Here is a 56,881-nt window from a genome sequence, read left to right as displayed (position 1 = left end):
CGTGGCTAAGGCGTTGGCGTCATTTTGCATAAAGATTAAAAGCGGTATAGAGTCTTGACCGTTTAGCATCGAGTCAGATGCGTAGCTAGCCGCTCCTAGCTCCACGGTCGCTACGTCTTTTAGCTTTAGCACCGCTCCGTCGGCGCTTTTGATTACTATATCGCCAAACTGCGCGGCATTTTTTAGACGGCCGTCCGAGCGAACGGAATAAACGTAAGGATTATCCCCGTCTGAGGGCTGCTCGCCTATTTTACCGGCGGCGTATTGGCTGTTTTGGATTTTTACTTGAGCGATGACGTCGCTAGGAGTTAGCTTGTAGTAGGCTAGTTTGTCTGGTTTTAGCCAAATTCTCATCGAGTACTCTTTGCTACCGATTAGCGCCGTGTCGCCTACGCCGTTAACCCTTTTAACCTCGTCCGCGATGTTTAAATTTACGTAGTTATACAGCTCGACTAAGTCCATGTTTGAGCTCGTAAAGCCGACTACCTCTAGGATCGAGCCGCTGCGTTCGCGCACGGTCACGCCCATATTTTGCACCTCTTGAGGTAGCCTTGAGAGCGCTGCCTGGACGCGGTTGTTTACGTCGATCGTGGCTTGTTTGGCTGAGGTACCGATTTTAAAATAAACGTTGATATTTAGCGAACCGCTCGAGCTTGAGGTGCTTTGCATATAGAGCATGTTTTCTACGCCGTTTATCTGGTCCTCGATCGCGCTGGCTACGGAGTCGGAGATGGTCTGAGCGTCGGCGCCCGTGTAGACGGCACTAACGGAAATTTGAGGCGGGGTTAGCTTGGGATACTCCTCGATGGGAAGCCCCTTTATCGCCATTGCACCCGCGATAACTATGATGATAGATACGACGGTGGCGAATATCGGGCGATTTATAAAAAATTTAGAAAACATCACTTAGCCTTTTCTTGCTCGTTTTTAGGCTCTAAATTTGTACCTTTGCCAAAGCTTGCGGTTAGGTCCTTGTCTATCTCGACGGGTGCACCTACGCCGATTTTTAGGAAGTTGTTTAAGATGATTTTATCATTTTCGTTTAACCCCTCGCTAACGACTGCGGCGTCTTTGGTTTGATAGGTGATTTTTACGTCTTTGGAGGCTACTTTGCCGTCCTCTACGACTAGTACGTAGGTCTTGACGTCGGTTTGTTGGAGTGCTACTTGAGGGATTTTAAATCCGTCTTTTTGGTAAAATCCGCCCATCGTCACGTGGCCGAACATGCCAGGTAGCAGCTTGCCCTCGTCGTTGTTAAATTCAGCCTTGGCTAAAACGGTGCCCATATTTGTATTTACGACGTTATCGATGAAATTTACCTTGCCGTTAAACTCTCCCGGGCCGACTTTTAGCACGGCTTCCGAATTTGTCTGCGCCCAGAGGCCGCTTTCTTGCATTTTGACGCGGTTTAGATTATCGACGTCGGAGATGTGGAAGTGCGCCTCGATCGGGTTGATTTTGGTTAGACGCACGAGCTGAGTCGTGTTTGCTACGACTAGCGAGCCCACGTCTACTAGGTTATCGCCCAAAACGCCGTCAAAAGGCGCGGCGATACTCGTGTAGCCTAGGTCTATTTTGGCGTTTTTAGCGTTTGCTCTAGCGCTTAGTAAATTTGCGTTTGCGATCTCGAGCGCCGAAACTGCCGCGTCGTACTCTTTTTGCGAAACGGCGTTTTTCTTATATAAATTTGAAATTCTGTTAAATTCGGTCTGAGCATTTTTTAAATTTGCGTTTGCTACGCCGATAGCAGCCTCAAGCGCGTCGTAGCTGGCTTGGTATTTTTCGGGATCTATCAAAAACAGCTTGTCGCCTGCTTTTACGTTGTCGCCTGGTTTAAAAAACTGCTTGGTTACCGTGCCGCTTACTTTTGGATATATGATTACGTCTTGCTGGCTCGTTAGGGTCGCGGTGTAATCAAAGCTGATCGGCACGTCTGATTTTTTAGCTACGAATACATCGACTTTTGACGGCGGCATTTGTCGTTGTTGTCCGGCTGCGGCCGCGCTTTTTTTATCGTTACCATCAAAGCATGCCGTAAAAAGCAACGACGCCAATAACAAAACCGAAAGGGTTTTAAAATTTCTCATAAATTTGCCTTTAATTTTTTTGGGATATTATACAAAAATTTGGTATGTAAATTTATTACAAATAAAGTTGGCTATTCTACTCTTATTTAAATGAAAAGTCAAATTTTTGAGGGGCGAATTTAGCGTTTTTTTACGCCGTGCAAAAACATATCTATGCGCGTTTTTACGTGCTCTTCGCGCTCTTCTGCGCTTAGCGTTATGTCCTCGTTTAGCAAAATGGCATTATAATGATAAGGCTCTCTAACGACTGCGGCAAACGCCTTGGCTGCGACGTAAGGAGAGATACATGGATTTAGTTGGACTCTTATATCTTCGCGCTCGAAAAAATCGATTAAAATTTTATCGATTTTGCTTAAAATTTGATCCAAAAACTCTTTACCTAAAAGGCCGTCGTTTTTTGCGCCTTCGCTCATCATCACTCTTGAGATTAGCGTGGTTTTCTTTTCACAGATGATGTCGAAAAATATCATCGCAAATTTGGTTAAAAAATCATCCAGCTTATGCGGCAAATTTAGATCGATTTTTTCGTCTATCTGCATTCTAAAGTCGTCAAATCCGCGCTCTACGATAGCGCGAAAGAGCCCTTCTTTATTTTCAAAAAATTTGTAGATGCTAGCCAGCGACCCGCCGCTTTTTTTGATGATATCCGTTAAACTCGTGTTTTCGTAGCCGTTTTCGAGGAAAATTTCAAGCCCGGCTTGGATGAATTTCTCTTTTCTCTCGGCGCTTCGTTTCGTCGGTTTCGTATCCATTTTTATAGCCCCCAAATTTTAAAAAATCTTAAAGTATGATTATACTATAAAAAAATAATTTTTTACTCACTTGGATGGGCAAAAATCGTCCGCCTCTTAACATTTATTTTTTCTTTGTTATCCGCTGCGTAGGCTGAGATTTCTATCTTCGTTGTTTGCTCATTTGTACCGGTAAATGCCGCTTTAGGCGCGCTTAGCACGACTACGACTCTCTTTTTTTCGCCCGCTTTTAACGAAATTTGAGTCTTTGGGCGCTCGATTTTTATCGGCGCTTTAGCTTCCTCTGCGCTAACGTCAAAATAAAACTCATGCGCGTGCGCGTCGGTGTTTTCAAACAAAAATACGTATGCGTTTTCGATCTGGCCGCTTTTATTTACCTTATACAGCTCGCTTGTGCGGTTTATGTTTAGCAGCATGCTCTCTTTTTTGGCGCTCATTAGCGTTAGCGCGGTTGCGGCGATAGCGATGGCGGCGCAGTAACCGATTGTTTTAAAGCGCAAATACCGCACTTTTTGCTTGGTTTTTAGCGAATTTGAGCTAGTCCAGCTAATTAGACTAGGCAAATTTAGCCCCGACATTGTTTTTGTACAGGCATCCACGCACTCTAGGCAGTTTATGCACTCTAGCTGCATGCCTTTTCTGATGTCGATGTGTGTCGGGCAAATTTTCACGCAGGCTTCGCAGCCGGTGCACTCGCTTTGCGGGTCAGGCGGCTTTTTCCAGAGTTTGGTTTGACCATCGTAAATTTTACCGCCGCGAGCCTCGTCGTAGATCACCTGCACGCTGTCGGCATCGATCATCACGGACTGCACTCTAGCGTACGGACAGACGTAAACGCAAAAGTTTTCGCCCAAAAACGCGACGTCAAATATCAAAAACGCAGCGATAACAAGCCAAGCTCCAAGTAAAATTTTATGCTCGGCGGGATTTGAAATTTGAGCGAAAAAGTCCTGCGGCGGGACGAAAAACCAGAGAAAATTCGCTGCCGCGATAAAAGCCAAAACGCTCCAGATCGCGACTGCTAGCGCGTTTTTGACGCCGCTCTCGGCAATTGTTTGTTTGTTTGAGACGCTTTTGCGGATTTTTAAAATTTTAGTTTGTATAAGGTCGCGGTAGATCGCGCGAAATATCGTCTGCGGGCAGCTCCAGCCGCACCAGACGCGGCCGCCTAAATTCGTCATAAAAAATATAAAAATAAAAAAAATGATGAGCACGAAAGGCATCAAAAATAGCTCTTGAACGTTAAATTTAGCAAAAAACAGATGCAGCTCGCTGCGCTCAAAGCTTAATAGGAAAAATTGATTTCCGCCGATAGATATAAAAGGTAAAATCAGCGCGGTACAGGTTATCAGGATGTAGGCGATATAGCGTTTGCTAGCAAATTTGAAATAATTTTTATATTCTTCTTTCGTCATAATTCATCCTGATTACAAAGTAGTGATAATTTTTGATAGATTATAGTTTTAATGCGATTAATTTTTTATAAATTCTCAAATTTACTAAATTTCTGCTATAATCGCCGTCTATTTTAATTGAAAGGTGGTGAGGACGTTGCCTGGTATCAAGGTACATCCTAACGAGTCTTTTGACGAAGCTTACAGAAAGTTCAAAAAGCAAACCGACAGGAATCTTGTCGTGACTGAAGTTCGCGCAAGACGCTTTTTCGAGCCTATGACCGAGATCCGCAAAAAACAAAAAATCGCGGCTCGCAAGAAAATGCTTAAACGTCTATATATGCTTAGACGCTACGAGTCAAAGCTCTAACCAAAAGGGTCGCTTCGGCGGCCTTTTCTTTTTTCAAACTCCCGTTTAACTCGCATCAAAGCCAAAATTTGCCATAATCTACGCCAAATTTAACGATCAAAGGAAAAATATGTCCAAAGTGCCCGTGAGCGAGGCCGCGGAAATCTTAGGCGTAACCAAGGAAGCCGTCTACAACCGCATTCGTCGCGGAACGCTAAAAACCTTTGAAAAAGACGGCGTAAAATACGTGGTTTTGGACGGCTACGAGCCCCAAGCCGCACCCAAATCAGCGCCCAAAACTTCAAAATCCGCTAAAAGCTCGGAGTCAAAAAAAGCTGCGAAAGCTGGCGAATTTGACGTCAATGAATTTCTACTCTCGCAAATTGGCGAACTAAAAGAACAAAATCAAAATTTGCAAGCCGACAAAGAGAGGCTTTTTCGCGAAAAAGAGCAAATTTTACTAAACAATAAAACTGAAATAGCTCAAATTTACCGCGAAAGAGACGAGAAACTAAGGGGATTTCTAAGCATGCTCGAGCGTCCGCTACTAGCGCGTCAAAACGGCGAATACGTAGCCCCAATCGACGTCGAATTCGTCGAGAGCAAGCCTGAAAACGAGGGCAAATGGACGAGCCTGGCTGAGTTTTTAAAATCGCAAAATTTAAGCGGCAAGAGCCTCAAAAAAACGCAAAATAAAATCATAAAAAACATCGGAAAATCAAAATTTATCAAATTTAAAAAAGGCGTGATAATGGTCAAAAGCAAGAAAATTTCAAAGGAGCTAGATAAAAAATGAGAGTTTTTAAGCATATCAAAAAAGTAGCCAGCTACGCTGCCGTGGGCGGCTTTGGCGCGGTGGTAGCGGCCGGGCTGGCCGGTTGCGGTAGCAGCGATAACGGCGGCGAAAGTAGCGCACTAAACGAAGCGGCGCAAAAAACGGGAGCATTCGTCATCATCGAGGAAACCGCTCCGGGCAAATATAAAGTCCTAGAAGAGTACCCAAGTAGCGAAACGCGCGTAGTGCTAAAGGACATCAACGGTACCGAGCGCGTGCTGAGCAAAGAGGAGATGGATAAGCTAATCGCCGAGGAAAACGCTAAAATCGACGCCGGAACGTCAAATTTGACGAGTCCAAACGCTCAAAACGCGCAACTTTCAAGCGGCGGTATGAGCCTTGGCGAGACGCTTCTAGCCTCGGCTGCAGGCGCGATCATCGGCAGCTGGATCGGTAACAAGCTATTTAACAACCCGGGCTATCAGTCGCAGCGCCAAAGCGCGTATAAAAACCCAAGCGCCTACTCAAGGAGCGTCGATAGCTTTAACAAAGCAAAAGCTACGAGCTCGGCGGGCAAATCAAGCGGCGGAAAGAGCGGATTTTTCGGCGGGTCTAGTAGCTCAAGCTCAAAATCAAGCTCAAGCTCGAGCTCAAGTTTTGGAGGCTGAGAATGATAAATTTAAAAAAAATCAACCCGTTAAATAACGAATTTTTAGGCGAGATCGGCTTTACGTGGCACACGGATCCGGACGGCAGCGATTACGTAGCAGATGAGCTAGTAGAGGTTAGCGAGGCGCAGGCTGAGGCGTATTATAACGCCGTAAACGAGCTATACGATATGTTCGTCGCAGCCGCTCAGCACATCATCGACAACAACCTCTATCACGAGGTCGGCATCCCGTTTAATCTAGTTGATCTCGTGCGCGAAAGCTGGGAAAACGACGTGCACTGGCACCTCTACGGTAGATTTGACCTGGCAGGCGGGCTGGATGGCAAACCGATAAAACTGATCGAATTTAACGCCGACACGCCGACTGCCGTGTTTGAGACGGCGATCATCCAGTGGGCGGCGCTTAAGTTTAACCGCATGGACGAGAGTGCGCAGTTTAACGACCTTTATGACGCGCTAAAACAAAACTTCAAGCGCCTAGTGACGCTAGATGAGGAGACTGAGAGTTTTAACGAGCACTATGAGGGCTGGAAAATTTTATTTAGCTCGGTGGCCGGCAGTAGCGAGGACGAGCAGACCGTGAAGCTACTGCAATATATCGCCGAGGAGGCGGGCTTTCACACGGCGTTTGCCTATGTCGATGAGGTCGTATTTAACGACGAGGAGGGCGTATTTTTCGACGGCGAAAACTACGAGTACTGGTTCAAGCTCGTGCCGTGGGAGGACATCGCCATAGAGGAAGGCGAGCTAGCTATCATCCTAAAAAACATCGTCCAAAATCAAAAAGCCATCATCCTAAATCCCGCATACACACTGCTTTTTCAAAGCAAAGGCATCTTGAAAATTTTATGGGATCTATATCCGAATCACCCGCTTTTACTGCAGGCTAGCGACAAGCCGATCGCAGGCAAAAAGTGCGTGAAAAAGCCGGTTTTTGGGCGAGAGGGCGCAAACGTGAGCGTGATCGAGGCTGACGGTAGCATTAGCTCGCAAAACGGCGGCGACTACGGCCAAAACCGCGCGATCTATCAGGAATTTTACGAATTTAATAAAGACGTCGCCGGAAATAGCTATCAAGCGGGCGTCTTTTTCGCATACGAGGCGTGCGCGCTGGGATACCGTAGAGGTGGCGAAATTTTAGATAACTACTCCAAATTCGTGGGGCATTTTATCAAATAAGGATGCAAAATGAAATTAGTCTGCCTCGATGCCGCGACGCTTGGAAGCGACGTAAATTTGGATGTTTTTGGGCAGTTTGGCGAGTTTGTTAGCTTTGAGACGACCGCCGCGGCCGAGCGCATAGAGCGACTAAAGGGCGCGGATGTCGTCATCACGAACAAGGTCGTCATCGACAAAGCCGTGATGGATGCTTCAAATTTAAAGCTAATCTGCATAAGTGCAACTGGCATGAACAACGTCGATCTCGCGTACGCCGCGGCAAAAGGTATCGCGGTAAAAAACGTCGCGGGCTACTCCACCGCTAGCGTCGTGCAGCATACGTTTGCTTGCCTTTTTGCGCTGACTAATCGCATCAAATTTTACGATAATTACACGCAAAGCGGCGAGTGGGCGAAGAGCGAAATTTTTACGAATCTAGACCGCAGTATCGGCGAGATAGCGGGCAAGAGCTTTGGCGTCATCGGGCTTGGCGAGATTGGCAGGGGCGTGGCGCGCATAGCGGCGGCATTTGGCGCGAGAGTGAGCTATTACTCAACTAGTGGTGCAAACGCAAACGCCGAGTTTAAAAGGCTAAATTTGGGCGAGCTTCTAAGCGGCTGCGACATCGTGAGTATCCACGCTCCACTAAATGAAAAAACGCGAAATTTGATCGGTGAGCGGGAGTTAAATTTAATGAAAGAGGGCGCCATACTGATGAACTTCGGACGCGGCGGCATCGTGGATGAGAGCGCCGTAGCCCGCGCGATAGATGGGCGGAATTTGCGATTTGCCTCGGACGTGCTGGAGACCGAGCCCATGCGCGCGGATCATCCGCTACTTCGTATCAAAAATAAGGAAAATTTGATACTCACTCCGCACGTAGCGTGGGCGAGTTTTGAGGCTAGAGAGCGGCTCGTAGCGATGATCGCGGAAAATATAAAAGAATTTTTGAAAGGATAAAAATGGCAACTGAGCATAGTTTTGATATAAGCGCAGCGGTCGATATGATGGAGGTTAAAAACGCTCTTGAGACGGCGAAAAAAGAGATCGCTGCTAGATATGACTTTAAGGGGCTGGCGGCTGAAGTGGAGCTAAATGAAAAAGAGAAATTTATCACGCTTCTTAGCTCAAGCGACAACAAGATCGACGCACTAAAAGATATAGTGATCTCAAAACTTATCAAGCGAAATATCCCACCAGTTGCGATCACCGAGACAAAAAGAGAGCCAGCGAGCGGTGGAAATTTAAAGGCGACGCTAAAGCTAAACGACACGCTTGACGGCGAAAACTCAAAAAAGATCACCAAAGCGATCAAAGACTCAAAGATCAAGGTGAGCGCGCAGATCAGGGGCGAAGAGATCAGAGTGACAAGCAAAAGCATAGATGATCTGCAGGAGTGTATAAAGCTGGTGAGGGGGTTAAATTTAGAACTTCCGATAAGCTTTAAAAACCTAAAATAACAGCTTCTCGTGAGTGTCTTTAAATGAGCTAGAAAAATTCTCACTCCGCAGGCTATGTGCCTAGCGCATGCTTGATTTTTCGTCGCAACATTTAAATCCATCTCACGATATTTTGTGTTTCGCTTTGTCATTAAATTTGCAAAACTGTCGCCTGTTTTTTCATTCAAAATTTGGCCGGTTTCGTTTTAAATTTGGCAGTTTTTTGCAAATTTACACTTAAATTTATTTCACTAAGGATAAAAAATGAGCTTTTTTAAGAAAATTTTTGGCAAGCAAGTCGATCTTGGCGAGCAGATGCCGATCTATTTTGTAAGCAATGACGAAGACTACATGCAGCACGCATTTGAGCAAGCTCGCGAGAGTTTTAGGTATTTTTGGCGTGAGCTTTACTGGGAGCGCCGCAGGATCGTGCCAGCACTTGACTATGCGATGGTAAAAATTTGCTTTCTTGACACCATAAACGGCGAAGAGGTGGGCGAACACATGTGGATAAACGACGTAGAATTTGACGGCGAAACGATATATGGCACGCTCGTAAATGAGCCAGACACAGTGCAAAACGTGAAAGTTGGCGATCAAGTAAGCGCAAAGATAGAAGAGATGAGCGACTGGCTCTTTGCCATTGGCGGGCGCGCATATGGCGGATTTAGCGTGCAGGCGATGCGCTCACGCATGCAAAAAGATGAGCTAGCCGAGCATGACGCGGCTTGGGGGCTTGATTTTGGCGATTTTAACGATATTTTGGTAGTTTACGAGCAAAAAGAGCATCCAGAAAATTTGATAGAGCATCCGATGAGTAAAAATATGACCGAGCAGTTTGAAAACTACGCAAAAGAGCACCCAAGCATAGCTACAGACGCCGATGAGTTTGGATACACACAGCTTCATCACGAGGCGATCGCTGGAAATTTAAACCTTGTAAATCTCTTGCTAAAATATGGCGCTAATAAAAATGCCCGCACGAAAAGTGGCAAAACGGCGGCTGAATTTGCTGAAAATTTGGGTTGGAAGCACATTGCAAAGGTGCTTGCATAGTTGGCAAAGAATTTTTAAACAAAAAAGGTTTGAAATATGAAAAGTTTTGAGAGATTGGTTGAAGATAAAAATAGAGTTATTAAAGATTGCGACAATTTTATTAAAGAACTCAAAGACATTTCATTGCAAACTAGTGGTATTTCAACTTTAATTAAGTTACTTTCAGAGAAGAAAGAAAAATACTTAGAATTAAAGTATGATAATTATAAAGAATCAACACTATCCATAGAGAATCTTGACGAGAAAATTTACAGACAAATTGTTTTATTAGAAAAACAAAATAGTCAAGAAGCAAAGTTTACACTAGAAAAATTTGGATATGAATATAGGGATCAGCAGAAAATCAAATTTATTTTTAAAAAAATAGATTTTGCAAAAAAACACTACAAAAGTCTAATAGCATTACTTGGCTTAATGCCATTTATAATGTATTTTGTTCTTAATAGAAACATAGGTTACATTCCATTGCCTGAAAGTGGTGACATATTCTCGATTCTAGTTTCGCTAGCTTTAGCAGGGCTTAGTTTGCTATTTATATTATATCTTATGCCAATATTACAGTTGGCTGTTGTATTTTATATGCGAGATATTAAAGGTATCTTGCCAGTTTTTCTTCTTTCGATAATTTTATCTGTAGCATTAATTGTTTTGATATTAAACGACATTAGTTGGATTTAAAAAAATTTAGAACTAAGTTTTGTTTCTTTTTATATTATTGATATTTTTCTCATATATATTGGTTTGTTATTTAAAACAAAGAGTCAGAAATTAATGATTTTTAAAAGCGAGCAGTTTTGGCTACTAGCTTTTCATGGCTTTATATCTATCTTTAGCCCATTTGTGATATTTTTATTAGTTTATAGTAGAGTAAGTAATGATTCTATAGAGAACATAGTTATAGTATCTATTTTTATACTATTGGCAATAATATTGCTTTTCTTTCTATTGCTAGAAAAAGATTTATATTATTTTGCATTTTGGTTTTATGCTTTTGCTGTTATTAATTTAATATTAGTTTGTCTAATTAGCGATAAGGTTATCCAAATTTCTGATCTTGGAAATATTAAATATAAATATTTAACTGTTGAAAAAAGCATAAGAGAGGCACTACCAATAGAAATTTGTAACAAAGATTGCAATACTAGTAAGACATACTATAATGAAAAAGAAGCAAAAAATGTTATAAAAATTTATAATATTAAAGTACTTTCAACTCCTGGAAAATTTTATTATTTAGAAGCAGATGGTAATGTAACAGATAAAAAGATTAAATTCAAACTTGATGCCAGCAAAATAACACCAGGTCCTATATTAGAAAGGTAAATTTTGAACTACCAAGATATTTTAGATGAAAAAGATGAGAGCGTTAAAAACGCTAAAAAATTTGTAAATTTCTTAAAGGCAAATTTTTCAAACTGCGAGATAAGAAGCAGCAAACAAGCGCGCTTGATCGCACTTTTAAACGAAGAAAACGACCTTTTTGATAGGCTAAATAGGACAAATTTTGCTGAAGTTTCAAAGAGGCTTGGCGAGATAAAAGAGCAGATCACTCTTGTCATTTTGGATATCAAAGATGAGATCACAAAAGACTTTGGCGAGCAAAACTACGAAATTTACAAAAAGGCGCTCTCAAAAGAGCCAGAGGAGCTTGAAAAGGTCAAAAATGAGCTACTTTTAAACTCGTTTTTCGAGAGCCATTTGGGCGAGCACTCGGCAAAATTAAAGGCAAATTTCATAAAAGAGTGTGTTGCTTTTTTCTTTAAACACTCAAATTTTATCGTGCCTATCATCAGCGTGCTTTGCTACTTTTATTATTTTGGCTTTGAGACCCGATATTTTCCAAATTTACATAGCGCGGAGATGATATTTACAGGCATTTTGCTCTTTTGTGCGACTGCATTTGTCACCGTTTTTGAGATATTGGTTCTAGTTTTTATCTCATTTTTATACCAAAAAGACGATAAAAAGTATAAATTTAAAAAGCCAAAATTTCTGTTTTTTTATAACTCAAATTTCATCTACATTTTAACGCTCATCTCTTTTGCCATTTTGGCCTTTGCGGCTTTCAGGCTAAACTACGGCTGGGGCGCTATTTTATCGCTACTTTTGTTATCTTACACTGGGGTAAATTTAGCAGTTTTCTTTAAAGATAGACCAAATTTGGCTATAGGAGTTTTATCTTGCTTGGTGGTTGCTTTATTTATTGCACTTAATATTGTTTCAAGTGACTTTAGTGAGTTTTTTGCACTTTGGATGTTATTTTGCTCGTTTATGCTCTCATTTATGCTGGGCGTTGCGAGCATCAAAGAGACTAGGGATTTTTCATTTATATTTTATACTGCGATCATTCTTATGATAGTTTCAAACTCGCTTTTATTTGTCAAATACTCAGCCAAAATATTTAACATAGGCGATGTGGATTATAAATTTTTACTTGTAGATAAAAGTGCGCTAAATGCCCTGCCAAAGTCACTTTGTGAGGCAAAAGACAAAGAGCAAATGCCTTGCGAGATAGATGAGAAAGCAGTTAAAATTTATGGCATAAAATCACTTTGCAATATCGGTAAATTTTACTATCTGCAGGCAAAAAACGGAGAGAAATTTGAGCTTGACTCAAGTAAGGTCATTTCAAGGGTTAAAGAGTAAGTAGGCTAAGCTTAAATTTATAGAGCAAAAGCGAGCTAGATATGTAAAAATCGCAGGTTTGTAAAAATAGAAAATTTAAAAAATGATTGCATTTTTTACTCAAAATTTACGTTAATGCAAGGCTAAATTTATTAAAATTTGGCTATCCTAATGGACTAAATTAAAACTAACTTATTTAAGGCGATTAATTATGATTTTTAAAAATATCATTGAGAGTTTTGCTGTAAATTACGCTCATAATTCTATACAAAAATCGCTATACAACGAATTTAACATAGACATTTTAAACACGACTTACACCAAAACTCCAAAAAAAGACAAAAAGTATATGCTATACGCTCACGTGCCATTTTGTCACACATTTTGCCCGTATTGCTCGTTTCATAAGTACCACTACGAGCAGGAGCTTGCGAAAATTTACTTTGAAAATTTACGCGAGGAGATGAGGCAGATAAAAGAGGCTGGCTTTGACTTTGACTCGCTTTATGTGGGCGGTGGCACGACGCTTATAAACGAGCCAGAGCTTGAAAAAACGCTAAAACTCGCAAAAGATCTCTTTAGCATAGAGGATGTCTCAGCAGAGAGCGACCCAAATCACATCTCGCCAGAGAGCCTAAGCCGTTTTGATGGGCTCATCAACCGCTTAAGCGTTGGCGTGCAAAGCTTTGATGATGAGACATTAAAAAGAGTTGGCAGATACGATAAATTTGGCTCAGCCAAAGAGACAAAAAGAAAGCTTGAGCAGGCTATCGGCAAGATACCAGTCATCAGCCTAGATCTCATCTTTAACCTACCAAATCAAACAAAAGAGCAGCTAATAAATGACATAAACACTGCAAAATCGATCTCCCCGCAGCAAATCACCTTCTATCCGCTCATGAAATCAGAGCTAACAAGAGAGAACATCGCTCGCGCACTAGGCATCTCAAACGTCGATAATGAGCGCGAATTTTACGAGATCATCGTGAGTGAATTTGCTAAAGGTGGCTATAAGCAAAGCAACGCCTGGGCATTTTCAAATGAAAAAAGTGCAGAGCTTCGCGACGAATATGTAGGCTCAAATTTAGAGTACGTGGGCGTTGGTAGCGGGGCGTTTAGCTTCTTAAACGGCGAGCTTGTGATAAATGCCTTTAACCTACTTGACTACGGCAGAAAGATCAAAGAAAAACAAAGCCCAGTCATCGCAAAATGCGCATTTAGCAAAAAAGAGAGACTAAAATATACATTTTTAACAAGGCTTTTTGACGGCGCAGTCGATATCAAAACCTACAACGAGCAAAACGAGGCAAACATCAACAAAGACCTATTTGTCGAGCTTAGCTTGCTAAAACTTGTAAATGCGATCTATGAAGAAAACGGCGTTATCAAGCCAACATTTTTTGGCAAATACATCTGCGTCGTGCTCATGCGCGACTTCTACGCTGGCATGGACAAGGTGCGCGCGATATTTAAGGATGACGCGAAGATCAAACGCAGCAAGGTGCTTCACATCATGAGCGAAGACACCGAGCAAAAATTTGATCAAAACATCATTCAGCCACGAGCCGCTATGTAAATTTGAGTAAATTTGACGCGATTTTGCCATCAAATTTGCTTTTTACGCAGACTGCTTTAAATTTATCGCGAAAATAACCCGCCCAAGCTTGTTTAAATTTAATTTATGCTAAATTTCGCCCCGAAAGCGACCTTGCGGGCGCAAATTTTATCAAAGGCGAAGCGGTGGATACGGATAAATTTTTAAGCGAAATTTGGGGCGCTCTTAAGCTATTTTTGGATCCCAAAACGCAAATTCTCGCAGACGAGCGAAGCCTCGCTGTTTTACTTGCGGCAGATGCTGAAAATTTCGATAGATTTATGGCGCTAAAGGAGTTTAGGGATATCCTTCACGCGCTTGGGCTAAAGGCCGACATATACAGCCTGCAGTGCGCCCAGCTAGGCGCGATAAACGCTCTAAAATCCGCTAAAATTTCAAAATCAAAGCTCCTGGCCGCCTTAGAAATCCTGCAAACCGAAAATATAATCTCCGCCGCGCATTTTAGCAGGCTTGCGGAGTTTTTGCGCTCTCTTGGCGCAGATTTGACCGCAGGGAACGAGCAAGAGGGCGCAAATTTTAAAAAATCAGACGTCTTCCATCAAAAAATAGACGCGCTAAACGATATCTGCGAGCGAATTTTATCGCTAAATCCGGGCGCGCACGTCGCAAACGCGGCAGCAAAAGCGAGGCAAAAAGCGCATGAGCTCGAGTTTAACGTCGCGGCCACTGGCGTCATAAACGCAGGCAAATCAACCCTGCTAAACGCACTGCTGGGCAAAAAAATCCTGGGTGCTTCAAACGTGCCAGAAACCGTAAATTTAACGGTGCTAAAATACTCGCCCAAGCCTTTTGCGAAGGTAAATTTTTGGAGCGAAGCGGAGCTAAAAGAGCTTGGCATAGCGCAAGATCAAGATGATGAAATAGCTCAAATTTATGGCGAAACAGGCGTCAAATTTGAGGGCGATCCGAGCGAAACGGTGCAAAATTTAAGCGGCAAATTTGGCGCGGAGGACGAATCAAAAACCACATTTAAAAGCTCTAACTCGGGCCAAATTTGCTCCAACCAGCCCGCTAGCAAAACGGTTAAAACTGACGAGATCAAGCTCTACACTTCGGCGGACTCCAAATACGCTAAATTTGTAAAAAGCGTCGAGCTCTACGAAAATTTGGAGCTTTTAAAGGATAACGTGCGCATCATCGACACGCCCGGCATCGACGACGCGGTGGCTGCGCGCGAGGAGCTGGTGCGAAGATTTATGCGGGAGTGCGACTTGATGGTGCACCTGATGAACGTCTCGCAAAGCGCCACGCAAAAGGATCTGGACTTTATCGTTTCAAGCCTGCAAAACTCGCACGCCGTAAAGCTCGCCGTGTTGCTAACTCACGCCGACGTGCTAAAGGACGGCGAGCTAAACGAGGTCGCCGCCTACGCCAAAAAGAGCGTCGAGGGGCGCACGCGGGAGCTGGGTATTGGGGCGGAGTTTTTCGCCGTGAGCGCCAAAAGCTACTTTGAAGGCGGGCAAAACAGCGGCGTCGAGGAGTTTAAGCAGTATCTTTACGAAACGCTTTTTGGCCCTAATAGCCAAAAATCTCGCCTTGGCATCGAGGCCTATAAAAAGGAGCTCGGCCGCGTCTGCGCGCAGTTTGCGGCGGATACGCAAAGCGAGATTTTAAAGCTAACGGGCTCAAATTTGAGCTTGTCGCAAAAGCTCGCCGAGCTAAACGAGCAAAAAGCTGCGCTAACTAGCCGCCTAGAGGAGGTAAGAGGCTCAGTAAAAGAGGAGCTGGAGCGCCTAGATACGGCTAAGACGGCCGCCAGCTACGAGCTAGGGCTAAGGTCTTTGGCGCAAACGCTAAAGCAGCGCATTGCGGATGACGTAAACTATGCGGTCTCTAAAAAACAAAAGATCGACCCGCAGCGTCTGGCTCGCATCGCGCAAACTACGATCAAAGACGGCGTCATCGTCCTAATGCGTCAAAACCGCAACGAAATCATGCGGCAAATCGACGTGTGCGCGCAAAATATCGCGCTAAAATTTGGCGAATTTGAGGGTAAAACGGCAGCGGCCAAGGTCTTTAGCATAAACGATTATTTGAGCTCAAAAGGGATAAATTTAGAGTGCATAGAGGTCGCAGATGCGGTGTCCGGCGCGGCAAACTCGGGCGCGCAAGGCGTATCCGAGGCCGCCAAACTAGCTGCCGAGGAGTTTTTGGGCGCCCAGCGGATCAAAAATTTCGTTTTCGAGCTTAGCGAATTTGAAAAAAGCGAGTTTAAAAAGCATATCGAAGCCGCGCTAAAAGAGCAAGAAAAGACGCTCGAAATCAGCGAAGAAGCCCTAAAAAACGAGCTAGCCCAGCTAGCGCAAACTAGCGGAGCGAGCTCGCGGGAGCTAGAGCGCCTAAACTCGCAAAGCGAGGCGATAAATGCTATAAATTTGGAGCTGCAAAGTGTTTGAGGAGTTTATAAACGCGTATAAAACGCGGTATTTTAAGATATTTTCGGACGATTTTCGCGGACGATTTAGACGGCTGCAAAACGAGCTAACCGAGCCTAAATTTCACCCAAGCTCAGAGCTAGAGCGTGAGCTAAATAAACTCGATCTATTTTTATCTAGCCCGCTTACAGTCGCTATAGTTGGACAGTTTTCTAGTGGCAAATCTACGTTTTTAAACGCGCTTTTGGGTAGCGAGATCTTGCCCTCGGGTTTAACTCCCGTGACCTCGAAGCCGACTTTTATCAGATACGGCGCCGCGCCCGGGCTTAGCGTGCTTTACGAAAATGGCAGGGAGCTTTATCTGGGCGTCGAGGAGATAGGGCGATTCGTCGATCAGCGTGTGTTTGGCGACGACGTGAGCAGGCTTTGCGTTTATGCGCCCTCTGAGATTTTAAAGCTGGTAAATTTCGTCGATACGCCGGGGCTAAACTCGCTCTCAAAGGCCGACACCGCCGTCACGCACGAGGTGCTAAAAGACGTCGCGGGCGTCATCTGGCTAAGCCTCGCCGATAACGCCGCGCGCGCTAGCGAAGCCGCGCAGATCGAGGAATTTTTAGCTGGCGGAGGCAAAACGGCGATCTGCTTGCTAAATCAAAAAGATAAGCTAAGCAAGGACGAGCTTGAGCGCCTCAAAAACCACGCGCAAACGACCTACGGGCGATTTTTTGGGCGCATCATCGCAGTTTCTGCCAAGCAAGCTGTAACGGCGCAGGCAAATGGCGACGCGGCACTTTTGGCGGAGTCAAATTTTAGCGAAGTGATAGGCGCGGTCCGCGAGCTTTTTGGTGGCGAAGAGATAAAAGAAAAATTTGTGCGCGAAAAGTGCGCTAGACTGGTTGCCGTAAACGCAGATCAGCACGAAAAAATCGCTAAAATTTACGAAAAAGCCGGCGAGATAATCTCCAAATTTGACACCGAACTAGAGTCAAATTTAAAAGCCGTGCAAGAAAATTTTAAACCGAAAATCGAGCTAGCCTTTAACGAGCTAAAACACGTCGCAAAGCTCGTTGCAGACGAGATCCTAGCCAGCTTAAAAAGCGTGAAAAAGTATAAATACGCGCCGCGAAAAACGCTGCTAAAGGGCGAGTATTTTGAAGCTAGCTCGTATGAGGCGGTGGATTTTGACAGCGACGAGGTATTTTCAAAACTCATCTACAACGACGTAAAATTCGCCAAATTTTTTAGGACGTATAAGCGCGGCCTAAGTGCGTTGCAAGAAGAAATCGGCGCGGCGCTGGATGAAATTTACGCTCGGTTGGAGCGTGAATTTATGATTTATAAATCGGAATTTGAAAACGCGCAAAAGGAAGACGAAACGCACTCCGATACCGTGTTTGCCGACGTTAGGACGTATGCGGGGCAGGTTTATAGGACGTTTTTGCGAGACTATGAGATGGCGAAATTTAAAGGACTGCAAAAGACGGCGCTGTTTTTTGAAAAGCTAAACCTCAAAGTTGCCGCAAACTACGAAAACGCCGTTAAAATCGCCGTGTATTTTCTAAAAGAAAAGATCGCAGGCTCGATGCGCGCGCACGAGCAAAACGGCTTTGCACTCTTTATCCCGAGCTTTGACGAGGTGCAAGACCGCGTTTTGACGTCGCTAAATTTATACGAATTTGAAAACGAGATGCTTGGCAACGCGTCGTTTTTAAATAAAATTTTATCGGCATTAAAGAGCGAATTTGCGCAGATAAAGGACGAAAAACTAGCTAAGATCGCAGCTCTATCTGCAGGACACGAGAAGCTAAGGGATGAAATTTTAAAAGCGGGCGAGAGGTTTAGCGGGCAAGATCTCGTTTAAGCGCGTCGATCTAAACTATATTTGAAAGCCAAGTTAAAATTTGCTCCCAAACGGGCTTTTTGTCGTCGTTATGGCGTAAAGGACGAAAGCGCCGACTAAAATTTAGTCGAAATACTGAAGTAGACAACTGCACTCAGCGCAGCGCAAACAGCTGCGATACCTAAAGTAGCTTGGCGCGGTGTGGTGAAATTTGCCTGCGTTTGATTAAATTCCCTGAAATTGAGTTGCAAGAATCGCGAAAATTTGAATCGCTTGCCAAATTTGCGCCTGCCGAGCTACGAATTTAACGCTTAAAATTGCAAGAACGGCTATAAAGCCGAGTAAGTAGCGCAAATTTAGAGCAAGCGCTATAAAACCCACTCAAATTTAACAAAAACGTTAGGCGAAATTTAGCTAAATTTAATCCGCCGCGCTTCAAATTTGGCCGAATTTATCCGTCAAACCCAACCTTCTTATCCTCGCCGAAATTTGAGCTCATCTCGCGTTTGATCTCGCTTTCAAAGTCGCCGATCGTAAATATCCCGTCCTCGCGCACGGCGACTTTTAACGCTGTGTTTTTGAGCGCGAGCATGATTTGCGCGCCGCTTAGCTCAAATTTAGCTAGCTGTTTGACGTCGAAATTTTCCTCAAAGCTCGCATTTTCGGGCAGCACTTTGCGCCAGATCGCAAGACGAGCGGCGAGGTCGGGCTTTTTAAACTCGATCTTATAATCAAACCTGCGAGAAAACGCGATATCCAGGCTTTGCAAGAAGTTCGTCGTGGCGATGAGCACGCCCTCAAACCGCTCGATTTGCTCCAAAAATATATTTTGCATTTGGTTGTGCATCTTGTCTGCGCCGCTGCCGCCCTCGACGCGCGTGCTTAGAAACTGATCGGCTTCGTTTAGCAGCAGCACGGGCTCGCTCTTGCTTTTGGCGCAGATTTCTTTGTACGTGTCGAAAATTTTACGCACGTTTTGCTCGCTTTCGCCGACGTATTTGCTCAAAATTTTAGAACAGTCAAAGCTAAGAACCTGCTTTTTTAGGCTCTTTGCGAGGCTTAGTGCGCTCATGGTTTTGCCCGTACCCGGCGGCCCGTAAAAGATGATTTTGGCATCCACGTTTTTACGCGACTTGATGCCCCAGCTAGATAGGCGTGCCAGCACGCGGCGATCTACTTGCTTTAGGATCGCGTCCAGTAGCTCCTTTACTTTGACATCCAGCACGACGTCGTTTATGTCGGTCGAGGGCTCGATGAGCTCAAATATCTCCTGCTCTTTTACGAGAGTTTCTAGTGCTAGTTTTTTGCTTTTGCTCTCGGTTTTTGGGTGCATTACGCTTTGTAAAATTTCGTCGGTTATGTAAAACGTCCTGCTAAAGCCGCCGTAAGCGTTTAGCGACTCGTCGTAGTCGATGAGGCCGTTTTCGATCAGCTTTGAGCCCTCGTCTAGCAGGGCGCGGTTTTTGATGCGCTCAAATTCATCCGCGCTCAAAATCCCTACAAGTGCGTTTAGGTCGCGGTTTGCATCCGTTTCGCCGACATACTCTTCCTTTAAAAGTGCGAGGAAAATAAGCTGTTCCTTGTCGTTTAGGGAGTTATCTTTGAAAATTTGCTCGACGGAGATCGAAATTTTGCTTAAATTTAGCCGTTTTTCGATGATGGCTTCTAGCTCTTTCACGTCTTTTTCGAGGCGGCTTTTGGCGTCGCTTGATACGTTTTTGCTAAAAAACGAGAGCTTGCCGTAAAGCTCCACGCGCAAAAACTGATCTTTTAGATAATCAAGATGATCGGCGTAGGGCACGACTGCAGGTAGCGTAAGTCCAAACTCGCCCTCTTCTAAAATTTTAAGAAAAAGCGGCGAGAGCGAGATCTCGCTGTGAAGCAGACCGAGTAAATTTGAGCCCGCGCTGTCTGCGTTAGGGTTTTTAAATATAGAAAAGCCCTGCACGATCCAGCCGCTCTCTAACAGGTTTTTTACGTCTGCAAGGCCTGCTAAAAATTTATACTCCTCGCTACCAAAAACCGCGCAAAGCACGTCGTAAGCGCTACTTTGCGGAGTGCCCTCGACGTAGCTTTTGCTCAGGTGGCGTAAAATTTTCGCCTCGTTTTCGCTACATTTTATGAGCGAGGAAATTTTAGAATTTTGCTTGCCGCCGATAAACTCTATCAAAAACCGCACTAAATTTCACCCCTTATCTGATCCTTTAAAACGCGCTTAAGCACCTTGCCCGTCGCATTTTTAGGCAGTTCGTCTTTAAAATAAATCGTCTTTGGAATTTTAAAATTTGCCAAGTGTTTTTTTAGATGCGCGCGGATATCTTTTTCGTCCAGGCTCATATTTTCTTTAAACTGAATAAACGCCGTGACCTCCTCGTCCGCGTGTTCGTCTTTGACGCCGATAACTGCGGCGGCTTCGACTTCTGGCAGCTTAAACAGCACCTCCTCGATCTCGCGCGGATAGATATTGATGCCTTTTGAGATGATGAGGTCTTTTTTGCGGTCGACGATAAAGATATAGCCCTCCTCGTCGATCCTAACAAGGTCGCCCGTGCGCAGCCAGCCGTTTACGATCGCCTCGTCGGTGGCGTCTGGCATATTTAGGTAGCCCTGCATCACGCAGTCGCCTTTTACGATTAGCTCGCCGACCTCGCCTGCTGGTAGCTCCATCATCTCGTCGTTTATGCATTTTACTTCGTAGCCAGGCAGCGGTAAGCCGACGCTTGAGACTTTTTGTTTTTGCATCGTATTTGCCGAGACGATAGGCGAGCATTCGCTAAGGCCGTAGCCTTCTATCAGCACCGCGCGCGGAAATTTAACGCGAAAATCGGTAATAGTCTGCTCGGCCAAAGGCGCGCCGCCGCTGATGAAAATCCTAACGCAGTTAAACCAGCGAAAATACCACGGGATTTTTGCCTTTCCGATAGCCGTGTAGATCGCCGGCACGCCTAAAAATACGGTCGCGCGCTTGAGCAGGACTTGTTTTAGGACGTTTGAAAACGGGAAAATGGACTTCACCAAAATAAGCGAACACGCCGCAAATATCGGCAGTAGCACCATCGCCGTGAGAGTAAAGCTGTGAAACATCGGCAAAAACACGGCAAATCTATCTTTCATACGCACGTGAAAGACCTCGTGCGCGCCCTGGACGTTTGAGATGAGGTTGCGGTAGCTGATCATCGCGCCTTTTGGCTTGCCTGTGGTGCCTGATGTGTAGATGATGTGGGCTAGGTCGTCGATACTCGGTCGGTCGGTCAAATTTAGCTCGATTTTACAGTTTAGCGCGTGCGCGTAGCTGATATTGTTTTCGTCAAATTCGGCTCTATCGCCGATCCAGACGATCTTTTTGATCGCGGTTTTGCTATCTAGCCCTTTTATCTCTTTTGCGAGTTCGACCGAAGCAAAGAGAAATTTCGCCCCGCAGTCGTTTATGATGTATTCGAATTCTTCGTATTTTAAAAAGGTATTTATTGGCACTGCGATCGCGCCAAGTAGCGTGATGGCAAAGTAGCTGGCGATAAACTCGGGCGAGTTGTTTACGATCATCGCGACGCGGTCGCCTTTTTTTATGCCCATACCTTGCAAAAACGCAGCTAGCGTAAAGGCATCTGTGCGTAGCTGCTTGTAGCTAATCTTGCTAGTTTCCGTATAGATCGCGATGCCGCCGCCGTTTTTATCGACTGCGGCGTTTAGCATATCCTCGAAATTTTCGTAAGGGTAGTTCATGGCTGCGCCTTAAAATTTATATTTTACGTTCAAATTTATCGCCTGAGCGTTGCCGCGTTCAAATTTGCCGTTTGGATAGAGTCCTGACGCGTTTGAGTAGTAGCTCACGTTGCGCTCTTTTCTGTCTTGGTAGAAGTAGCTAGCTCCCAGCTCCAAAGCGTCTGTAAATTTGTAGTTAAAGCCCGCTGCATAGATGACGGCTTTGGTGTCTGGCAGGTCAAAGCCCGCAGTATCGGCTCTGGATGCGGCCTCGTCAAACGTAACCGCGCCCATCAGGCGGAGTTTGTCCGTTGCGTCGTGCGCTACGCCGATGCGGTAGGCGTTGCTGTCCTTCCAGTCGCGCTTTTTAGATGCGTCAAATGCCGCAAAAAACGGGTTGCGGTAGTGAGCGGCCGAGGCGCCAGGGTAGTTGAAGTCAAGCTCTTTCCACGCAGACCAATAGGTTCTCTCAAAGTCAAATAACAGCGTGGTATTTGCGATTTTGTACGATAGGGCTAAATTTAAGCTCGCAGGTAGCGGTACGGATAGCTTTGCGCTGCCGCTATACGAGCCGCTCGGAAATCGTCCTAGCGGATGCGCCGGCGCGCTGATTTCGGTGTCGCCTTTTAGATTCATATTTACTTTTGAGCGGTAGGTGGCCGCTAGGCTCAAATTTGAGGTCGGTTTATAGGTGATTGCCGCATTATAGCCGAAATTTATGCGGTAGCCTTTGATATCCTGCGAGACGGGTAGGGCGCCTGAGACCTCCTGCACGGCCTCTCCTCTAGCGTAAACGGCGCGCAGGCCAAAACCTAGCGCGATATTATCGGTTAGCGCGTAGGCGACGCTAGGATTTACCTCGATCACTTTTAGATCGAATTTTTTAGAGGTGGCTTTAGGGAGATTTTCGTCCCATCTCATCGACATTCCGGCCGGCACGACGACTGATAGACCAAAGCGCCAGTCATCAAACTGTGGCGTCACGAAGTGAAAGGTAGGTACGAGCGCGTTTGCTCTTTTGGAGGTGAGTTTGTCGCCGTTATAGTGCCTATACTTCGTCTTTGACATGCGCAGGTAGGTTAGCGAGCTCTCTAGGTAGTGTCCGCCGCCCAGAAATATCATATTTGCCGGGTTGTTATAGGCTGCGTCGGGACCGAAACTCGTCGCGATGTTTGAGTTTAAAAGCGCGATACTATCGCCGCTTTGCTCGGGGATTTTAAAGCCCGCCGCATTTAGGCAGCAGCAAGTCGCGAGGCACACGCCGATGTATTTTCTCATTTACTCTCCTTTAAAGTTTCTTAAAATTTTTATCTCGTCCGCCCAGATGCTCTCGTCGATCGTTTCTAAAACTAGCGGGATATCGTCCGTGCGGGGGTCGTTTATGATGTTTTCAAATGTTTTTAAGCCCAAAAAGCCTTTGCCTAGGCTCTCGTGGCGGTCCTTTTTGCTGGCTAGGTCAAATTTCGTATCGTTTATATGCATACCCCGCAGCATCTCGCGCCCGACTATCTCGTCAAATTCGCTCATCACGCGCTCGTAGTTATCTCTGATATCGTATCCTGCGGCAAAGGTATGACAGGTATCCAGGCACACGCCGATCCTGCTTTTATCGGTACAGCGTTTGATGATGTAGGCTAGGTGTTCAAATTTAAAGCCCAAATTTGAGCCCTGACCCGCGGTATTTTCGATAACTAGCTTTACGTTTTGGCTATTTTCGAGTAGGAGATTTACGGAATTTGCGATATTTTCTAGGCAAATTTCGGGCGAAATTTCGTTTAGATACGAGCCTGGGTGAAAATTTATCATCTCAAGTCCGAGCGCCTCTACGCGGTAAATTTCGTCCAAAAAGGCGTTAATGGACTTTTGACGCTGCTGCTCGTTTGGATGGCCTAAATTTATAAGGTAGCCGTTGTGCGGCAAAACGTGCCTGGGCTCGATGCCGGCGGCTTTTAAATTTTGTTTAAATTTGGAGATATTTTCTATGGTTAGCGGCTTGGCCTCCCATTGGCGCTGATTTTTGACGAACATTGCAAAGGCGTTTGCGCCGATATTTGCCGCATTTAGCGGAGCGTTTTCTACGCCGCCCGCGATGCTCACATGCGCGCCGATAAATTTCATTGAAGCTCTTTTATGATGATTTTTATGCGGTTTTTAGTGTCGAAAAAGCTGATATTTTTACCGCAAACTTCGTATTTTATTGAATATTTACTTATATCTTGTATAAAACCGCACGAATTTGTCATTACATTTATGCCGTCATACAGCGGTTTGCGCTCCAAAATTTCCGCGAAAAAGTCGTCGTATCTCTCCTCTAAAAAGAACTTTTTGTTAAATTCTTTTTTCTCAAAACACGCGCCGTTCATGCAAATTTTGTCGTTTATTTTTAGATTTACCGTATTTACGCCAGAGCTGTAAATTTGCAAATTTAGCTGGTTTGCGGTTTTATGCAGGAAGCCCACGTCGTTGATTTTTAACGGCGGAGTGAGGATGGTGACGGTAAATTTGTCCGATGATTTTTGGCTTTGTAGCGCGGCGCAACCGTCAAATGCAAGGCAAGCGAGCGCAGCTAAAGCAAATTTTGAAAATTTTTTCATGATTCTTTATCCTTGGTTTAAGCTATTTTTTATTATCTTTAATGTAAAATCCCATTTCCGCTAATTTGTGGCCCCTTCGTCTAGCGGTTAGGACATCGCCCTTTCACGGCGGTAACACGAGTTCGAGTCTCGTAGGGGTCACCACTTCATTTTAAATTTCACAAAAGATTTTAATTTTATCCGCTTATCGCTTAAACGCCCTTTATCTAAATACAATTTTTCTTAAATTCGGATTTTCTAAAATTTAACCTCAAAACCGTTTGCGCCGTATTTTGTAAGCTCAAATTTCATTGCGTCAAATTTTAATCTCCGCCAAATAAACAAAAACCAGCCAAATTTAATCGTAAAATTTGATCACCAAACGCCCGCGCCTGCCCGCTCAATCAAATTTAAACCCGTTTTGGCTATAATCGCGCCCTAATTTATAAAAAAGGAAAAAAATGTTCGATTGGATTTTTTCGCCCGAGGCGTGGCTGTCGCTCGTGACGCTAACTGGGCTTGAGATCGTGCTTGGTATCGATAACATCATATTTATCGCGATCCTAGTCGGCAAGCTCCCGCCTGAGCAGCGCGACAAAGGCCGTATACTAGGGCTTTCGCTTGCGATGCTAACGAGGATTGCGCTTTTGCTTTCGCTATTTTGGATTATGAAGCTTACAAAGCCGCTATTTAGCGTGTTTGACTTTACGATCACGGGGCGCGATTTGGTGCTGATTTTAGGCGGACTTTTTCTTATCGGCAAGTCCACGCTCGAGATTCACTCAAGCGTCAGCGGCGAGCACGAGGAGCACTCGGCGAGCAAAGGGCATGCAAGTTTTTGGGTCGTTATCGCAGAGATCGCCGTGCTTGATATCGTCTTTTCGCTCGATAGCGTCATCACCGCAGTGGGCATGGCAAACCACATAGAGATCATGATTTTAGCCGTGATGCTCGCGGTGGGCGTGATGATGTTCGCGTCTAAGAGCATATCAAATTTCGTCGACAACAACCCGACGATCAAGATTCTAGCACTTGCGTTTTTGATCTTGATCGGCTTTACGCTAGTGGGTGAGGGACTTGGTATGCACGTGCCTAAGGGCTACGTTTACTTTGCGATGGCGTTTTCACTGGGCGTGGAGCTCATCAACATCTACGCTCGCAAAAAGTCGGCAAAACGCGCGCAAGAGGCTCAAAAGTAAAATTTGAGCCTTTAAATTTGCTTTTGGGTGCGCAGGGCGACAAATTTGACGCTTTGGCTTTTGACGCGTCAAATTTAAGCATGACGAATTTGAGCGGTAAATTTAAAAAGCAAAGGAGCTAGCGTGGACGTAAAAGGCGAATTTTTAGAGATTTTAGAGGGGCTTAAGAGTGAAAAGCTGGCGGCATTTTCGCAAAAGCTCATCAAAAGTCCCGAAATTTTAGGCGTAAAAACTCCCGAACTAAGACGCCTGGCAAAGCGAAATTTCGCTCGGCTAAATTTAAAGCAGATCGCCGAATACGAGCCCTTTTTTCATGAGGAGTTCATGTTAAAGGGTTTTTTGATAATGCTCGTTAAAGATGACGAGGCCAAATTTAAGCTAGCTAGCGAGTTTATCAAAACGATGCCAAACTGGGCGGTGACGGACGGCTTTGAGCCTAAATTTGCGAGTGCATGCTACATAGATGCGCTGCTAAAACAGGCTCTAGGCTCAAATTTAGAATACGAAAAGCGATTTTTTTACGTTTATTTTATGCGCAATTTTAATGCGCTTCCGCTTGAGCGGTTTTTTGAAATTTGCGCCGAGGAAAAAGACGAGCGCTACTACGTGCAAATGGCGGCTGCTTTGTGTTTAGCCGAGGTTTTTATCAAATTTGACGGCGCGGGGCGAGAGCTACTGGAGAGCGGGCGACTGAGTAAATTTACCCACAACAAAACGATCTCAAAGATCCGCGACAGCTACCGCGTGACAAAAGAGGCAAAAGACGCGCTTTTGGAGCTCAAAATCAAGTGAATCTCACAAAAGAGCCCGTAAACAAGCTCGTGCTGCGCTTAGCCGCGCCAGCGGGCGTTGCGATGAGCTTTAACACGCTTTATAACGTGACGGGCGTGTTTTTTGCCGCGCACATATCGACGCAGGCGCTGGCGGGCTTTTCGATGAGTTTTTTACTCTACATCAGCGTCGTGGGCGTGGGGCTTGGCTTTGGCTCTGCATTAACCGCGCTTGTTGGCAACGCGCTTGGCGGCGGCAAAGAAAAACTCGCAAAAATTTACGCCGCAAAGGGTGTATTTTTCGTGCTTCTTTGCGCACTTTTTATGGGGCTTTCGGGATTTATTTTTACGCCGCATTTGCTTAAAATTTTAGGCGCAAACGATGAGTTTTTGCGCGAAGCCATGGCGTATAACCGCGTGATATTCCTTGCCTCGCCATTTTTCTTACTCATAAAATCCTTAAACGGCGTGCTAGTGGCTACAGGCGACACAAAGAGCCTGCGAAACTGGCTTTTTGCGGGACTTTTTATAAATTTGGGCTTTTGCTTTTTTTACGTGGATTTTTGCGGGCTGGGTGTCGGCGGGATAGCGCTAGCAACGGCTTCGGTGCAGCTTTTGGGTTCGCTATTTTTAGGCGTCAAGGTCTCAAAAACAGGCATGATAAATTTTTTAAATTTACGCTCATTTGCGCCAGAGCTCGCCATCTACCGTAAAATTTTAGCCCAAGCCTTGCCCGCGTGCCTAAACTACCTTTCGATGTCGCTTGGCGGACTCGTGCTCATGCATTTTATCAGCCGCTACGGCACGCACGCGGTTGCAGGTTATGGCCTAGCTCTTCGCATCGAGCAGATCGTGATGCTGCCCACAACTGGCATCGCATCGGCTGTGCTTGGTATCGTATCGCAAAACTTCGGCGCGCGCGAATACGCCAGAGTGCGCGGCTGCTACTCCTATGCGGTCAAATTTCTAGCGGTTTACTGCGTTTTTGCGGCGGCTTTTTGCCTGGGGCTCGGCGGGATTTTGGTCGGGTTTTTTGACGAGACGCCAGAGGTCGTGAGCGCGGCAAGGAGCTATTTTACGCTAAATTCGCTGGCGTTTATGGGTTACGCGCTCATAAATCTCTCCGGCTCGACGCTTCAAGGCGTAAAAAGACCCGCGGCGGTTTTTGTTTTAAATTTTACCCGTCAGATAGTGCTTCAAATAGCGCTCTACTCGCTTGTAGCCGATGTTTTTGGCGGCGAGTTGCAAGATATTTTTAAGGCGATGTTTTTTAACGTTTGGCTGATCGGGCTAACTTTTTTCTTTTACACCAAATTTGTTCTTAGCCGAATTTGTGCGGGTTAAAGCGAAAATTTTTGCAAATTTTCAATTTTAAGCTTATTTTTCTTGACAAAGAGTATTTTTTTGGCTACAATGCGCCTTTTCAATAAGTAGGCTAAACTCGCAATGCCTCGGGGTGTAGCGCAGGCTGGTTAGCGCATCTGGTTTGGGACCAGAGGGCCGAAGGTTCGAATCCTTTCACCCCGACCATTTGTTAGATGGTGAGTGTAGCTCAGTCGGTTAGAGCATCAGATTGTGGTCCTGAGGGTCGTGGGTTCGATTCCCATCACTCACCCCACTTGGGCGCTCGTAGCTCAATTGGATAGAGCGACAGACTTCGGATCTGTAGGTTATGGGTTCGACTCCTATCGGGCGCGCCACTTTGTTTTTATGCGCTCATAGCTCAGCTGGATAGAGCAACGGCCTTCTAAGCCGTAGGCCTCAGGTTCGAATCCTGATGGGCGTACCATTTTATTATTGTTGTGCGGATGTGGTGAAATTGGCAGACACGCCAGACTTAGGATCTGGTGCCCCACGGCGTGAAGGTTCAAGTCCTTTCATCCGCACCATCCAAAACTCCCTAAAATACGACATCTCAAGACTTAAGCTTTCAAAAGGTAACCCGAGAGGTAACCCAACTTCTTATTATTGTTTTTCAAATTGATTTCTCCCGGATTTATTTAATATTCTAGAGTATCCTATATTGACACATTTTATCATTAGAGGTTTTGCCTTGACAGGTCGCCTGAATACTATTTTGTAATTATGTCTATGATGCTCAGGCGTTGCAAAGTATAACGCTTAATTCTAGCAATATTTAAGAGCACCAAAAATAAACTATAGTATAATCACGGTAAACAAAAAATACATCGAGGGGCTAAAATGGTAAAAGTGGGATTTAATAACTTTAAGGCATTTGGAGAAAATTTGCAGAAATTTTCAGATAAGCCTATAACTTTAGTATATGGCCCCAATAGCTCTGGGAAATCAAGTTTTTTGCATGCCATGCTATATAGAGAACATCTTTTAGGCGGCGGAGATACAAATCTTAAAAGGTCAAATTTTACAGGAGACGAGCTGGGCTTGGGCTGGCTTGAAAATTTTTATCCACAAACACGATACCAATAGGACAGTAATATCATATGCGTATGAATTTGCGGGTAGCAAAGGAGACTATACTATATACGGCGAAGAAGGCAAGAATATAATGGATCGATACGAGATTTACCGCATAGTCCATAAAAATAAATATGTCACATAGGAGCAAATTTGCGTCTGAAATACTTTTATATAATAGTTTTTCTAATCTGGCTCTGTATATTTATTGCCTTGCTACCCGCATATAGAATTTCGGCAATCTTAGAAGCGATTGATTTTAGCGATAAAAACCTGACGCAAAGAGAGCTTGTAGAGCTAAATTTAAAAGATTACCTAAAAAAGATTCACTACTTAGATAATTATCCGCAAATAGATTTTGGCAAGATGGCAGATATTCACTTAGACAAAAACGGCTATGAGGGAGTAAGATTTTCATGGTGCAACGGCGATAAATATCCTGATAACAGATGCGAATTTTGGAAGCTGGATAAAAGGCTAAATTTCGATTATCTTATGAATCTGGGCTCCAAAATTTGCAAAGACGGCAAACCTATACAAAACGCCGAAGAAATCGTAGAAAACGACGAGGTTTTAAAACTACGGCTCTTTTATCCTTGGGAGTAAAAGCATTTGATTGACGAATATGGAAATTTTATAGAGAATTTTATATATATGAGGTTTGGAGATGGCGCCAACCACTCATTCGACCTATTTACTGATTTTGTATTTATAAGTAAAATGACATACAATTACCAATTATGCACGAAACAAAAACTAAAAAATTTGACATAATTACTCCAGAAAACAGATGTTATAGAAGGCTTTTAAACTCTATATTTAGGGATATATTTTATCAACAAGAAAAGAGTATATACCCGTTTTGCTATAACTATAAAAAGATAATTGATGAAAATATAGATTGCGATAGAGAATATATATTTTCTTTCATTTCAATATACGACAAGGGGAACAATCTCGATTATAAAACGATATTTTATAATAAAAATTTATATGATTATAAACATGAGACGGACATACTTTTCAATCAATACCAAAATTTAAAGAATCAAAAAAAACAAGATAAATTTTAACTCGCAAGGAGAAGTAATTAAGCTAGATATTAATTTAGGCTCAAAATTTGACTAAGTTTATGCCGTTGGGCGCCATCTATTTTAGATGCAAATATGATATAGATTAATATAATTTAAAATATTTTGCTATAAAATTTTCATAAAATTTAACTATTTACATCGCCAAAAGGAGATTGCCGTGGGTCAAATTTTAAGCGACAACCTAAGTCAAATTTATAAAAATTTGGGCGACGAAATAAAAAATTTAAACGTGTAGCGCATTGTGGTAGGGCTGTTTTTCACGGGCGTAAAGCTAAGCAATGGCGTTTGCGGCGTGAGCCTCACCCCACTAAAGGCCTTTCCGCAGGCTGTTTGCTGTCCGTCGCAAACCGCGGTAATGCCAAATTCTGGCAACATCTGCGGCAAAAACGTAAAAACGCTTTTAAAGGATTAATTAGCGGCAGGCCTTTTAAAAGCCCATGACTGTAGCCTGTTCTAAATCGTGCTTTTGCAGACGCGTTATGAGCGCTCTGGTAGTCCTATGTGACTAAATTTAAGGCCGATCCTTTTGACGAGCTAGCTATCAAGCGCAGCTCGTTTAGCGTGATCGTGGGTGCACTGGTGCCTTACATCAAATTTATGAAGAAAAACAGCCTTGATTTTTGTATCTTGGAGCTTGATAAGAGCGCGCTAAAAGTCGATGATCTCAAGTATTTTTACCGCAAGAAGAGGCTGTGGACGCGATCGGGGCGGCCGACAATCTCAGCATAACCGTCGTCACGCTACTAAACGACACGCTGGAGGAGATAGTGAGTCTAAAAAAGAGCGGTGCCGACGTCATCGTCGTAGGTCCAACCGTTTTGATGTCGCCTAAAGCGCTTTTTGATAGAGGCGTGAGTTGTGCGGGCGGCATTTATACTACGCGCGTGGGCGATTTTTTAGACGTGATTGTGCAGGCCGGTTCGGAGTATCGTTTTTCGGCAAATTTGCGGAAAAATTTGTAATGAGTTGTGAGAGTCCGGCTTCTAAAATTTGGCAATTTAACTATCAAAATGCATAAAACCAAATTTGGCTAAATTTGCAGTTCAGGGAGTAATTTTGTTTAATGTAAAATCACCGGCTTGATATTAAATTTAAAACGAAAGTAGATAAAAATCGGTTCTAAATTTATTCAAATTTATAAGAGCTTCGTCAAATCCAAAAAAGGTCGAGCAAACCGCCCGACCCAAATTTGTGCTAGCAAATTTTAATAAAACGAACTAACCTTGCCCGTCAAATTTATCATGATATTTTTCATCTGAGTGTAGTGCTCGAGGATGACTTTGTGCGTTTCGCGGCCGATGCCAGAGCTCTTGTAGCCGCCAAATGGGCTGCCCGCCGGGATCTGGTTGTAGCAGTTTATCCACACGCGGCCCGTCTCCATCGCGCGAGCGGTGCGGATAGCGCGAGTGATGTCCTGCGTGAAGACGCCGCCGCCTAGGCCGTATTCGCTGTCGTTTACCATTTTGATGAGCTCGTCTTCGTTTTTAAATTTGATCACGACGCCCACAGGGCCGAAGATTTCCTCTCTAGCTACGCGCATATCGTTGCTCACGTCAACTAGCAGCGTCGGCTCGACGAAGCTATCGCCCGCAGCCGCGAGTTTGCCTCCGACGGCGATTTTAGCGCCTTCTTTGACGCCGATATTGATGTACTCGACGATTTTGGCGGCTTGTTTGGCGTTGATTTGAGAGCCCATCTGTGTCTTTGGATCCAGAGGATCGCCGACTTTTAGATTTTTAAATTTCTCCACAGCCGCGGCGATAAATTTGTCGTAAATTTTCTCCTCGACAAATATCCTACTGCCCGCGCAGCAAACTTGCCCTTGGTTAAACAAAATGCCCATCTGAACGCCGTCTAGAGCCAGGTCAAAGTCCGCGTCGGCATAGATGATGTTGGCTGATTTGCCACCTAGCTCGAGCGTTGCTGGGATGATTTTTTCAGCCGCTGAGATAGCGATCTCGCGTCCGATCTCGGTCGAGCCGGTAAATGCGATCTTGTCGATGCCGCTATGCTTTTGCAAAAACTCGCCCGCGCCGCTGCCTTTGCCCGTGATCACGTTTACGACGCCTTTTGGTAGCACGTCTTTGATGAGGCGCATTAGCTCTAGCACGCTCAAGCTCGTTTCAGACGACGGTTTTAGCACGCTCGTGTCGCCCGCGGCGATAACCGGAGCTAGTTTCCACGCCACCATCAAAAATGGGAAATTCCACGGCACGATCTGCGCTACGACGCCGATAGGCTCGCGCAATATGAGCGAGAGGTGCTTTTCCTCGAGTACGTTTGCGCTACCCTCTTCGCCCTGGATCACGCCGGCAAAATACCTAAAATGCTCCGCCGCGTACGGCACGTCCACGTTTAACGTCTCGCGGATAGGCTTGCCGTTATCCATCGTCTCGACCGCGGCCAAAAAGTCCTTGTTTGCGTCGATTATATCGGCGATTTTGAGCAAAATTCTGCTTCGCTCACTTACGGTGCTGTGACGAAACGTCTTAAACGCTTCTCGAGCCGCCTTAACCGCCGCATCCACATCCTCTTTGCTCGCGTCCGCGATCGCGGCTAGCTTTTTGCCGGTGGCCGGATCAAACGTATCTAGCGTCTTGCCGCTGCTTGCGGGGGCGAATTCGCCGTTTATAAAAAGGCCGTATTTTTCTTGTAACTTAACCATTTTTTCTCCTTTAAAATTATTTAATAACTGAAATATTACTCCTCCATTATAAATATTTTGATAATTAGAAAATAATCGTTATCAAAAATTTGAGCGGAAATTTGACAGGATTTTTAGGTTAAATTTGGGGAAATATTTTAAATTTTACTTGCCGAGACCCGCAGATTTACAATGCTAAATTTGGTTTTGTCAAATTTGGCATTGCGAGTTTGGTTTCCTTGAGCAAAAGGCAACCGTCTAAGGTTGTTTTTTTACTTTATTGTAAAGGGGGTGGGGGCTTGAATGGCGCTCTGCCTTGCAGTTGCGAGGCAAAGCCGAAGCAAAAGAGCACCCTTTTATATCCGCCTTTCTCTTTTTTAGGGAGAGGAAGGGGCTTTACTTCGCCTGCGGCTCGTAACTGCAAAGCAGACCTACTTACGAAGCGTCGCCTTCCTTTACTTCGCGCTTTGCGCTCGTAACTGTCCAAGACAGACCCTCTCCCAAGCCCTCTCCAGCCCCACTGCACGTTAGAGGTGGCGACACTGCTTTGCTCTGCGAGTAAAGCGTCGCAGGTTTAAAATTTGCATTTTCAAAATGTGGGTCTCAGTGACTCAAATTTGCAAATTTGACTTCAAATTCGAGTATAAAACGGTAAGGCGAAGTATTTTTCCTTTAGACGAGGCGGAAATGAGCCGAGCGAGGGCGCATACATATAGTATGTAACCGAGCTTCGGCGAAATTTCTAACGAAGTATAAAGGAAAAAGACAAGCCGCAATCACTTCACAAGATCGGCCAAAACCTTCGCCGCATGCTCCTTCGCCTTCACGCTCTTATACACCTTCGCGACTTTGCCGTCTTTGCCGATCACAAAGGTCGAGCGCGCGATACCCAGATACTCTTTGCCGTAGTTTTTTTTCACCTGCCAGACGCCGTAGAGTTTGGCGACTTCGTGCGTGGGGTCACTTAGCAGGATGTGTTTTAGGCCCTGTTTTTGCGCAAAGCCGGCGTGTGATTTGACGCTATCGGGACTAACGCCCACGATCACGGTGTCTTTGGCGATAAAATCGTCGTAAAGTGCGCTAAATTCGCATGCCTCGGTCGTGCAGCCCGGGGTGTTATCCTTTGGGTAAAAGTACAGCACGACGTTTTTGCCGACGAAGTCTTTTAGGCTGATGCTAACGCCGTCGCTGTTTTCTAGGGTAAAATTTGGCGCCGTATCGCCCGCTGCTAGCGTGATCTTGCGCTCTAGGTCCTCTTTTGAAAATTCGCTCATTTTTGCTCCTTTCTAATCTCCTCAAGCGTCTTGCCGCCCGAGCCTATCGAGCTTGCGTCGTATGTCTCGATATAAATTTGCACTCGTTCGCGGTTTTTGCCCAGCACGCGCACCATAGTGTCGGTCATCTCCTCGACCAGCTTTTGCTTTTGCTCTTTTGTCGGCTCCGGGCCTGCCATTTTTACGTTTATGAAAGGCATTTTTTCTCCTTAAATTTGATAAATTCGGGCTAATTATATCAAAATTTGACCCGTTATCCGGCTCGCTCTCGTTTTAAAATTTAAGCCTTTTTATTAAAATATAGATTTAAATTTTATATTTAAGTAAAGTTTAAAGCTAGTATGATTATTATGTGATTTGGTAGTAGTAAAATTAGCTAAATTTATCCAAAAGGAGCGAATATGCGTAAGAATTTTTTCGGTTCTATCGTTTTGGCTGTGGCCTTAGTGGGCGGCGCGTTTATAGCGGTGCCGCAGACTGCGAGTGCGGGCGTTTTGGCGCATCAGGTAAAAACCCAGGGCGAGCTTGGCTCGGTGTTTATCAACCCATACGACGTGGCGCCACTAACCGCCGTCATTGATCGCGCCGGCAAGGACATCAAGGATATCCACGTGCGGGTGCTGGGTAAGCCAAATGGCGGCATCGACATCTCATATAACGTCTCCGAGCATGCGCTGCTGACGCATGACGGCGTGCCGATCTGGGGGTTGTATCCGGACTATCTAAACGAGGTCGAAGTAAGCTACGTTTTTAACGGCGAAAAGAAGGTCGAAAAGTATAAAATTTACGCTCAGCCGATCGTGACGTATAGCCGCGATTATAGATTTAGCCACATGCAAAAGATGAAGGTTAAAAAGGTCGATCCTGCGTTTAAAAACAGGCTCTATCTCATCAACAACACTATCACGAGCGTTTATAAGCCGCTTGATTGGAAAAACGGCGGTGCTGCTAGCTGGAATGATTTCACCGAAAATTTCGTCGTCGATACGCAGGGCGAGGTCAGATGGTATCTGGACTATCAGAAATTTTACGACCGCAGCGAGCGTAGAGTGATGGACGGCGGCATGATGATGGGCTTTCATCAGCTGCCAAACGGCGATCTGAGCTGGGGTATGGCGCAGCGATATATGCGCTACGATATGATGGGCAAGGAGGTGTATAATCGCGAGCTGCCGCGCGGCTACATCGACCTTAGCCACGAGGTGATGCCGCTAAAAGGCGATCACTTACTGCTTCGCGTCGGCAAATACAACTACCACCACGCAGACGGTAGGCTCTCGCACACGATCAGAGATCACATCATCGAAGTGGACGGCAGCGGCAAGGTCGTGGACGAGTGGGATCTGAATGAAATTTTCGGCAAAAACGTTTATCGTAGCAACCTCATCAAGGCTCTTGACGCTCGCGCCGTGTGCCTAAATATCGATATGGACGCCAAAGAGATCAAAATCAGCGACGATCTGCCTTTTGGCGACGTGACCTCGACCGGCACGGGACGCAACTGGGCGCACGTAAACTCGATCTCGCACGATCCTAGCGACGACGGTATCATCCTCTCGCTTCGCCACCAAGGCATAGTTAAGATCGGCCGCGACAAAAAAGTAAAATGGATCCTGGCGTCGCCTGAAGGCTGGAGCGCGGACTTTAAAGAAAAAGTGCTCACTCCGGTGGATAAAAACGGCAACAAGATCAAATGCGAAAACTCAAGATGCGAGGGCGACTTCGACTGGTCGTGGACGCAGCACACCGCGTGGCTCACCCCGCGCTACGATAACAAGGGCAGCGTAAAGCACATCAGCGTATTTGACAACGGCGACGGCCGCGGTATGGAGCAGCCTGCGCTAAAAGAGGAAAAATACTCTCGCGCGGTCGAGTACAAGATCGACGAGAAAAAGGGCACGGTAGAACAGACGTGGGAGTTTGGCAAGGAGCGCGGATTTGACTTCTATAGCGCGGTTACGAGCGTCGTGGAGTGGCAAAAGGATAAAAGCACGTACTTCATCTCAAGCTCGAACGTCTATCTGCTAAAGCCTGATAAAACGATCAAAATGGTGCTCGTGGAGATCGATCCGAAAACAAACGACATCAAATTTGAAATGGACGTTGAGTCTGCGTCTAGAGACGACGTGGCATACCGCGCGATGGTGATCGATCCAAATATCTTTGAATATTAAATTTAACCTTTCTGGTTTAGTTTTTCTAGCCGCCGTCAAAACTAGGCGCGCGGCTGGATTCGGTAATTGTGCGGCGAGTTAAATTTGAAATGAAATTTGACTCGCCGCTTTGTTTAAATTTAGCTCGTTAAATTTACCGAGTTTAGCTCGCTTAATCTCAAATTTACCCTTTCTTTTATACAATCTTTAAAATTTACCGCAAAGGAATTTGATGAAAAGGGTTTCCAAATTTATACGAATTTTGGTTGCCGTTTGTCTGCTCGGCATCGGCGCAAACGCGCTAGAGGAGGGCACGGACTACCAAGTGCTAGAAAAGCCTCTAAACGTACCCAAAGATAGCGTCGTAAAGGTTTTTAGCTACGAGTGTCCGCACTGCTATAAATTCGATAAAACCGTCACGCCCAAACTCTTTAGCGAGCTAGACGGAGTCAAATTTATCCCGTATCACTTAAAAACCAAAGGCAAGCTGGGCGAAACGGCGAGCAAAATTTTTGCCGCAATGATCGTTTTAGACGAGGTTAGCGACGTTAGTTTGCTAAGCGACAAGTCTAAATTTAAAAAAGCCAAATTTGCGATCTACAAGGCTACTCACGACAAGAACGACGATTTTAACGACGGCAAGGACAAGGCGAGATTTATCCAGACGGCTCTTAGCGCAGCAGGCGTGAGCGACGCAGACTACGACAAGGCTCTAGCTAGCGAGCGCGCTCAAGAAATTTTAAAAGCGTGGAACAATAGCTACGACGTGGCGAAGATCCAGGGCGTGCCTGCGTACGTGGTCGGTGGCAAGTATCTCATAAACGTGAAGGCGATCGGCTCGGTAGACGCGATGGCGGCGGCAGTCAAGGAGCTGCTGGCAAAATAATGGACTACAATATCGAAAACAAGGGCTTTGTCTGCTTTGTGTATAACTTGCAGCGAAGGCGGGCGTTTTGGGCGGCGTTGCTCGCAGTTTTAGCGGTTAAATTTATCTTGTGCGAGCTGTTTTTGGGTGGTGCGGTTGCGGACGCACTTGTGGTGAAGCTGCGTTTTGCAACGCTGTTTGCGGCGTTTGGCGTGTGCGTGGCGATGTGTGCACCTAAGGTATTTGGCGTCAAGCTAGTGGGATTTTTCCTGATTTTTTTGGGCGTGATATTTGGGCTTGATTACTCCACTAGCGATTTTAGTGGCGTTAGCGAGATTAGCTTTCCTTTTGCGCTACCGCTAAATGAAATTTACCCGAGCCTGTTTGCGCCTGATTTTAGTGCGGCGAACGAGGCTGGATTTATCAAAATTTACTCGTGGGCGAATTTTGCGTTTTTTGCGGTGTTTGGGGCGTTTTGTCTGGTGATGATTTTGAGCTGGTTTGTGTATAATGCGCGCAGTAGCGAAATCAATCGAATTTAAATCTAAGATTCCCCAGCTCGGCTGGATTTTAAAAGTAGTTTTCGGCTAGGATACTCGGGTCACGGACGACCAGTCCGCTCCCGTCGTATCCGCCAAAAACTATTCAAACTACACATAATCCGTCTTGAATATTTATCTCATAGCTTACTAAATTTACAAATTTAAAAACTCAAATTTGGCATTTTCGATGGGCGGGTCTCGGCGACTCAAAATGACAAATTTAACTTCAAATTCGAACGTAAAACGTCAAGGCGAAGTATCGCGAGATGATTTTTAATGTTGTTGCAGTTTTTGCGACAAAGGCTAACCAAATAGGTTGCCGCAGGAGCAAAAACAAAACTCATTAAAAAGCGCTCGCGAGCCAAGCCGCAAATCAAATTTATTCGCCGCTTAGCAGGATATACCCACTCTTGCTTGTTTGCTCGCCTTCGTAGACGAACTCCTCGATCATCTCGTAGCTCACGAGCTTGTTTAGATTATACGCAAAGAGCCAAAAGAGCTTGTTTTGCAAAAACGAGAGATAAATTTCCTCGCCGTTTTTGTAGATCTTTTCTTTGGTGAGATTTATGCTAGTTTGCGGGCTTAAGCGCACGAGCTTTTCGTCCTTTTCGTAGGTTAGAGCCACGAGCAGGCGGCACAGAGCGGCGATATCGACCGGCTTTTTTAGAAACGACGCCGCGCCGTGCTCGATGCTTTTGATGAGGTTGTCGTCGGTGTCGTAGGAGGTAAAGACGATAAATTTTTGCGCGGGCTTTATGCGCATCATCTCCTTCATCATCTCAAAGCCGTTCATCGCGGGCATGTGGATGTCGGTGATGACGACGGCGGGAGCTAGCTTTTTAAAGCGCTCCAGTCCCTCTAGCCCGTCACCCGCGCCCCAGACGCTTAGGCAGTAGGGCTTTAGCCCGCCTATTAGCAGCTCCCTTGCGATCTCGTCGTCCTCGACGATGAGGACGGTTAGGTCTTTAAGCAGCTTTAAATGCTCTTGCATCTTATTCCTTTAAATTTATCTCAAAGCTCAGCTCAAACGTCGTCGGATCGCCCGCGCTTAGTAGCTTGACATCGCCTGCGAGCTTTTCGTTTGCTAGCTTTTTGCCAAAATACAGCCCGATGCCGCTTCCTTGCTTTTTAGTGGTTTTGGGTTGGGTTAAAATTTTATCCCGAAGCTCCTTGCTCACGCCGCTGCCGTAGTCCGTGACGGATATCTTGCACGTGCCGTTTTCAAATTTGACATCCAAAAAAACTTGCCGTTTGGCGATCTCGTCTTTGTATCTCTCCACGACCGCGTCTTTGGCGTTGTGAATGAGGATGAGTAAAATTTGCTGCACGATGCCCATCCGCTGCGTGGCCTCTTTGTCTTGAAACTCGCGCAGGCTTACCGTGACGTTTGCTTTGCTAAGCTCGGTGTGCATGAGCTTTAGTAGGTCTTTGATACAGCGTTGCACGCTAAATTTTTGCGGACTGTCGCTGCTTTTATAAAAATTTCTAAAAATCTCGATCGTGTCGCTTAAAAGCACGGTCGCAGCCTGCCCTTTTTGCAGCATACTCTCTAGCGTCGCGGCATCTAGCTTGCCGTCTTTTTGCAGCATGAGCAGGCTTGAGATCATTAAATTTAGCGAATTAACCGGCTGGATAAACTGATGATTTATGCCGCTGATTAGCTCGCCCGCCTCACTCATACGGGCTTTGTGCTTGAGCAGAGCTTCGTAGTCGTCTTGCAAGTTTTTGATTTTCGAATACATAAAGTTGTGGAGGAAATTTGCCACCAGCGCTAGCGCCGCGAACGCAAAAAGCAGGATGAGGGCGTTTTTTAGCGCGGAGTTAAGCAGTGCGGCGAGCTCCTTTTCGTTATCGGTGCCGGCTCCTATGAACCAGTTTAGTGTGGGGATCTCGGCGACGGAGATGAAATTTGAGCCGATATTTAGGCTCGTGATGTCCTCATCGCGCAAAAAAAGCTCTTTAAATTTATCCTCGATCTGCTTTTTTAGCGCCGCGTCCTTCATCGGCGTTAAAATTTCGCCGCCGTGCGTAACGATAAAGGCGTAGGAGTCGGGCGCGAGCTTAAATTTTTCCATATTTTTTAGTATGTTTTGCAGTTTCACCACGCCGCAAAACACCCCCGCAAACGAGCCGCCGTCCAGCACGGGCACGCATAAATTTAGCGTCGGTTCGCCTAAAATTTTATGGCGCTGCATAAAATTTACCGTGGGTGCGAGCGTGCTTTTGGTCTCTTCAAACCATACAAGCCCCGCGCGAAGGCTCTTTGGCATCGCTTCATCGTCACCTAGCTCCTTGCCGTCCACGAAAATTTCTCCGTCTTCGCGCAAAAACTGCAAGGCGTCAAATTCTGCGGAGTTTTCTTTGAAAAGTCGTATGAAGTCGCCCAGCTTTTCGCTATCTTGCGAGACGCCCGCGTTTTCTATAAATTTAGCTGCGCGCACCAGCGAGTGCAGCCGCTCGTCCAGCCAAAGTGAGAAATTCCCTACCATATTTTCGCTCGCGGCGATCTTGTTTTTATCTGCGAGCGCCGTGATCTGCGCCTTGGCGTCCTCGTAGTTTTTCATGCCCAAAAGCACCACGAAAAGGCTTGCGAAAATGATGATGAAGTAAATTTTAAAATTATGCTCGCGTAAGGCTCTCATGCGGCGAGTATAGCAAAATCGGTCTAAATTTAGACCGATTTAAGCTTTTTTTAGAGTTAAAATTTTGCAAATAAACATCGCGGCGAGCACGACGAAGCAGACTCCAAAGCCGATCAGCGTGCAGTCGGCCATCGACATAAATTTGCTTGAGGGGATCAGATACCAGCCGTCCTCGTAAAGATCGACGAGATACTTCTGAAAGCCGTCTAGCGTGACGCCGTCTGGAACCATCGGGTTATCGTAGCCGCAGTCGCCCGTAGGCAAGAACCAATCAGGCGCCCATCGCTCAAGCGGCAAGCCAAACGGATAGTGCGGCTCAGTCGAGCAGCCCTGCACGCCGAACGGATCGTCTCCGTGGACGGCGTCGTGGATTTTGATTAGTTTGGCGCTATACATTATGCCCTGGATCGCGCCCCAAAACGCTAGCAGGTAGCCTGCGAGCGCGAGGAGTAAATTTTTAGTATTTATGATCGCGACCAGGCCTCCTAGCGCCATGCACAAAAAGGCAAAGCGGATATAAACGCACTGCTCGCAAGGCGGCATATAGACGTAGTTTTGAAACAGCGAGTGCGCGAGGATAACAAGCCCCGCGCTCACCGCTATGAGGATCGCCCACGGCAGGCGGCTATCGCCAAATTTCGCTAACTTTTGCGCAAATTTCATGCTCGCGCCCTATTTTTTGAGCAGCTCTTCGATTAGCTGCGCCATGCCGTCTAGGGAGGTGATGGACTTCGTCATGATGAGGTATTTGCCGTTTACGACGAACGCCGGCACGCCTTGGATCTTGGCTACGTCGTAGCTCTCGTCCCATTTTTTAAGCAGTTCGGCGACTTTTGGATCCTCTAGCTTTTTTTGATAGTCCGCTTCGCTGACGCCGGCCGCATCAAGCCCAGTCTTTAAAAACGCAGCCTCGTCCTTGCCGTCGCTCCAGCGTTGCTTTTGATCGTGATAGGCCTTGTAGTAGGCAAATTTTGCTTTTTTAAACAGCGAGTTTTCATCTAGCAGACTCACGCCTTTTTCCTCGTCCATCACGGCTAAAACGGCTAGAATTTTACTTCCGAGCTCGCCGTATTCGCCCTTGGTTTTTAGATGAAACGGCACGTATTTTAGCCCCGCGACCTTTTCTACGACCTTTGGTGTGACGGTTTTGTCGTATTTGTAGCAAAACGGGCATGCGTAGCTAAATATCTTAACTAGCGTGTTTTGCTCCACTGATAGCGGTTTTTCTAGCTTGACGTAGTCCTCGCCCTCGGTAAACGCGGCAGCGCTAAGAGCGCCAAACATCGCAACGGCTAGAAAGCCTTTGCTAAATTTAGAAAGTAGGTTCATGGAGTGCTCCTTAAAATGATTTTGTCTGAGTTAATTTTATATCCTCTCGCCGCCGCAAAACTCACGCTAAGATAAATTTTAGATTAAATTCGTAAAATTTGGGCTAAATTTTAGTGGAAAATATAAAAATTTGAATTATTTTCTAGATTTAAGCTATTTATAATAATAGCGTGATTTTCACGTTAGAAAGATTCACTAAAATTACGGCAATGAAACAATTTATCATTATAAAGGAGAAAAGATGAAAAGAACTCTATCGTCAGTCGCCCTAGCTGTGGCGTTACTCGGCGGTCTAAGCACGGCAGCACTTGCTATCGGCGGACCTAGCGGCGCGCACATCGACTACGCCGTCCCTGGCAAGATCGGCGAAGTGGTCGTAAATCCGTACGACATCGCGCCTCTAACGGCGGTCATCAAAAACGGCGGCTACACGCTAGCAAACGCGAAAGTCACCATCGTGCCAAAGCCGGGCGGTCAAGTTATCAGCTATAAAGTCGCCGACAAACATCTGCGCACGCACGGCGGAATTCCCGTTTTTGGACTTTACCCTGACTATCAAAACACCGTCGAGGTCGAGTACGATAAAATTTACAAGGGACAAACCGAGCGTATAAAAGAAACCTATAAAATTTACGCTCCTGCGATTTATTTGGAGAGCTCCGGTATGCCGTCTCAAAAGGGCGCGCTGTTTGATAAAATCGAAGTCGTGAAGGCTCCGAGCGCGAAATTTGCAAACCGCCTCTACTACGTAAATAACTTCGTAAATAAAACAGGCAAAGGCACCAAGGTCGTGTGGAACAACCCTGCAGGCGGCGCGATCGAGTGGAACTACAGCCCAAATAACTTCGTGCTAGACACCAAAGGCGAAGTGCGCTGGTATATGGAGCCGAGTAAAATTTACGACCTCAAACAGCCCTTTAGCGCTGGCGTCATGATGGGCTTTAAGCAAAACGACGATGGCGCGATGACGTGGGGATATGGCCAAAGATACGCCAAATACGACATAATGGGCCGCGAAATTTTTAACCGCGAACTGCCTGCGGGCTACAACGACTTCTCGCACTCCATGGACGTTGCGCAAAACGGACATTACTTCCTGCGCGCGGCAAATGCTAACTATAAACGCGCCGACGGTAAAAACGTCCGCACCGTGCGCGACGTCATCGTCGAGGTCGATCGCGACGGCAACGTCGTGGATGATTTTAGGCTATATGAAATTTTAGATCCGTATCGCGACATCGTGCTAAAAACGCTCGATCAGGGCGCGGTGTGCCTAAACATCGACGCTAGCAAAGCAGGCCACACCGCTAGCTCGGACGAGCTAGCCGCGATGGATTTGAGCGAAAAATGGGGCGACATCGTGGGCTCGGGGCCCGGACGCAACTGGGCGCACGTAAATAGCGTGGACTACGACCCGTCTGATGATAGTATCATCATCTCCAGCCGCCACCAAGACGCCGTCATCAAGATCGGCCGCGACAAAAAGATCAAGTGGATAATGGGCGCGCACAAAGGCTGGAAGGATCAGTTTAAGGGCTACTTGCTCCAGCCTGTAGATAAAGACGGCAAAAAGATCGTCTGCGAGGACGAATACTCAAAATGCCCAGGATATGAGAGCGAGAAGGGCGGATTTGACTGGCAGTGGACGCAGCACACGGCATTCCGCATCGATAGTAAGTCTAAAAAGGGCGTCGTCTATCTAACGGTCTTTGACAACGGCGACACCCGCGGCATGGAGCAGCCTGCGATGGCGGGTATGAAATACTCCCGCGCGGTCGTTTATAAAATCGACGAAAAAGCTAAAACCGTCGAGCAGGTCTGGGAATACGGCAAGCAGCGCGGCAGCGAGTGGTACAGCTCGGTCACATCGCTTGCGCAGTATCAAGACGACCTTGATAGCGTGATGGTTTACTCAGCGGTTGCTGGCATGCAGTTTGACATCGCCAAGGGCCGTCCGGTCGGCGTGCCTAGCCCTCACATCAACGAGTTTGAATGGGGTGCAAAAGAGCCGTCAATCGAGATCAAAATGACCAACGCGATGGGCTATCAGGCGTTTCCGTTTAGCCTAGAAAAGGCGTTTGAGAAGTAAAATTTAGCGGCTCCCGGCCGGTGCGCTTCGGGTCGCTTTTGGTAAATTTGGATTTTGCGCTTGCGGCCGGGTTAAATTTGCCCGCTCAAATTTGACTGGTCGCGAGCTTTAAATTTAGATCAAATTTGACGCTCGCTCGCACCGCGTGGATACGGCAAATTTGACCGCCAAAAAGGTAAAATTTAGGCTTGCGTTTCCATCCTTTGCGCTAGTCTAAATCTTACCTTTTCCTGCCAAGCGTTTGGGAAAATAGGACTCCTAAAGACAATAGCAATGCCCAAACGCTTTGATTTTCTCTGTTGCTTAAATTTACACGTTTGCTTCACAAATTTCGCTTTGAATTTTCAAATTTACACCCCTGTTGCCGTAAAACCGATATAATCTAAGTAAAAAACGGCGGAGGCGAAATATGCAAAAATTTGTCGAGCAAAAATTTATCGGCGAGCGCGCGATGTTTGGCGTAAAGGACGCGGAGTTTGAGCGGTGCGGGTTTGCAGCAGGCGAGTCGCCGCTAAAGCACGGGCAAAATTTGCGCCTGAAAAACTGCACTTTCGAGTGGAAATATCCGCTGTGGTACACCAAAAACGTCACCGTGGAGGACGGGTTTTTGATGCAGATGGCGCGCGCTGGCATCTGGTATGCGCGGGACGTTAGCTTTAAAGATACGCTAATCCAAGCGCCAAAATCCTTCCGCAGGTGCCAAAATTTGAGGCTGGAAAGCGTAAATTTGACCCAGGCCGAGGAGACGCTGTGGAGCTGTGAGGACGTGGAGATAAAAAACGTCTGCGCGCGCGGGGATTATTTTGCGATGAACTGCGAAAACCTGCGCGTTTACGGGCTAAATTTGGACGGGAACTACGGCTTTGACGGCTGTAAAAACCTGCTCGTCGAGGATAGCAAACTGCTTAGCAAAGACGCCTTTTGGAACTGCGAGAACGTGACCGTGCGAAATAGCTTTATAAGCGGCGAATACCTCGCGTGGAATAGCAAAAACGTGACCTTTGAAAACTGCGTGATAGAAAGCCTGCAAGGGCTTTGCTACGTGCAAAATCTCGTGCTGCGCGGCTGCCAAACGCTAGATACCACGCTAGCCTTTGAGTACTCAAGCGTGGACGCGGAAATTTTAGGCAGCATAGCTAGCGTGAAAAATCCGCTCTCGGGCGTGATAAGGGCAAGCGAGATAGGCGAAATTATAATGGACGAGGAGTGCGTGGATCCGGCTGCTACTAGGATAATTTTAGAAAAATAGCGGTTTTGCCGACTCGTATTTTACTTATACTTATGCTTGCGGTCGCAACTGCAAACGGAAGGAAATATCATCCAAACTTGGTTGCTACTATATGTATCCTGCCGGGCTAGTTTCCGCTTCGTATACTTGTTGCGAGCATAAGCGTAAAGTAAAAAGTAAAATGCTTCGCTATATTGTTTTTTATTTAAAATTTGAAGTCAAATTTGGATTAAAAGTCTGCGGTCAAATTTGAGATTTAAGCCGTTTTTGATTTAAATTGTCCCTTTAAACTAAATAATTAAATTATTTAAAAAGGAAAAAATATGTCGTTTTTTGAGAAATTAAAACTAGCTTTTTACACCGTTTGTCGTCCGGAAAAGCTTATTTCTTTTAGGTTTGCAAAGCCTGATCCGCGCTACACGAAAGAGGCGAATTTTACCCTAAAATACGGCGTCCTTAACGCTCATCAAAATATGAACGCCGTCACGATCGCATATAATCGCTTGTGCGAGCAGCATACGGGATTTAAGCCGCTTTTTATCATCGAAAACGCTCCGCAGTGCGAATACACGAATATGCACGCAAGCTCTAGTTTCGAGATGCTTGACGAGGAAGAGTATAGCGCGCAAAATCCGGACGCTCGAGACTTTCCGGCTGCGGAGTTTTGTTTGATGCTGGACATACTAAACGATCCCGAGTATAAGGCTGAAGTGAGCGAATTTTACGGTAAATTTAGCCTAAACTATCCCGATAAATTAAAGGCTTTAGAATGCCTAAATACCCGCGATTATAACGCTCTTGACGAGGATATCGACGTGTATCTGTGCCCTTGCGAGCGCAGTACGGACGCCTTTGCGCGGATGATACAGGGGTATTTTGCCGATGATTTTGAACCTGAGCAGACGTACGCGTTTATTTTGATGATGAACGAGCGATTTGGATTTGAGTTTATCGGTATCGGCGCGACGTTAATGCTATTTTATCGCCGTAAAAATTTAAGCGACGATAAGGCCGAGGAGCTACTGCAAGAGCTGGCTAAAATTTATGATACGCCTTACGAAGCGATCAAAAAAGCTCTGTGGCATAACGCGTTTGGCTCTCGTAAGACGCTCGTGCTACCGTTTGCCGAAAATATCGAAGACACCGTAGCCGATGAGCTCTAAAATCGGAGTAAATTTTACCTCGCAAGCTCAAAATTTTAGACCGAAATCTTAAACATTACAAAATTTTAAAGAAATTTTAGCTACACTCAGCAAATTTTATAAAAAAAGGATGTCAAATGAACCCTTCCGAATTTATCTGGATGGATGGAAAATTAGTCAAATGGGAGGACGCTAAAGTCCACGTTTTAACCCACTCGCTTCACTATGCAAACGCTGTATTTGAGGGCACTAGAGCCTATATGACGGATAAGGGCTTAGCGATATTTCGCCTAAGCGACCACACCGCGCGCCTGCTAAAATCAGCCAAAATGACGATCCTAAACGTCAAATACACGCAAAAAGAGCTCGAAGACGCACAGGTCGAGCTGCTTCGCGCAAATAAATTTAAATCAAACGTATATCTGCGCCCGATCGTTTATCTAGGCTACGGCATCATGGGTCTAGCCCACACAAAAGCTCCCGTAAATACAGCAATCGCGGCATGGGAGTGGGGTGCGTATCTAGGCGAGGAGGGGCTAAAAAAAGGCATCCGCGTGAAAATTTCCAGCTTTGCTAAACTAAACGTCGGCGGTCAAATGAGCCGCGCGAAATCAAGCTCGAACTACCTCTGCTCGCAAATGGCTAACTACGAAGCCAAAGATGCGGGCTACGACGAGGCGCTGCTGCTTGATAGCGAGGGCTACATATCCGAGGGACCGGGCGAGTGCTTTTTCATCGTGGAAGACGGCGCGCTCATCACTCCTCCAAACGATAGCAGCCTAGCTAGCATCACGCAAGACACCGTCATCAAAATCGCCCGCGATCTAGGTATCGAAGTGCGCAGAGAGCGCATCACCCGCGACCGCGCATACACTGCGGACGAGGCGTTTTTCACGGGTACGGCGGCTGAGGTCACTCCGATAAGCAACATCGACAACCGCGTTATCGGCACGGGCGAGCGCGGCGCGGTAACTAAACGCCTACAAGACGCGTATTTTGACGTAGTTTACGGACGCAATCCGAAATACGCTTCAATGCTAACTTACATTTAAGGAACGAAATGCCAGCAGATTTGAATGATTATTTTAATAAAAAACGCGGCTCTAGCGGCGGAGACGATAACGGCGGCGAGAGTAAAGGCCCAAAAGTAAATTTTAAAACGCCTGATTTTAAAGGATTTGGTAAAATTTCGGCCTTTGCCTACGTCATCATCGCGCTCGTGGCCGTGATCGCGCTCACGCAGCCTTTTGTCACGATAAACTCGGGCGAAGTGGGTATCAAGTCAAATTTGGGTAAATACGACCCGTCTCCGATGCAGCCGGGACTGCACTTCTTTATCCCGTTCTTACAAAAGGTCATCGTAGTCGATACGCGCGTGCGCCTCATCAACTACACATCGGGCGAAGATATGGGCGAGGCGGCGCAAAAGTACGGCGCACAGGCTCAAGCTGGCATCATCCGCAAAAACTCGATCTCCGTTTTGGACGCGAGAAACTTGCCTGTTAGCATCGACATAACCGTGCAGTACCGCCTAAATCCGGAAAACGCGCCTCAAACGATCGCGGCTTGGGGGCTTAGCTGGGAAAACAAGATCGTAGATCCCGTCGTACGCGACGTCGTGCGCAGTATCGCTGGTAAATACACCGCAGAGGAGCTTCCGACGAAGCGAAACGATCTAGCTACGGCTATCGACGAGGGCATCCGCAAGGACATCGACGCGCAGCCAAATAAACCCGTCGAACTGCTAACCGTGCAGCTTCGCGAGATCATCCTGCCTGAAAAAGTAAAAGAGCAGATCGAGCGCGTACAAATCGCTAAGCAAGAGGCCGAGCGAACCAAGTATGAAGTAGAGCGCGCAAATCAAGAGGCGCTCAAAAAAGCAGCCCTCGCAGAAGGTACGGCAAAAGCCGCTATCATCGAGGCTCAGGGTCGTGCGGATGCGGCTAAAATCGAAGCCGACGCACAGGCATACGCAAACAAAGAGGTCGCAAAAAGCCTAGATCAAAATTTGCTAAATTTAAAGCAGATCGAAACGCAGGCCAAATTTAACGAGGCGTTACGCGAAAATAAAGATGCGAAGATATTCTTAACGCCTGGCGGAGCGGTGCCGAATATCTGGGTGGACACGAAGGATAAAGAGAAGCAAAGCGCGATAACGCAATAATTTTTGTTTGGAGCGGCTCGCCTTTTTTGCGCTTTGCGGGCGAGCGCTTTTTGCGTGGTTTTTGTTTCACCTGTGGTTACAATCACAAGCAATAGCCATGTTTGCCGCTAAATTTGGCCAAGTAGCTCCAAAATCATCTCGAAATAGGTGTGGTTTTTGCGAAGCGAAATGTTTTTGCAAAAAACTTCGCCTTTTAAAGCTCAAATTTGAAGTCAAATTTGAGCTTTAAAATTTGCTAAATTTAAACGAGCGGCGATATTTTTTATGCAGCTCAAAATTACCCGCGCGCCGAGTTAAAACCGTAGCCGAAAGGAAATAAAAAATGGAAATAGACTGGGAAAAAGTGGGCGGCCTTTTGCCCGCCATCGTTCAAGAAAGCTCGAGCGGCGAGGTTTTGATGCTTGCTTATATGAACGAAGAAGCGTTAAATTTGAGCCTAAAAACGGGCTTTGCGCACTATTTCTCGCGCACGAAAAACCGCATCTGGAAAAAGGGCGAGGAGAGCGGAAATACGCAGGCGATAGATGAGATTTTCCTTGACTGCGACAACGACACGATCTTGCTCAAAGTCGTTCAAAACGGTGGCATAGCGTGCCATACCGGTGAAAAATCGTGCTTTTTTAGAAAGATTTCTGGAGACGGCGGCAAGTCAAATTTAACTAGCACCGACGGGCAAAATTTGACGCAAGAACAAAATCCAAACCAAGCCAAAAAGCCGATCTACGGCATAATCGACGAGGTTTATCACGCGATATTAGACCGCAAGCTAAACGCCGATCCGCAGACTTCATATGTCGCGAGTCTATTTAAAAAAGGCGAAAACGCAATCCTAAAAAAAGTCGGCGAGGAGGCCACGGAGCTCGTGATGGCGTGTAAGGACGCCTCGGCGCGCAAAAATGAAACTGCGCAGTTTAACTCTGCCGCGAGCGGCGGCCAAATTTCGTCAAATTTAACCCAAAACGAAAATTTTGCTAAAATTTCAAACGAAAACGCCGCAAACCAAAACAGCCAAACCGCGGCGCATCAAAGCCAAAAGCCAAAAACGCCGACCGAGGAGATCATCTACGAGGCGGCCGATCTATGCTTTCACTCACTCGTGGCACTAGCGCTACACGGAGTGCATCCTGACCGCGTCAAGGCCGAGCTTGCACGCCGTTTTGGACTAAGCGGCATAGAGGAAAAAAACTCGCGAAAAGGCTAGAGCGGTCAAATTTGGCACGCTTTGTGCAGGAGGATTTTAAATTTGGCTCGCCGCAAGGCAAACGAAGCAAAGAGGCAAGATGATAAACGAACTAAAACAAGGCTTAAATTTCTATCTGACGCACCTTGGCTGGGTGGATTTTGCCGCCTATATCTGGATGTTTTTGACCTTTTTAGCGCTCGTTTCGCTTTGTGTTTACGTCGCGTCAAAGTCCTTTTTCGCGGGCTTTGCGCTGATGATCGTTACTATCGCAGGGCTTGGGTGTGGGGCGTATTTTATGCCTAAGCTTTTAGATGAAAATTTGCGAACTCGCTCGCTCGAGCTAGTCTCAACTAAGCAGCTTGAGTACTCAAACACGTTGCTTGTGGATCTGCGCCTCACAAATCTCTCCAAAAAACCGTTTAACTACTGCGAAATCGGCCTTAGCTTTTACAAAAACTCGGGCAATACGCTGCGCCGATACGCAAACGAGCTAAAGCCGTTTTTGAGGGAAAATATTGTGCTAAAAGAGGCGCTGGACGTAAACGCGACTCGCGAGATCACGCACGCGGTAAATAACTTTCGCACGCAGGACTATAATATCACGACAAGTTCGGAGTGCTTTTGATGGAAGGGTATTTTAACGTATTTCACTTCATCGCGCTTGCGGTTTTGGCGCTACTATCGGTACTTTTCGCGCTGATCGCCCGCGGCGAAAAAAATACTAAATTTTTTAAAATTTACATCGCGATAAACGTAATAGCGACGCTAACGCTTGGATATTTTTTCATGATGATCGTGGATAAATACACCAAAAAGGCCGTGCTAACGGAGTTTTCCGGTCACCGCGTGCTAAGAAACGAAACCATCGTGTTTAAGGGCTCGGTGCGAAATACGGGCGCGTTTGGCATCGCAAACTGCGATCTGACCGTTAAGCTCATCAATAACCCCGTGAGCAAGGAGACGATCGCGGGCTCTATCTTTAAGCCTAGCGGATTATCGCTCTTTTCGCGCGGCGACGAGCGCTCAAACGTAGCTGAGATCACCGCTAGCGTCGCTAAAAATATCGCGCCTAAACAAATACGAAATTTTAGCCTCTCTATGCCCTATCCGTCGTACTTTGCTAATACGCAAACTATAACAAAGCTGGAGTGTAGGTAGGCGCGGGTAAATTTGCCCGAATGCGATATAAAAATCTCCAAAGGAGCTTTTCGTTGAAGGTAGGTATAAACACAAAAATCACGATCTTGTCGATGTTCTTAAAAATCACAAGCGTAGAGATAAAAAATAAACATATATAGTCCGTTTAAAAATTCCGAAAAAGAAATTTAGAGAAATTTTATAGTGTTTTTAGCTCGATATGGAAGTGGTAAAAATAGCGGAGTTTATTAAAATTTCATAAAAAAAATCGATAAAATAACCAAAAATATCAGAATTTTATGGCCGGCGTGCGTGATAAAATATTTAATTTTAGAATAGATTTCTGGCTCGTGTGCCTACTTGGTTAAAAACCTACTACTTTATAACATTTCTTGGCTTGCGGTTGCTAGTAAAACGGCATACTAAAGTGCGACGTTCAAGTTTGTTTATATAGCCTAAAACTATTTTGCAAATGAATTGATGCCGATGTCGCCTAGATGTAGCGACTTTAATGACCCGCTATCTATTATGATTACCGGAAGGCTTACGATGGTTTGTTGGATTGCGGAGACGAGGTTATAGTGACACAAAGAACTCAAAGAATAATTTAATTGCGATGCGCTTACTGTTTGTTAAGACGAAGCTAGAATGATAGCGAAGTAGAGGTTAGATGTAATAACGGTAATATGTTAAATAGATTATTATATTCGCTTAACTGATCTTAATTTTAAAAATTTTATGAAAATAGAAAGGGCGAAGACCGCCCTTGAAGTATAAATTTAATTATTTTGCGCTTTTGCAGCAGCCGCATGTGCAGCCCATAACTTTATAGATGATAGCTCCGATGATAGCTCCAACGATAGGTGCGACCCAGAAAAGCCAAAGCTGCTCTAACGCCCAACCGCCCTGAAATATCGCAACGCCAGTTGAACGAGCTGGGTTAACTGATGTGTTTGTGATAGGTATCGAGATAAGGTGGATAAGTGTCAAACCAAGGCCAATAGCGATCGGTGCAAAGCCTTTTGGTGCACGCTCATCAGTTGCACCTAAGATGATGATAAGGAAAAACGCAGTTAAAACTGCCTCAGCAACTAGCGCTGAAACTAGGCTGTAACCATTTGGTGAGTGCTCGCCGTATCCGTTGCTAGCAAAACCGCTCGCAGCAGCATCAAATCCAGCCTTGCCTGAAGCGATGAGATATAGCACAGCAGCAGCTGCGATCGCTCCGATAACTTGTGCGATGACGTAAGGCACGAAGTCTTTTTTGTCAAATCTTCCGCCAACTAGTAGGCCAACCGAAACAGCAGGATTGAAGTGACCGCCGCTGATGTGACCAACTGCATAAGCCATAGTAAGAACTGTAAGACCAAACGCAAACGCAACGCCTACAAAGCCAATACCAAGCTCCGGAAAAGCCGCAGCAAATATCGCACTGCCGCAACCTCCAAAAACCAACCAAAATGTGCCAAAAAACTCGGCTAAATATTTTTTCATCTCTTCCCTTTTAGGTAAATTTAAAAACGGGCGATTTTAGCATAAATTTGTAACTTTGCAAAATATTTTATAGTCTAAATCTATAACATAATGTCTCATGGGGCGTTTTAGTATTTGTTCCGGTTATTAAACTCGTGTCTCGGATTTGCTGAAAACTTAGCGGTACTGATATCAAGATTCTCCGAGCTTGGCGTGCGGCACCTAGCGTAAGCGTATATTTTTTACGTTTTTGTTGTTCTCTACGTACCGTTAAACCGATTATTTGCATATTTATTAGTTATCATCTAATTTGTTAAATTTTACTCATAGACCACGATCTGTATGCCGTCCGGAAAGAGCGTATTTACTAAAACCGTCGCTGTTTTTCTCATAATTCAAAGCAAAAAATATCCTTAAATATAAGCCTTTAAAATCAAAACAAAAACTAAAAACGCAAAGAACTATCTTGAACTAAATTGCGATAAGAGCCGGGTTGATCGTAAAAAGCTTCTAGACATTAAGTGTTGGGGCTTTATTTGCCACAATCAAGCCCGTAGTCATTTGACGGTTCTTTTACGCTTATCGCTGAATGCGGCGGAAATATAACCGCAGTTGTACGGTAAATATTAAAAAGTCGCATGGGCGACCAAAAATACTTTTAATCCAAAATTGTTAATCGCCCCTCTATGTCTTGCCGAATAGCTTTGTGCGTGCTTAAGTACTCTTCCAAAATATCTAAGCAAGAAGTAGCAATCATCTTGGGAGTACCGAAAGTTTTTACATATTCAAAGCTAACGCCAAATTCATCGCCGATACCGCAACCTAGCGCGGTTATCATATTTTTTATTTCGTCGGATTTTAAAATTTTATCTAAACGCGATTTTTCGACGTTTAAAATTTTACCTTTTAACGATATCGGGCGCTAAAGCATTCATGATCTCGATCGTAGAAACCCCTTTATACTCCGAATCGATAATCGAGCCTCGAAACATATCGCCTGCGATAGCGTAGATGACGTTTTTTTCTGTTTGACGGACTTGATTTATATAACCGGACAGCATAGAGACGCCGCCTACTAGCTTGTCGTCCACTTGCTCAGCCAAAAAGTCTCCGTGCAAATCATTGAAGTGAAGCAGGGTTAGTTTTTTTAAATTTGGCGTGGGATTCATATGATCACCTCCTTAGAGGAAAAAGCGGTAAAAACGAAAAGAATTTTAAGTGGTAAAATAAAATGTTCGCAAACCATAAAACACCCTCCTTCTTGAAATTTTATCGGTTTCTGACTTCTTTTTTATTAGATTGCTTTCTTTCATGCGTCTTGCTTAAACTAAAACCTTTTTTAGTAGAAAATTTAAAGTCGCATATTTAACTAAAAATTCCGCAATCTTTTAGTTTATTTGAGTCGAGCGCAAATTTAAACTCGGCTCAAATTTAAATTTATTTACGATTTTTTATTGTATCTAGCCACTTGCAACCGTCTTGATCGCCTTCATCGCAAGCGTTCTTGGCGATTTCCTTAATCTGTCGGCAAGTTGCGAGATCGTTTAGCTCGCATGCCTTGTACGCATATGTCATTGCTCTGTTGTTATCCTCTTGAACAAATTTGATAGCTTCGAGACATCCGTCGCTATATCCGTATTCGCAAGACTTGTCGTAAAAATACAGCATTTTTCCGGATCGTTTTGATAGGAGCCTGCTGCCTGAAAGCAATCATAACCGTTCTTTTTTTCTGTGCAAAAAAATTCTAGCCTCTTGTTCATGCCGCCTATCTTGTCGCACGCTGAGCCTTTTGGATTGTGTTTGCAAGCCATGGTATAAAGTTCCGTAGCTTTTTTATCGTCTTTCATGCCGTATTTATCGCTTTCATAGAGCGCGGCTAGATTGCCGCAGCCTTCCGGATATTCATCGTAGCAAAGTGCTTCTAAAATTTCCTTACCTTTTTTGATGTTTTGTTTCATGCCTACGCCGTCCGTATAGAAGTGGCTCAGGATAGCGCACATATCGTATATATCTCTATTACACAATCCTTCATATAGATTAAACGATTTTTTATAATCCTTCTCTACGCCCTGACCGTAATAATACATATAGGCAAGAAGTTTACAAGAAGTATCGTCTTTCCCAGCATCGCAGCCTTTTTTGCGTAATTAAACGACTTCTCATAGTTTTTTTATCTGTGTGCGATGGAGGCTAGCGTGCCACAACTTTTAGCGTCGTTTGATTTGCAAGCCGCATCGCGTTTTTCCTCAAGCTCTTTTGGATAGCCCTTATCGCAGCATAGCTGGACCTTATTTTTTGAATAGTCGCAACACTTTTTGTAGTACTCCTTGACCGTTTTCGAATCGCAAGGCATATCCGGTTTCGTAGTGTCGTAATGCTTCGCGAGTCGCTCACAAGATATCCAACTTTTCTCTTTCAGGCAACCCTCTTGATCGTAGGCGAGAGACTCTACGGTTTTGCCGGCTGATCTTAGTTGGCTTGCAATTTGTGTATTGCTTTCCGCATGAGTGGATATTGCAAGCAGTGCAACAAAAAAGATGAAAACTAGTTTCTTCATAGCTATCTCCTTGTATAAAATTTATTTATCTATTATTATACTGATCTTATTAACCCATTAAGTATTATTTTATATTTGGCATTCAAACCATATATCTAAAAATTTTGTTGAATTTTTATTATAAAATTGGTAGTGTTTTTATAATAAAAATAACCATGTCGTTTAATAGTATTTGTGCACGGGAGGCTAGGAGGTAAAATTTATTGTATTCGTCGGGCGTGATCCATAGTTTAGCACTAAGTTTTTAGCTTTTGGAGCGCGATGGATGAAGCGGTTTTATAACCGATAAAAAACGATAGGATAACCTATCGTTTTTACGGTTTAATTAAAAATTATAGTGGAAATTCACCATAAACGATCTCTCGTCGCCTAGCCTCGAGCTTGAACGCCAGTATTTTTTATCAAAGAGATTGTTTATCGCTAGCGTCATTTGCGCATGCTCGGTGAAGCTGTATCCCGCACTCACGTCCACTCTGGCAAAGCCTGGCAAGTGTTGTTCTTGGATTCTACCGCCGCTAGTAGAGTAGGAGTAGCGTTTGGAGTAGCCGGTAACGCCGCTTTCTACGTACCATTTGTCGGCGTTTACGTAGCGTAAAAAGACATTGCCTTGCCAGCGTGTGGTTTCATTTAGATTAAGTCCTTCGTTTAGCGAGTTTGAGTTGTCTTTAGTAACCTTAGCGTTCGTGTAGTCAAGCGAGCTGCACAGGTATAAATTCTCGTAAATTTGCCCTAGCACGTTTAGCTCGATACCGCGGCTACGCTCCTTGCCGCGAACCGCCCAAGTATATGGGTCGTTTGTAGGGTCTGGCTGATAGCGGATATTTTTATGTTCGATCTGAAACACCGCGATGTTTGAGCTAAATTTATTATCCGCCCAAGTGCTTTTTAGTCCGATTTCGTACTGGACGTTGTTTTGCGGTTTTAGATCAAGCTTTGACGTATCTTCGGTGCTGATGCCGATATTGCCTCTACCGCCGTAGGGCGCAAAGCTCTGCGAATACGAGACGTAAGCGGTGTGATCGGTCGCAAAGTCCCATAAAAGCCGACCCTTGGGCTAAACGAGTTGCCATTGTAGCTGTTTGTTTGGCCTTTTATATTTCTGGTTTTAAATTTATAAAAATCAAGCCTGCCGCCTAGCATCAACCTATACGTGTCGTCAAGGCTGATTAGATCCTCGAAAAACACGCCGTGATTGATCGCGCGGTGTTTGTTATCGGTCGTGAGCGGGATGTTTCTGTTTGACGTCCAGCTGCCCCTAGATGCGTATGGGTCGATATCTTGCATATGGGTTCTGCTATACCAGAGCCTTGGATGGCGAGTTTCGATGCTGTTGTCGTAGCCGACTGCGATATTGTGCTTAAATCTCTCGAAATTTATCTCCTTGGTGAGCGTAAAGGCGTTTGAGATAGTTTCGTTATCCGTCTCTTGCTTTGCGTAGTTTTGTCTTAGTCTGTTGCCGCTAACGATACTGCCCGCAAAAAAGTGATCGAAATTTTGGCTAGCCTTTCTGTATCCGAAAACCCATTTTAAATTTAGCTCTTTAGCTAGCTCGGCATTTAACTCCGTGCGGAAAAAGTCCAGTCTATCCTCCACGAAGTCGCCCTCGTGAGAAAAGCCCTTTTTGTAGTCGATACCTAGCTTATCGTAGACGGCTTTGGTCGGAGTTCTATCGGGTACTCGCCAGGCGTTGTCGTACGTATACTGCGCCTCAAAGCTTACGTCGCCGCCTTGGTTGGTTACGATGACGCTAGGGCTTATCATAAAATTTTTATATTTTATGCCTTCGCGCCACGATTTACCGCGCTCGCCGTCGGTAGTTAGGCGTACGGCCAGTTGATTATTTACTGCGTGGTTTACGTCTGCGCCAAGCCCCCATCTGCTCCAGCTGCCGTATCTGCCCGAGACCTTATAAACAGGGGTAAAATTTGCCTTTTTACTGACTAAATTTACGACCGCGCCGCCATCGCTCCTGCCGTATAGGATAGAAGCTGGTCCTTTTAAAATCTCGACGCGCTCGACGTTTGCCGTGCTACGCCTGATTTGGCCCGAGTCTCTCACGCCGTCTCTATATATGTCTCCGCCGTCTACGCTAAAGCCTCTTATTTGATACTCTCGCCGCGCATATCGTAGCCCGCGTCGATGCCGGCGTTTCCTTCGAGGATACTTGAAAGATCGTTCGTGCCGTAGTTACGATTTTTTTCTGGATATCGATAGTTTCGATGGTTTGAGGCGTTTGTTTGTTGCTAAGTCCGTTTCTGTTTACTTCTGCGCTATCGTAAGCTACGTAGCCCTTTAGGTTATCTTGCTCGGAAATGCCTTCGACTTCGACGCTTGGAAGCATCACTGAATAACCGTCCGTCTTTGTATCTGCAACGGCAAAAGTAGCTAAAACAGCGACTGAAGCAAAAATACTAAGTCTTATTATTCTCCCTTGATTTTAAAATAAAAACAAGAGTATATCAATAATGCTTAAATAAGTTGGCTCAAGATAAGTTAAGCGGATTCTCTCTTATCATCTTTAGTAAAATATGATAGAAGGTTTTTGTATCT

General features: G+C 45.4%; 53 protein-coding genes, 6 tRNA genes and 3 pseudogenes (1 of these 62 cut by a window edge). 38 read left to right on the top strand and 24 right to left on the bottom strand.

Going from position 1 to position 56,881, the window contains the following annotated elements; translation table 11 throughout:
• The 4 genes from CSUNSWCD_RS07795 to ccoG all read right to left on the bottom strand — a co-directional run.
• Nucleotides 1–903, bottom strand: the start of a protein-coding gene (locus CSUNSWCD_RS07795; RefSeq protein WP_009495500.1) for an efflux RND transporter permease subunit. Its footprint begins 2,235 nt before the window's first position; 903 of the gene's 3,138 nt are visible here — the first part of the coding sequence; it begins with the start codon at nt 901–903; the stop codon falls past the left edge of the window.
• Nucleotides 903–2,087, bottom strand: a complete 1,185-nt coding sequence (locus CSUNSWCD_RS07790; RefSeq protein WP_009495498.1) for an efflux RND transporter periplasmic adaptor subunit — start codon at nt 2,085–2,087, stop codon at nt 903–905. The genes CSUNSWCD_RS07795 and CSUNSWCD_RS07790 overlap by 1 nt, the downstream gene beginning before the upstream one ends.
• A 119-nt stretch (nt 2,088–2,206) precedes the next feature.
• Nucleotides 2,207–2,839, bottom strand: coding sequence for a TetR/AcrR family transcriptional regulator (locus CSUNSWCD_RS07785; RefSeq protein ID WP_009495496.1), 633 nt, complete (start codon nt 2,837–2,839; stop codon nt 2,207–2,209).
• A 62-nt stretch (nt 2,840–2,901) separates the two neighbouring features.
• A complete protein-coding gene (ccoG, locus tag CSUNSWCD_RS07780) occupies nt 2,902–4,254 on the bottom strand; it encodes a cytochrome c oxidase accessory protein CcoG (RefSeq protein ID WP_009495494.1) in 1,353 nt (450 codons plus the stop codon).
• 136 nt (nt 4,255–4,390) lie between these two features.
• Here ccoG and rpsU point away from each other — a divergent pair, with 136 nt between their 5' ends.
• From rpsU to CSUNSWCD_RS07715, 13 genes are all read left to right on the top strand, one after another.
• Entirely contained in the window at nt 4,391–4,603 is a 213-nt protein-coding gene (rpsU, locus tag CSUNSWCD_RS07775; protein WP_002951513.1) for a 30S ribosomal protein S21, read from the top strand.
• A gap of 109 nt (nt 4,604–4,712) precedes the next feature.
• Nucleotides 4,713–5,378 (top strand): MerR family transcriptional regulator, encoded by a 666-nt coding sequence (locus CSUNSWCD_RS07770; RefSeq protein WP_009495488.1) that lies wholly within the window; start codon nt 4,713–4,715, stop codon nt 5,376–5,378.
• Nucleotides 5,375–6,025 (top strand): UPF0323 family lipoprotein, encoded by a 651-nt coding sequence (locus tag CSUNSWCD_RS07765; protein ID WP_009495485.1) that lies wholly within the window; start codon nt 5,375–5,377, stop codon nt 6,023–6,025. Before CSUNSWCD_RS07770 ends, CSUNSWCD_RS07765 begins: the two co-directional genes overlap by 4 nt.
• Nucleotides 6,026–6,027: 2 nt before the next feature.
• The gene (locus CSUNSWCD_RS07760; RefSeq protein ID WP_009495483.1) at nt 6,028–7,206 is read left to right on the top strand and encodes a glutathionylspermidine synthase family protein; all 1,179 of its coding nucleotides are present in this window, start codon (nt 6,028–6,030) and stop codon (nt 7,204–7,206) included.
• A 9-nt stretch (nt 7,207–7,215) separates the two neighbouring features.
• Nucleotides 7,216–8,145: a D-2-hydroxyacid dehydrogenase gene (locus CSUNSWCD_RS07755; RefSeq protein ID WP_009495481.1), complete on the top strand. Its 930-nt coding sequence runs from the start codon at nt 7,216–7,218 to the stop codon at nt 8,143–8,145.
• A 2-nt stretch (nt 8,146–8,147) separates the two neighbouring features.
• Nucleotides 8,148–8,645, top strand: coding sequence for a YajQ family cyclic di-GMP-binding protein (locus CSUNSWCD_RS07750; RefSeq protein ID WP_009495479.1), 498 nt, complete (start codon nt 8,148–8,150; stop codon nt 8,643–8,645).
• A gap of 243 nt (nt 8,646–8,888) precedes the next feature.
• Nucleotides 8,889–9,680 (top strand): YegJ family protein, encoded by a 792-nt coding sequence (locus tag CSUNSWCD_RS07745; protein WP_009495477.1) that lies wholly within the window; start codon nt 8,889–8,891, stop codon nt 9,678–9,680.
• Between the two features lie 36 nt (nt 9,681–9,716).
• Nucleotides 9,717–10,358, top strand: a complete 642-nt coding sequence (locus CSUNSWCD_RS07740) for a hypothetical protein (protein ID WP_009495475.1) — start codon at nt 9,717–9,719, stop codon at nt 10,356–10,358.
• Nucleotides 10,359–10,451: 93 nt separating this feature from the next.
• Nucleotides 10,452–11,003 (top strand): hypothetical protein, encoded by a 552-nt coding sequence (locus CSUNSWCD_RS07735; RefSeq protein WP_009495473.1) that lies wholly within the window; start codon nt 10,452–10,454, stop codon nt 11,001–11,003.
• A 3-nt stretch (nt 11,004–11,006) separates the two neighbouring features.
• Nucleotides 11,007–12,326 (top strand): hypothetical protein, encoded by a 1,320-nt coding sequence (locus tag CSUNSWCD_RS07730; RefSeq protein ID WP_009495471.1) that lies wholly within the window; start codon nt 11,007–11,009, stop codon nt 12,324–12,326.
• A gap of 190 nt (nt 12,327–12,516) precedes the next feature.
• The gene (locus tag CSUNSWCD_RS07725) at nt 12,517–13,881 is read left to right on the top strand and encodes a coproporphyrinogen III oxidase family protein (protein WP_009495466.1); all 1,365 of its coding nucleotides are present in this window, start codon (nt 12,517–12,519) and stop codon (nt 13,879–13,881) included.
• Between the two features lie 164 nt (nt 13,882–14,045).
• Nucleotides 14,046–16,316: a dynamin family protein gene (locus CSUNSWCD_RS07720; RefSeq protein WP_009495463.1), complete on the top strand. Its 2,271-nt coding sequence runs from the start codon at nt 14,046–14,048 to the stop codon at nt 16,314–16,316.
• Nucleotides 16,309–18,156, top strand: coding sequence for a dynamin family protein (locus CSUNSWCD_RS07715; protein WP_009495461.1), 1,848 nt, complete (start codon nt 16,309–16,311; stop codon nt 18,154–18,156). The genes CSUNSWCD_RS07720 and CSUNSWCD_RS07715 overlap by 8 nt, the downstream gene beginning before the upstream one ends.
• Before the next feature lie 430 nt (nt 18,157–18,586).
• On the opposite strand, the gene CSUNSWCD_RS07710 is transcribed toward CSUNSWCD_RS07715, so the two are convergent.
• Genes CSUNSWCD_RS07710 through CSUNSWCD_RS07690 form a run of 5 tightly spaced genes read right to left on the bottom strand, consistent with a single transcriptional unit; the run spans nt 18,587 to nt 24,431 of the window.
• A complete protein-coding gene (locus tag CSUNSWCD_RS07710; protein WP_009495452.1) occupies nt 18,587–20,314 on the bottom strand; it encodes an ATP-binding protein in 1,728 nt (575 codons plus the stop codon).
• The gene (locus tag CSUNSWCD_RS07705) at nt 20,314–21,858 is read right to left on the bottom strand and encodes a fatty acid--CoA ligase (RefSeq protein ID WP_009495450.1); all 1,545 of its coding nucleotides are present in this window, start codon (nt 21,856–21,858) and stop codon (nt 20,314–20,316) included. The genes CSUNSWCD_RS07710 and CSUNSWCD_RS07705 overlap by 1 nt, the downstream gene beginning before the upstream one ends.
• A gap of 9 nt (nt 21,859–21,867) precedes the next feature.
• Nucleotides 21,868–23,115, bottom strand: a complete 1,248-nt coding sequence (locus CSUNSWCD_RS07700; protein ID WP_009495448.1) for an OmpP1/FadL family transporter — start codon at nt 23,113–23,115, stop codon at nt 21,868–21,870.
• Nucleotides 23,116–23,955 (bottom strand): deoxyribonuclease IV, encoded by an 840-nt coding sequence (nfo, locus tag CSUNSWCD_RS07695; protein WP_009495446.1) that lies wholly within the window; start codon nt 23,953–23,955, stop codon nt 23,116–23,118.
• On the bottom strand, nt 23,952–24,431 hold the full coding sequence (locus CSUNSWCD_RS07690; RefSeq protein WP_009495443.1) for a hypothetical protein: 480 nt from the start codon (nt 24,429–24,431) through the stop codon (nt 23,952–23,954). Before CSUNSWCD_RS07690 ends, nfo begins: the two co-directional genes overlap by 4 nt.
• Before the next feature lie 69 nt (nt 24,432–24,500).
• On the opposite strand from CSUNSWCD_RS07690, the gene CSUNSWCD_RS07685 reads away from it, so the two are divergent.
• The 14 genes from CSUNSWCD_RS07685 to CSUNSWCD_RS11760 all read left to right on the top strand — a co-directional run bounded on the left by CSUNSWCD_RS07685 (nt 24,501) and on the right by CSUNSWCD_RS11760 (nt 30,871).
• Nucleotides 24,501–24,575: transfer RNA gene (locus tag CSUNSWCD_RS07685), tRNA-Glu, on the top strand.
• Nucleotides 24,576–24,871: 296 nt separating this feature from the next.
• Nucleotides 24,872–25,609, top strand: coding sequence for a TerC family protein (locus CSUNSWCD_RS07680; RefSeq protein ID WP_009495442.1), 738 nt, complete (start codon nt 24,872–24,874; stop codon nt 25,607–25,609).
• Nucleotides 25,610–25,732: 123 nt separating this feature from the next.
• Nucleotides 25,733–26,401 (top strand): DNA alkylation repair protein, encoded by a 669-nt coding sequence (locus CSUNSWCD_RS07675; protein ID WP_009495440.1) that lies wholly within the window; start codon nt 25,733–25,735, stop codon nt 26,399–26,401.
• Complete coding sequence (locus CSUNSWCD_RS07670) at nt 26,398–27,723, top strand: MATE family efflux transporter (protein WP_009495438.1); 1,326 nt, start codon at nt 26,398–26,400, stop codon at nt 27,721–27,723. Before CSUNSWCD_RS07675 ends, CSUNSWCD_RS07670 begins: the two co-directional genes overlap by 4 nt.
• Nucleotides 27,724–27,831: 108 nt before the next feature.
• A tRNA-Pro gene (locus CSUNSWCD_RS07665) sits at nt 27,832–27,909 on the top strand.
• 11 nt (nt 27,910–27,920) lie between these two features.
• Nucleotides 27,921–27,997: transfer RNA gene (locus CSUNSWCD_RS07660), tRNA-His, on the top strand.
• Between the two features lie 5 nt (nt 27,998–28,002).
• A tRNA-Arg gene (locus CSUNSWCD_RS07655) sits at nt 28,003–28,079 on the top strand.
• A gap of 12 nt (nt 28,080–28,091) precedes the next feature.
• Nucleotides 28,092–28,168, top strand: a tRNA-Arg gene (locus tag CSUNSWCD_RS07650).
• A gap of 15 nt (nt 28,169–28,183) precedes the next feature.
• Nucleotides 28,184–28,268, top strand: a tRNA-Leu gene (locus CSUNSWCD_RS07645).
• A gap of 313 nt (nt 28,269–28,581) precedes the next feature.
• The gene (locus CSUNSWCD_RS07640; RefSeq protein ID WP_034964640.1) at nt 28,582–28,827 is read left to right on the top strand and encodes an ATP-binding protein; all 246 of its coding nucleotides are present in this window, start codon (nt 28,582–28,584) and stop codon (nt 28,825–28,827) included.
• Nucleotides 28,828–28,968: 141 nt separating this feature from the next.
• Nucleotides 28,969–29,421, top strand: a complete 453-nt coding sequence (locus CSUNSWCD_RS07635) for a hypothetical protein (protein ID WP_034964637.1) — start codon at nt 28,969–28,971, stop codon at nt 29,419–29,421.
• A gap of 729 nt (nt 29,422–30,150) precedes the next feature.
• A complete protein-coding gene (locus CSUNSWCD_RS11770; RefSeq protein ID WP_009495433.1) occupies nt 30,151–30,321 on the top strand; it encodes an enolase N-terminal-like fold-containing protein in 171 nt (56 codons plus the stop codon).
• Between the two features lie 89 nt (nt 30,322–30,410).
• Complete coding sequence (locus CSUNSWCD_RS11765) at nt 30,411–30,638, top strand: hypothetical protein (protein ID WP_009495431.1); 228 nt, start codon at nt 30,411–30,413, stop codon at nt 30,636–30,638.
• Nucleotides 30,602–30,871: a Rossmann-like domain-containing protein gene (locus CSUNSWCD_RS11760; RefSeq protein ID WP_009495429.1), complete on the top strand. Its 270-nt coding sequence runs from the start codon at nt 30,602–30,604 to the stop codon at nt 30,869–30,871. Before CSUNSWCD_RS11765 ends, CSUNSWCD_RS11760 begins: the two co-directional genes overlap by 37 nt.
• A gap of 242 nt (nt 30,872–31,113) precedes the next feature.
• Here the strand turns inward: CSUNSWCD_RS11760 and CSUNSWCD_RS07615 are convergent, their stop codons facing one another.
• From CSUNSWCD_RS07615 to CSUNSWCD_RS07605, 3 genes are all read right to left on the bottom strand, one after another.
• Entirely contained in the window at nt 31,114–32,574 is a 1,461-nt protein-coding gene (locus tag CSUNSWCD_RS07615; protein WP_009495427.1) for an aldehyde dehydrogenase family protein, read from the bottom strand.
• A 755-nt stretch (nt 32,575–33,329) separates the two neighbouring features.
• Nucleotides 33,330–33,827: a thioredoxin-dependent thiol peroxidase gene (gene bcp, locus CSUNSWCD_RS07610; protein ID WP_009495423.1), complete on the bottom strand. Its 498-nt coding sequence runs from the start codon at nt 33,825–33,827 to the stop codon at nt 33,330–33,332.
• Nucleotides 33,824–34,027, bottom strand: a complete 204-nt coding sequence (locus tag CSUNSWCD_RS07605; RefSeq protein WP_002949321.1) for a tautomerase family protein — start codon at nt 34,025–34,027, stop codon at nt 33,824–33,826. The genes bcp and CSUNSWCD_RS07605 overlap by 4 nt, the downstream gene beginning before the upstream one ends.
• Nucleotides 34,028–34,228: 201 nt before the next feature.
• Between CSUNSWCD_RS07605 and CSUNSWCD_RS07600 the strand changes: the two genes are divergently transcribed.
• The 3 genes from CSUNSWCD_RS07600 to CSUNSWCD_RS07590 all read left to right on the top strand — a co-directional run bounded on the left by CSUNSWCD_RS07600 (nt 34,229) and on the right by CSUNSWCD_RS07590 (nt 37,387).
• The gene (locus CSUNSWCD_RS07600) at nt 34,229–36,001 is read left to right on the top strand and encodes an aryl-sulfate sulfotransferase (protein ID WP_009495419.1); all 1,773 of its coding nucleotides are present in this window, start codon (nt 34,229–34,231) and stop codon (nt 35,999–36,001) included.
• 211 nt (nt 36,002–36,212) lie between these two features.
• Nucleotides 36,213–36,866: a thiol:disulfide interchange protein DsbA/DsbL gene (locus CSUNSWCD_RS07595; protein WP_009495418.1), complete on the top strand. Its 654-nt coding sequence runs from the start codon at nt 36,213–36,215 to the stop codon at nt 36,864–36,866.
• On the top strand, nt 36,866–37,387 hold the full coding sequence (locus tag CSUNSWCD_RS07590; RefSeq protein WP_009495416.1) for a disulfide oxidoreductase: 522 nt from the start codon (nt 36,866–36,868) through the stop codon (nt 37,385–37,387). The genes CSUNSWCD_RS07595 and CSUNSWCD_RS07590 overlap by 1 nt, the downstream gene beginning before the upstream one ends.
• A 379-nt stretch (nt 37,388–37,766) precedes the next feature.
• Here the strand turns inward: CSUNSWCD_RS07590 and CSUNSWCD_RS07585 are convergent, their stop codons facing one another.
• Genes CSUNSWCD_RS07585 through CSUNSWCD_RS07570 form a run of 4 tightly spaced genes read right to left on the bottom strand, consistent with a single transcriptional unit; the run spans nt 37,767 to nt 41,358 of the window.
• Nucleotides 37,767–38,378 carry a response regulator transcription factor gene (locus CSUNSWCD_RS07585; RefSeq protein ID WP_009495412.1) on the bottom strand — a complete coding sequence of 204 codons (612 nt, stop codon included), beginning with the start codon at nt 38,376–38,378 and terminating at the stop codon, nt 37,767–37,769.
• A gap of 1 nt (nt 38,379) precedes the next feature.
• Entirely contained in the window at nt 38,380–40,029 is a 1,650-nt protein-coding gene (locus CSUNSWCD_RS07580; protein ID WP_009495410.1) for a sensor histidine kinase, read from the bottom strand.
• 39 nt (nt 40,030–40,068) lie between these two features.
• Complete coding sequence (dsbI, locus tag CSUNSWCD_RS07575; RefSeq protein WP_009495408.1) at nt 40,069–40,692, bottom strand: protein-disulfide oxidoreductase DsbI; 624 nt, start codon at nt 40,690–40,692, stop codon at nt 40,069–40,071.
• Between the two features lie 9 nt (nt 40,693–40,701).
• Nucleotides 40,702–41,358: a thiol:disulfide interchange protein DsbA/DsbL gene (locus CSUNSWCD_RS07570; RefSeq protein WP_009495405.1), complete on the bottom strand. Its 657-nt coding sequence runs from the start codon at nt 41,356–41,358 to the stop codon at nt 40,702–40,704.
• Between the two features lie 241 nt (nt 41,359–41,599).
• On the opposite strand from CSUNSWCD_RS07570, the gene CSUNSWCD_RS07565 reads away from it, so the two are divergent.
• The 8 genes from CSUNSWCD_RS07565 to CSUNSWCD_RS07525 all read left to right on the top strand — a co-directional run bounded on the left by CSUNSWCD_RS07565 (nt 41,600) and on the right by CSUNSWCD_RS07525 (nt 50,322).
• Entirely contained in the window at nt 41,600–43,447 is a 1,848-nt protein-coding gene (locus tag CSUNSWCD_RS07565; protein ID WP_009495403.1) for an aryl-sulfate sulfotransferase, read from the top strand.
• A gap of 409 nt (nt 43,448–43,856) precedes the next feature.
• The gene (locus tag CSUNSWCD_RS07560; protein WP_009495400.1) at nt 43,857–44,696 is read left to right on the top strand and encodes a DUF3737 family protein; all 840 of its coding nucleotides are present in this window, start codon (nt 43,857–43,859) and stop codon (nt 44,694–44,696) included.
• Nucleotides 44,697–44,998: 302 nt separating this feature from the next.
• A complete protein-coding gene (locus CSUNSWCD_RS07555; protein WP_009495397.1) occupies nt 44,999–45,838 on the top strand; it encodes a hypothetical protein in 840 nt (279 codons plus the stop codon).
• Between the two features lie 116 nt (nt 45,839–45,954).
• Entirely contained in the window at nt 45,955–46,869 is a 915-nt protein-coding gene (locus tag CSUNSWCD_RS07550; RefSeq protein ID WP_009495396.1) for a branched-chain amino acid transaminase, read from the top strand.
• Nucleotides 46,870–46,877: 8 nt separating this feature from the next.
• Complete coding sequence (locus CSUNSWCD_RS07545; protein ID WP_009495395.1) at nt 46,878–47,981, top strand: SPFH domain-containing protein; 1,104 nt, start codon at nt 46,878–46,880, stop codon at nt 47,979–47,981.
• Between the two features lie 322 nt (nt 47,982–48,303).
• Entirely contained in the window at nt 48,304–49,182 is an 879-nt protein-coding gene (hisIE, locus tag CSUNSWCD_RS07535) for a bifunctional phosphoribosyl-AMP cyclohydrolase/phosphoribosyl-ATP diphosphatase HisIE (RefSeq protein WP_009495393.1), read from the top strand.
• A 79-nt stretch (nt 49,183–49,261) separates the two neighbouring features.
• Complete coding sequence (locus CSUNSWCD_RS07530) at nt 49,262–49,789, top strand: DUF2393 family protein (RefSeq protein WP_009495392.1); 528 nt, start codon at nt 49,262–49,264, stop codon at nt 49,787–49,789.
• The gene (locus CSUNSWCD_RS07525; RefSeq protein ID WP_009495391.1) at nt 49,789–50,322 is read left to right on the top strand and encodes a DUF2393 family protein; all 534 of its coding nucleotides are present in this window, start codon (nt 49,789–49,791) and stop codon (nt 50,320–50,322) included. The genes CSUNSWCD_RS07530 and CSUNSWCD_RS07525 overlap by 1 nt, the downstream gene beginning before the upstream one ends.
• A 762-nt stretch (nt 50,323–51,084) precedes the next feature.
• Here the strand turns inward: CSUNSWCD_RS07525 and aqpZ are convergent.
• From aqpZ to CSUNSWCD_RS11560, 8 genes and pseudogenes are all read right to left on the bottom strand, one after another.
• Nucleotides 51,085–51,795 carry an aquaporin Z gene (aqpZ, locus tag CSUNSWCD_RS07520; protein WP_009495389.1) on the bottom strand — a complete coding sequence of 237 codons (711 nt, stop codon included), beginning with the start codon at nt 51,793–51,795 and terminating at the stop codon, nt 51,085–51,087.
• A 778-nt stretch (nt 51,796–52,573) separates the two neighbouring features.
• Nucleotides 52,574–52,690 (bottom strand): annotated as a pseudogene (locus CSUNSWCD_RS12025) (hypothetical protein); the annotation flags it as partial.
• Entirely contained in the window at nt 52,674–52,943 is a 270-nt protein-coding gene (locus CSUNSWCD_RS07515; RefSeq protein ID WP_009495387.1) for a 5'-nucleotidase, read from the bottom strand. The pseudogene CSUNSWCD_RS12025 and the gene CSUNSWCD_RS07515, both read right to left, overlap by 17 nt.
• 402 nt (nt 52,944–53,345) lie before the next feature.
• Nucleotides 53,346–53,732, bottom strand: coding sequence for an SEL1-like repeat protein (locus CSUNSWCD_RS07510; RefSeq protein WP_009495385.1), 387 nt, complete (start codon nt 53,730–53,732; stop codon nt 53,346–53,348).
• A 78-nt stretch (nt 53,733–53,810) separates the two neighbouring features.
• Nucleotides 53,811–53,867: pseudogene (locus CSUNSWCD_RS12020) on the bottom strand (hypothetical protein); the annotation flags it as partial.
• 77 nt (nt 53,868–53,944) lie between these two features.
• Complete coding sequence (locus CSUNSWCD_RS07505) at nt 53,945–54,331, bottom strand: hypothetical protein (RefSeq protein WP_034964630.1); 387 nt, start codon at nt 54,329–54,331, stop codon at nt 53,945–53,947.
• A 325-nt stretch (nt 54,332–54,656) separates the two neighbouring features.
• Nucleotides 54,657–56,389: pseudogene (locus tag CSUNSWCD_RS11565) on the bottom strand (TonB-dependent receptor).
• A gap of 31 nt (nt 56,390–56,420) precedes the next feature.
• Nucleotides 56,421–56,672: a hypothetical protein gene (locus CSUNSWCD_RS11560; protein ID WP_009495381.1), complete on the bottom strand. Its 252-nt coding sequence runs from the start codon at nt 56,670–56,672 to the stop codon at nt 56,421–56,423.
• Nucleotides 56,673–56,881: the final 209 nt, after the last annotated feature.

Source organism: Campylobacter showae CSUNSWCD (assembly GCF_000313615.1).
GTDB classification, from domain to species: domain Bacteria; phylum Campylobacterota; class Campylobacteria; order Campylobacterales; family Campylobacteraceae; genus Campylobacter_A; species Campylobacter_A showae_A.
This window is presented reverse-complemented; position numbering and strand designations above follow the sequence as displayed.

What these genes read in the sequence shown, in the direction of transcription:
- dsbI (WP_009495408.1), bottom strand. Translation starts at nt 40,692, where the DNA reads ATGAAATTTGCGCAAAAGTTAGCGAAATTTGGCGATAGCCGCCTGCCG.
- hisIE (WP_009495393.1), top strand. Translation starts at nt 48,304, where the DNA reads ATGGAAATAGACTGGGAAAAAGTGGGCGGCCTTTTGCCCGCCATCGTT.
- CSUNSWCD_RS07765 (WP_009495485.1), top strand. Translation starts at nt 5,375, where the DNA reads ATGAGAGTTTTTAAGCATATCAAAAAAGTAGCCAGCTACGCTGCCGTG.
- CSUNSWCD_RS07560 (WP_009495400.1), top strand. Translation starts at nt 43,857, where the DNA reads ATGCAAAAATTTGTCGAGCAAAAATTTATCGGCGAGCGCGCGATGTTT.
- CSUNSWCD_RS07515 (WP_009495387.1), bottom strand. Translation starts at nt 52,943, where the DNA reads ATGAATCCCACGCCAAATTTAAAAAAACTAACCCTGCTTCACTTCAAT.
- bcp (WP_009495423.1), bottom strand. Translation starts at nt 33,827, where the DNA reads ATGAGCGAATTTTCAAAAGAGGACCTAGAGCGCAAGATCACGCTAGCA.
- CSUNSWCD_RS07755 (WP_009495481.1), top strand. Translation starts at nt 7,216, where the DNA reads ATGAAATTAGTCTGCCTCGATGCCGCGACGCTTGGAAGCGACGTAAAT.
- CSUNSWCD_RS07705 (WP_009495450.1), bottom strand. Translation starts at nt 21,858, where the DNA reads ATGAACTACCCTTACGAAAATTTCGAGGATATGCTAAACGCCGCAGTC.
- CSUNSWCD_RS07510 (WP_009495385.1), bottom strand. Translation starts at nt 53,732, where the DNA reads ATGAAACAAAACATCAAAAAAGGTAAGGAAATTTTAGAAGCACTTTGC.
- CSUNSWCD_RS07605 (WP_002949321.1), bottom strand. Translation starts at nt 34,027, where the DNA reads ATGCCTTTCATAAACGTAAAAATGGCAGGCCCGGAGCCGACAAAAGAG.
- CSUNSWCD_RS07580 (WP_009495410.1), bottom strand. Translation starts at nt 40,029, where the DNA reads ATGAGAGCCTTACGCGAGCATAATTTTAAAATTTACTTCATCATCATT.
- CSUNSWCD_RS07600 (WP_009495419.1), top strand. Translation starts at nt 34,229, where the DNA reads ATGCGTAAGAATTTTTTCGGTTCTATCGTTTTGGCTGTGGCCTTAGTG.
- CSUNSWCD_RS07525 (WP_009495391.1), top strand. Translation starts at nt 49,789, where the DNA reads ATGGAAGGGTATTTTAACGTATTTCACTTCATCGCGCTTGCGGTTTTG.
- CSUNSWCD_RS07530 (WP_009495392.1), top strand. Translation starts at nt 49,262, where the DNA reads ATGATAAACGAACTAAAACAAGGCTTAAATTTCTATCTGACGCACCTT.
- CSUNSWCD_RS07545 (WP_009495395.1), top strand. Translation starts at nt 46,878, where the DNA reads ATGCCAGCAGATTTGAATGATTATTTTAATAAAAAACGCGGCTCTAGC.
- CSUNSWCD_RS07550 (WP_009495396.1), top strand. Translation starts at nt 45,955, where the DNA reads ATGAACCCTTCCGAATTTATCTGGATGGATGGAAAATTAGTCAAATGG.
- CSUNSWCD_RS07565 (WP_009495403.1), top strand. Translation starts at nt 41,600, where the DNA reads ATGAAAAGAACTCTATCGTCAGTCGCCCTAGCTGTGGCGTTACTCGGC.
- CSUNSWCD_RS07615 (WP_009495427.1), bottom strand. Translation starts at nt 32,574, where the DNA reads ATGGTTAAGTTACAAGAAAAATACGGCCTTTTTATAAACGGCGAATTC.
- aqpZ (WP_009495389.1), bottom strand. Translation starts at nt 51,795, where the DNA reads ATGAAAAAATATTTAGCCGAGTTTTTTGGCACATTTTGGTTGGTTTTT.
- CSUNSWCD_RS07555 (WP_009495397.1), top strand. Translation starts at nt 44,999, where the DNA reads ATGTCGTTTTTTGAGAAATTAAAACTAGCTTTTTACACCGTTTGTCGT.
- CSUNSWCD_RS07505 (WP_034964630.1), bottom strand. Translation starts at nt 54,331, where the DNA reads ATGAAGAAACTAGTTTTCATCTTTTTTGTTGCACTGCTTGCAATATCC.
- CSUNSWCD_RS07640 (WP_034964640.1), top strand. Translation starts at nt 28,582, where the DNA reads ATGGTAAAAGTGGGATTTAATAACTTTAAGGCATTTGGAGAAAATTTG.
- CSUNSWCD_RS07595 (WP_009495418.1), top strand. Translation starts at nt 36,213, where the DNA reads ATGAAAAGGGTTTCCAAATTTATACGAATTTTGGTTGCCGTTTGTCTG.
- CSUNSWCD_RS07740 (WP_009495475.1), top strand. Translation starts at nt 9,717, where the DNA reads ATGAAAAGTTTTGAGAGATTGGTTGAAGATAAAAATAGAGTTATTAAA.
- CSUNSWCD_RS07750 (WP_009495479.1), top strand. Translation starts at nt 8,148, where the DNA reads ATGGCAACTGAGCATAGTTTTGATATAAGCGCAGCGGTCGATATGATG.
- nfo (WP_009495446.1), bottom strand. Translation starts at nt 23,955, where the DNA reads ATGAAATTTATCGGCGCGCATGTGAGCATCGCGGGCGGCGTAGAAAAC.
- CSUNSWCD_RS07770 (WP_009495488.1), top strand. Translation starts at nt 4,713, where the DNA reads ATGTCCAAAGTGCCCGTGAGCGAGGCCGCGGAAATCTTAGGCGTAACC.
- CSUNSWCD_RS07700 (WP_009495448.1), bottom strand. Translation starts at nt 23,115, where the DNA reads ATGAGAAAATACATCGGCGTGTGCCTCGCGACTTGCTGCTGCCTAAAT.
- CSUNSWCD_RS11560 (WP_009495381.1), bottom strand. Translation starts at nt 56,672, where the DNA reads ATGCTTCCAAGCGTCGAAGTCGAAGGCATTTCCGAGCAAGATAACCTA.
- CSUNSWCD_RS07790 (WP_009495498.1), bottom strand. Translation starts at nt 2,087, where the DNA reads ATGAGAAATTTTAAAACCCTTTCGGTTTTGTTATTGGCGTCGTTGCTT.
- ccoG (WP_009495494.1), bottom strand. Translation starts at nt 4,254, where the DNA reads ATGACGAAAGAAGAATATAAAAATTATTTCAAATTTGCTAGCAAACGC.
- CSUNSWCD_RS07570 (WP_009495405.1), bottom strand. Translation starts at nt 41,358, where the DNA reads ATGAACCTACTTTCTAAATTTAGCAAAGGCTTTCTAGCCGTTGCGATG.
- CSUNSWCD_RS07690 (WP_009495443.1), bottom strand. Translation starts at nt 24,431, where the DNA reads ATGAAAAAATTTTCAAAATTTGCTTTAGCTGCGCTCGCTTGCCTTGCA.
- CSUNSWCD_RS07785 (WP_009495496.1), bottom strand. Translation starts at nt 2,839, where the DNA reads ATGGATACGAAACCGACGAAACGAAGCGCCGAGAGAAAAGAGAAATTC.
- CSUNSWCD_RS07680 (WP_009495442.1), top strand. Translation starts at nt 24,872, where the DNA reads ATGTTCGATTGGATTTTTTCGCCCGAGGCGTGGCTGTCGCTCGTGACG.
- CSUNSWCD_RS07745 (WP_009495477.1), top strand. Translation starts at nt 8,889, where the DNA reads ATGAGCTTTTTTAAGAAAATTTTTGGCAAGCAAGTCGATCTTGGCGAG.
- CSUNSWCD_RS07760 (WP_009495483.1), top strand. Translation starts at nt 6,028, where the DNA reads ATGATAAATTTAAAAAAAATCAACCCGTTAAATAACGAATTTTTAGGC.
- CSUNSWCD_RS07585 (WP_009495412.1), bottom strand. Translation starts at nt 38,378, where the DNA reads ATGCAAGAGCATTTAAAGCTGCTTAAAGACCTAACCGTCCTCATCGTC.
- CSUNSWCD_RS07735 (WP_009495473.1), top strand. Translation starts at nt 10,452, where the DNA reads ATGATTTTTAAAAGCGAGCAGTTTTGGCTACTAGCTTTTCATGGCTTT.
- CSUNSWCD_RS07590 (WP_009495416.1), top strand. Translation starts at nt 36,866, where the DNA reads ATGGACTACAATATCGAAAACAAGGGCTTTGTCTGCTTTGTGTATAAC.
- CSUNSWCD_RS07725 (WP_009495466.1), top strand. Translation starts at nt 12,517, where the DNA reads ATGATTTTTAAAAATATCATTGAGAGTTTTGCTGTAAATTACGCTCAT.